This is a genomic window from Streptomyces sp. NPDC003035 (genome assembly GCF_042888285.1).
In the GTDB taxonomy this organism is placed as follows: domain Bacteria; phylum Actinomycetota; class Actinomycetes; order Streptomycetales; family Streptomycetaceae; genus Streptomyces.
This window is the reverse complement of sequence record NZ_JBIAPJ010000004.1, coordinates 226211-281269: the sequence shown is the minus strand read 5'-3', so window position 1 is coordinate 281269 and position 55059 is coordinate 226211. Positions and strand designations below refer to the sequence as shown.

The 55059-nt window shown below is 70.2% G+C and carries 57 protein-coding genes, 1 tRNA gene and 1 pseudogene (1 of these 59 running past the window's edge); 38 read left to right on the top strand and 21 right to left on the bottom strand.

All coding sequences use genetic code 11. The features are described 5' to 3' along the window. Positions 1–120: 120 nt before the first annotated feature. The 5 genes from ACFYV5_RS14455 (at position 121) to ACFYV5_RS14435 (ending at position 4973) form a co-directional block, all read left to right on the top strand. The gene (locus tag ACFYV5_RS14455; protein WP_389168355.1) at positions 121–579 is read left to right on the top strand and encodes an iron chaperone; all 459 of its coding nucleotides are present in this window, start codon (positions 121–123) and stop codon (positions 577–579) included. Positions 580–1413: 834 nt separating this feature from the next. Further along, positions 1414–2574, top strand: a complete 1161-nt coding sequence (locus tag ACFYV5_RS14450) for an ice-binding family protein (protein WP_389168354.1) — start codon at positions 1414–1416, stop codon at positions 2572–2574. Positions 2575–2871: 297 nt separating this feature from the next. After that, the gene (locus tag ACFYV5_RS14445; RefSeq protein WP_389168353.1) at positions 2872–3429 is read left to right on the top strand and encodes a DUF5819 family protein; all 558 of its coding nucleotides are present in this window, start codon (positions 2872–2874) and stop codon (positions 3427–3429) included. After that, entirely contained in the window at positions 3419–4579 is a 1161-nt protein-coding gene (locus tag ACFYV5_RS14440) for an HTTM domain-containing protein (RefSeq protein ID WP_389168351.1), read from the top strand. Before ACFYV5_RS14445 ends, ACFYV5_RS14440 begins: the two co-directional genes overlap by 11 nt. Before the next feature lie 34 nt (positions 4580–4613). Further along, a complete protein-coding gene (locus ACFYV5_RS14435; RefSeq protein ID WP_355110566.1) occupies positions 4614–4973 on the top strand; it encodes a hypothetical protein in 360 nt (119 codons plus the stop codon). A 261-nt stretch (positions 4974–5234) separates the two neighbouring features. On the opposite strand, the gene ACFYV5_RS14430 is transcribed toward ACFYV5_RS14435, so the two are convergent. Then, the gene (locus ACFYV5_RS14430; RefSeq protein WP_010985582.1) at positions 5235–5438 is read right to left on the bottom strand and encodes a cold-shock protein; all 204 of its coding nucleotides are present in this window, start codon (positions 5436–5438) and stop codon (positions 5235–5237) included. Positions 5439–5879: 441 nt separating this feature from the next. On the opposite strand from ACFYV5_RS14430, the gene ACFYV5_RS14425 reads away from it, so the two are divergent. Beyond that, on the top strand, positions 5880–6740 hold the full coding sequence (locus tag ACFYV5_RS14425) for a PLAT/LH2 domain-containing protein (RefSeq protein WP_389168348.1): 861 nt from the start codon (positions 5880–5882) through the stop codon (positions 6738–6740). 72 nt (positions 6741–6812) lie between these two features. Beyond that, on the top strand, positions 6813–7487 hold the full coding sequence (locus ACFYV5_RS14420) for a phytanoyl-CoA dioxygenase family protein (RefSeq protein WP_389168346.1): 675 nt from the start codon (positions 6813–6815) through the stop codon (positions 7485–7487). Between the two features lie 73 nt (positions 7488–7560). On the opposite strand, the gene ACFYV5_RS14415 is transcribed toward ACFYV5_RS14420, so the two are convergent. The 3 genes from ACFYV5_RS14415 to ACFYV5_RS14405 all read right to left on the bottom strand — a co-directional run bounded on the left by ACFYV5_RS14415 (position 7561) and on the right by ACFYV5_RS14405 (position 9487). Then, entirely contained in the window at positions 7561–7686 is a 126-nt protein-coding gene (locus tag ACFYV5_RS14415) for a hypothetical protein (RefSeq protein WP_389168344.1), read from the bottom strand. Between the two features lie 86 nt (positions 7687–7772). Then, a complete protein-coding gene (locus ACFYV5_RS14410) occupies positions 7773–8306 on the bottom strand; it encodes an isoprenylcysteine carboxyl methyltransferase family protein (protein WP_389168929.1) in 534 nt (177 codons plus the stop codon). 62 nt (positions 8307–8368) lie between these two features. Beyond that, a complete protein-coding gene (locus ACFYV5_RS14405; protein ID WP_389168342.1) occupies positions 8369–9487 on the bottom strand; it encodes a type III polyketide synthase in 1119 nt (372 codons plus the stop codon). Positions 9488–9820: 333 nt separating this feature from the next. On the opposite strand from ACFYV5_RS14405, the gene ACFYV5_RS14400 reads away from it, so the two are divergent. Together ACFYV5_RS14400 and ACFYV5_RS14395 are read left to right on the top strand one after the other, a co-directional pair. Continuing rightward, positions 9821–10240, top strand: coding sequence for a nuclear transport factor 2 family protein (locus tag ACFYV5_RS14400; protein WP_355110562.1), 420 nt, complete (start codon positions 9821–9823; stop codon positions 10238–10240). A 617-nt stretch (positions 10241–10857) separates the two neighbouring features. Beyond that, positions 10858–11073, top strand: coding sequence for a DUF6243 family protein (locus ACFYV5_RS14395; RefSeq protein WP_355110558.1), 216 nt, complete (start codon positions 10858–10860; stop codon positions 11071–11073). A gap of 213 nt (positions 11074–11286) precedes the next feature. On the opposite strand, the gene ACFYV5_RS14390 is transcribed toward ACFYV5_RS14395, so the two are convergent. Further along, the gene (locus ACFYV5_RS14390) at positions 11287–11970 is read right to left on the bottom strand and encodes a TetR/AcrR family transcriptional regulator C-terminal domain-containing protein (RefSeq protein WP_355110557.1); all 684 of its coding nucleotides are present in this window, start codon (positions 11968–11970) and stop codon (positions 11287–11289) included. 113 nt (positions 11971–12083) lie between these two features. Between ACFYV5_RS14390 and ACFYV5_RS14385 the strand changes: the two genes are divergently transcribed. Next, entirely contained in the window at positions 12084–12812 is a 729-nt protein-coding gene (locus ACFYV5_RS14385; RefSeq protein ID WP_355110556.1) for a DUF4386 domain-containing protein, read from the top strand. Between the two features lie 280 nt (positions 12813–13092). On the opposite strand, the gene ACFYV5_RS14380 is transcribed toward ACFYV5_RS14385, so the two are convergent. The 6 genes from ACFYV5_RS14380 to ACFYV5_RS14355 are packed head-to-tail and all read right to left on the bottom strand — an operon-like array spanning position 13093 to position 17182. Next, entirely contained in the window at positions 13093–13749 is a 657-nt protein-coding gene (locus ACFYV5_RS14380; protein WP_389168339.1) for a contact-dependent growth inhibition system immunity protein, read from the bottom strand. 12 nt (positions 13750–13761) lie between these two features. Continuing rightward, entirely contained in the window at positions 13762–14061 is a 300-nt protein-coding gene (locus ACFYV5_RS14375; protein ID WP_355110554.1) for an RNase A-like domain-containing protein, read from the bottom strand. Positions 14062–14101: 40 nt separating this feature from the next. Next, positions 14102–14662, bottom strand: coding sequence for a hypothetical protein (locus ACFYV5_RS14370; protein ID WP_389168336.1), 561 nt, complete (start codon positions 14660–14662; stop codon positions 14102–14104). Between the two features lie 24 nt (positions 14663–14686). Next, positions 14687–16456 carry an RNase A-like domain-containing protein gene (locus ACFYV5_RS14365; protein WP_389168334.1) on the bottom strand — a complete coding sequence of 590 codons (1770 nt, stop codon included), beginning with the start codon at positions 16454–16456 and terminating at the stop codon, positions 14687–14689. After that, entirely contained in the window at positions 16456–16761 is a 306-nt protein-coding gene (locus ACFYV5_RS14360) for a WXG100 family type VII secretion target (protein ID WP_355110551.1), read from the bottom strand. Before ACFYV5_RS14360 ends, ACFYV5_RS14365 begins: the two co-directional genes overlap by 1 nt. 19 nt (positions 16762–16780) lie before the next feature. Next, complete coding sequence (locus ACFYV5_RS14355) at positions 16781–17182, bottom strand: WXG100 family type VII secretion target (RefSeq protein WP_389168331.1); 402 nt, start codon at positions 17180–17182, stop codon at positions 16781–16783. An 834-nt stretch (positions 17183–18016) separates the two neighbouring features. On the opposite strand from ACFYV5_RS14355, the pseudogene ACFYV5_RS14350 reads away from it, so the two are divergent. The 4 genes and pseudogenes from ACFYV5_RS14350 to ACFYV5_RS14335 form a co-directional block, all read left to right on the top strand. Further along, positions 18017–18160, top strand: a pseudogene (locus ACFYV5_RS14350) (PRC-barrel domain containing protein); the annotation flags it as partial. Positions 18161–18307: 147 nt separating this feature from the next. Continuing rightward, positions 18308–18460 carry a hypothetical protein gene (locus ACFYV5_RS14345; RefSeq protein WP_355110548.1) on the top strand — a complete coding sequence of 51 codons (153 nt, stop codon included), beginning with the start codon at positions 18308–18310 and terminating at the stop codon, positions 18458–18460. A gap of 119 nt (positions 18461–18579) precedes the next feature. After that, the gene (locus ACFYV5_RS14340; RefSeq protein ID WP_389168329.1) at positions 18580–20115 is read left to right on the top strand and encodes a UDP-N-acetylmuramoyl-L-alanyl-D-glutamate--2,6-diaminopimelate ligase; all 1536 of its coding nucleotides are present in this window, start codon (positions 18580–18582) and stop codon (positions 20113–20115) included. Positions 20116–20661: 546 nt separating this feature from the next. After that, positions 20662–21936, top strand: a complete 1275-nt coding sequence (locus tag ACFYV5_RS14335; protein WP_389168327.1) for a M23 family metallopeptidase — start codon at positions 20662–20664, stop codon at positions 21934–21936. Positions 21937–22024: 88 nt separating this feature from the next. On the opposite strand, the gene ACFYV5_RS14330 is transcribed toward ACFYV5_RS14335, so the two are convergent. Beyond that, a tRNA-Gly gene (locus ACFYV5_RS14330) sits at positions 22025–22095 on the bottom strand. A gap of 393 nt (positions 22096–22488) precedes the next feature. Between ACFYV5_RS14330 and dcd the strand changes: the two genes are divergently transcribed. Then, entirely contained in the window at positions 22489–23064 is a 576-nt protein-coding gene (dcd, locus tag ACFYV5_RS14325; protein ID WP_073811299.1) for a dCTP deaminase, read from the top strand. Between the two features lie 13 nt (positions 23065–23077). Then, on the top strand, positions 23078–23575 hold the full coding sequence (locus ACFYV5_RS14320; RefSeq protein ID WP_355110546.1) for a phosphoribosyltransferase: 498 nt from the start codon (positions 23078–23080) through the stop codon (positions 23573–23575). 487 nt (positions 23576–24062) lie between these two features. Here the strand turns inward: ACFYV5_RS14320 and ACFYV5_RS14315 are convergent, their stop codons facing one another. The 3 genes from ACFYV5_RS14315 to ACFYV5_RS14305 form a co-directional block, all read right to left on the bottom strand. After that, the gene (locus ACFYV5_RS14315) at positions 24063–24932 is read right to left on the bottom strand and encodes a Yip1 family protein (protein ID WP_389168324.1); all 870 of its coding nucleotides are present in this window, start codon (positions 24930–24932) and stop codon (positions 24063–24065) included. Positions 24933–25115: 183 nt separating this feature from the next. Beyond that, complete coding sequence (locus ACFYV5_RS14310) at positions 25116–27368, bottom strand: (Fe-S)-binding protein (protein ID WP_355110544.1); 2253 nt, start codon at positions 27366–27368, stop codon at positions 25116–25118. A gap of 143 nt (positions 27369–27511) precedes the next feature. Continuing rightward, a complete protein-coding gene (locus ACFYV5_RS14305; RefSeq protein WP_389168321.1) occupies positions 27512–28018 on the bottom strand; it encodes a sugar transferase in 507 nt (168 codons plus the stop codon). Between the two features lie 248 nt (positions 28019–28266). Here ACFYV5_RS14305 and dnaK point away from each other — a divergent pair, with 248 nt between their 5' ends. From dnaK to ACFYV5_RS14285, 4 genes are all read left to right on the top strand, one after another. After that, a complete protein-coding gene (gene dnaK / locus ACFYV5_RS14300; RefSeq protein WP_389168319.1) occupies positions 28267–30111 on the top strand; it encodes a molecular chaperone DnaK in 1845 nt (614 codons plus the stop codon). Beyond that, positions 30111–30779, top strand: coding sequence for a nucleotide exchange factor GrpE (gene grpE / locus ACFYV5_RS14295; protein ID WP_355113407.1), 669 nt, complete (start codon positions 30111–30113; stop codon positions 30777–30779). Before dnaK ends, grpE begins: the two co-directional genes overlap by 1 nt. Positions 30780–30851: 72 nt before the next feature. Beyond that, positions 30852–32042, top strand: a complete 1191-nt coding sequence (gene dnaJ / locus ACFYV5_RS14290; RefSeq protein WP_355113405.1) for a molecular chaperone DnaJ — start codon at positions 30852–30854, stop codon at positions 32040–32042. Positions 32043–32046: 4 nt separating this feature from the next. Next, positions 32047–32502, top strand: a complete 456-nt coding sequence (locus ACFYV5_RS14285) for a heat shock protein transcriptional repressor HspR (protein ID WP_355113403.1) — start codon at positions 32047–32049, stop codon at positions 32500–32502. 68 nt (positions 32503–32570) lie between these two features. Here ACFYV5_RS14285 and ACFYV5_RS14280 read toward each other — a convergent pair whose 3' ends face one another. Together ACFYV5_RS14280 and ACFYV5_RS14275 are read right to left on the bottom strand one after the other, a co-directional pair. Continuing rightward, on the bottom strand, positions 32571–33038 hold the full coding sequence (locus ACFYV5_RS14280) for a hypothetical protein (protein WP_389168316.1): 468 nt from the start codon (positions 33036–33038) through the stop codon (positions 32571–32573). A 5-nt stretch (positions 33039–33043) separates the two neighbouring features. Further along, on the bottom strand, positions 33044–34027 hold the full coding sequence (locus ACFYV5_RS14275; protein WP_355113399.1) for a helix-turn-helix transcriptional regulator: 984 nt from the start codon (positions 34025–34027) through the stop codon (positions 33044–33046). A 127-nt stretch (positions 34028–34154) separates the two neighbouring features. On the opposite strand from ACFYV5_RS14275, the gene ACFYV5_RS14270 reads away from it, so the two are divergent. Both ACFYV5_RS14270 and ACFYV5_RS14265 read left to right on the top strand, forming a co-directional pair. Next, positions 34155–34430, top strand: coding sequence for a 5'-nucleotidase (locus tag ACFYV5_RS14270; RefSeq protein WP_355113397.1), 276 nt, complete (start codon positions 34155–34157; stop codon positions 34428–34430). Next, positions 34427–34747 carry a (2Fe-2S)-binding protein gene (locus ACFYV5_RS14265; RefSeq protein ID WP_355113395.1) on the top strand — a complete coding sequence of 107 codons (321 nt, stop codon included), beginning with the start codon at positions 34427–34429 and terminating at the stop codon, positions 34745–34747. The genes ACFYV5_RS14270 and ACFYV5_RS14265 overlap by 4 nt, the downstream gene beginning before the upstream one ends. A gap of 139 nt (positions 34748–34886) precedes the next feature. Here the strand turns inward: ACFYV5_RS14265 and ACFYV5_RS14260 are convergent, their stop codons facing one another. Next, the gene (locus ACFYV5_RS14260; protein ID WP_355113393.1) at positions 34887–35300 is read right to left on the bottom strand and encodes a pyridoxamine 5'-phosphate oxidase family protein; all 414 of its coding nucleotides are present in this window, start codon (positions 35298–35300) and stop codon (positions 34887–34889) included. A 112-nt stretch (positions 35301–35412) separates the two neighbouring features. On the opposite strand from ACFYV5_RS14260, the gene clpB reads away from it, so the two are divergent. Beyond that, entirely contained in the window at positions 35413–37998 is a 2586-nt protein-coding gene (clpB, locus tag ACFYV5_RS14255; protein WP_389168313.1) for an ATP-dependent chaperone ClpB, read from the top strand. A gap of 4 nt (positions 37999–38002) precedes the next feature. On the opposite strand, the gene ACFYV5_RS14250 is transcribed toward clpB, so the two are convergent. Next, positions 38003–38449: a hypothetical protein gene (locus tag ACFYV5_RS14250; protein ID WP_389168311.1), complete on the bottom strand. Its 447-nt coding sequence runs from the start codon at positions 38447–38449 to the stop codon at positions 38003–38005. Positions 38450–38555: 106 nt separating this feature from the next. On the opposite strand from ACFYV5_RS14250, the gene ACFYV5_RS14245 reads away from it, so the two are divergent. Then, positions 38556–39086 (top strand): YbjN domain-containing protein, encoded by a 531-nt coding sequence (locus ACFYV5_RS14245; protein WP_355113387.1) that lies wholly within the window; start codon positions 38556–38558, stop codon positions 39084–39086. Between the two features lie 12 nt (positions 39087–39098). On the opposite strand, the gene ACFYV5_RS14240 is transcribed toward ACFYV5_RS14245, so the two are convergent. Further along, the gene (locus ACFYV5_RS14240) at positions 39099–40271 is read right to left on the bottom strand and encodes a hypothetical protein (protein ID WP_389168927.1); all 1173 of its coding nucleotides are present in this window, start codon (positions 40269–40271) and stop codon (positions 39099–39101) included. Positions 40272–40686: 415 nt separating this feature from the next. Here ACFYV5_RS14240 and ACFYV5_RS14235 point away from each other — a divergent pair, with 415 nt between their 5' ends. After that, the gene (locus tag ACFYV5_RS14235; RefSeq protein WP_389168309.1) at positions 40687–41172 is read left to right on the top strand and encodes a prevent-host-death family protein; all 486 of its coding nucleotides are present in this window, start codon (positions 40687–40689) and stop codon (positions 41170–41172) included. A gap of 35 nt (positions 41173–41207) precedes the next feature. Next, positions 41208–41519, top strand: coding sequence for a hypothetical protein (locus ACFYV5_RS14230; protein ID WP_389168307.1), 312 nt, complete (start codon positions 41208–41210; stop codon positions 41517–41519). 69 nt (positions 41520–41588) lie between these two features. On the opposite strand, the gene ACFYV5_RS14225 is transcribed toward ACFYV5_RS14230, so the two are convergent. Next, a complete protein-coding gene (locus ACFYV5_RS14225) occupies positions 41589–42770 on the bottom strand; it encodes a pyridoxal phosphate-dependent aminotransferase (protein WP_389168305.1) in 1182 nt (393 codons plus the stop codon). A 94-nt stretch (positions 42771–42864) separates the two neighbouring features. Here ACFYV5_RS14225 and ACFYV5_RS14220 point away from each other — a divergent pair, with 94 nt between their 5' ends. The 12 genes from ACFYV5_RS14220 to ACFYV5_RS14165 form a co-directional block, all read left to right on the top strand. Beyond that, positions 42865–43038: a hypothetical protein gene (locus tag ACFYV5_RS14220; RefSeq protein WP_389168302.1), complete on the top strand. Its 174-nt coding sequence runs from the start codon at positions 42865–42867 to the stop codon at positions 43036–43038. Between the two features lie 366 nt (positions 43039–43404). Next, entirely contained in the window at positions 43405–43923 is a 519-nt protein-coding gene (locus ACFYV5_RS14215; RefSeq protein ID WP_389168299.1) for a DUF2617 family protein, read from the top strand. Between the two features lie 75 nt (positions 43924–43998). Further along, entirely contained in the window at positions 43999–45687 is a 1689-nt protein-coding gene (locus tag ACFYV5_RS14210; protein WP_389168297.1) for a polyamine aminopropyltransferase, read from the top strand. 149 nt (positions 45688–45836) lie between these two features. Beyond that, positions 45837–46670: an SRPBCC domain-containing protein gene (locus tag ACFYV5_RS14205; RefSeq protein ID WP_355113379.1), complete on the top strand. Its 834-nt coding sequence runs from the start codon at positions 45837–45839 to the stop codon at positions 46668–46670. A gap of 21 nt (positions 46671–46691) precedes the next feature. After that, complete coding sequence (locus ACFYV5_RS14200; protein ID WP_389168294.1) at positions 46692–47504, top strand: aldose 1-epimerase; 813 nt, start codon at positions 46692–46694, stop codon at positions 47502–47504. Positions 47505–47506: 2 nt separating this feature from the next. Then, a complete protein-coding gene (gene pyrE / locus ACFYV5_RS14195) occupies positions 47507–48055 on the top strand; it encodes an orotate phosphoribosyltransferase (protein ID WP_355113375.1) in 549 nt (182 codons plus the stop codon). 221 nt (positions 48056–48276) lie between these two features. Beyond that, positions 48277–49299 carry a class II fructose-bisphosphate aldolase gene (gene fbaA, locus ACFYV5_RS14190; RefSeq protein WP_355113373.1) on the top strand — a complete coding sequence of 341 codons (1023 nt, stop codon included), beginning with the start codon at positions 48277–48279 and terminating at the stop codon, positions 49297–49299. Between the two features lie 282 nt (positions 49300–49581). Beyond that, positions 49582–51561, top strand: coding sequence for an Ig-like domain repeat protein (locus ACFYV5_RS14185; RefSeq protein WP_389168291.1), 1980 nt, complete (start codon positions 49582–49584; stop codon positions 51559–51561). Between the two features lie 123 nt (positions 51562–51684). Continuing rightward, complete coding sequence (locus ACFYV5_RS14180; protein WP_389168289.1) at positions 51685–53151, top strand: MFS transporter; 1467 nt, start codon at positions 51685–51687, stop codon at positions 53149–53151. 14 nt (positions 53152–53165) lie between these two features. After that, positions 53166–53579: a DUF3151 domain-containing protein gene (locus ACFYV5_RS14175; RefSeq protein ID WP_389168287.1), complete on the top strand. Its 414-nt coding sequence runs from the start codon at positions 53166–53168 to the stop codon at positions 53577–53579. A 376-nt stretch (positions 53580–53955) separates the two neighbouring features. Then, complete coding sequence (locus ACFYV5_RS14170) at positions 53956–54741, top strand: DUF3152 domain-containing protein (RefSeq protein WP_389168285.1); 786 nt, start codon at positions 53956–53958, stop codon at positions 54739–54741. Between the two features lie 112 nt (positions 54742–54853). Then, positions 54854–55059, top strand: partial view of a tryptophan 2,3-dioxygenase family protein gene (locus tag ACFYV5_RS14165; RefSeq protein WP_355113363.1) — the start only. 643 nt of this gene lie beyond the right edge of the window; only the first 206 of its 849 coding nucleotides appear in the window; its start codon is at positions 54854–54856; its stop codon lies beyond the right edge, outside the window.

Below are 55059 nucleotides of genomic sequence, written 5' to 3'. Positions count from 1 at the left end.
AGGGCCCCTCCCTCCAGGGGACGGCATCCGATCAGTTTCGGAGAAGCGGCCGCCGGGCCGGAAACCTAGTCTGAAGTGGTCCCGATCAAGCCCTGAACATTGCACGAGGGGAAATCAGCGATGAGCGACACCAAAGCGTCCGACAAGAGCGGCTACGACGGATTCACGGCCGAAGAGCGGGACGCCATGAAGGAGCGCGCCAAGGAGCTGAAGGCGTCCGCGCGCCGCGGCTCGCGCGCGACCAAGGCGGACACGGAGGGCGAGGTGCTCGCGAAGATCGCCGAGATGCCCGACGAGGACCGCGTCCTCGGTGAGCGCATCCACGCCATCGTCAAGGACTGCGCGCCGGACCTCACGCCGAAGCTCTGGTACGGGATGCCCGCGTACGCCCGGGACGGCAAGGTCGTCTGCTTCTTCCAGAGCGCCCAGAAGTTCAAGGCGAGGTACGCCACGCTCGGCTTCAACGACCAGGCGCGCCTCGACGAGGGCACGATGTGGCCGACCGCCTTCGCCCTGACGCGGCTGACCCCCGCCGACGAGGAACTGGTCGCCGCACTCGTCAAGAAGGCCGCGGGCTGAGATCGGCCCGGCCTCGGCGGCATCCAGTCCCGCTTCACGGCCCATTCGACGAGCTGGACGACGATCCCGTTGGCCTCGGCCATCTGGAACAGGTGCCTCGGTGCCCTTGCGGAGCAGGACGATGTCGACGGTGACGTCCTCGCGGGTCAGAGAGGCGAAGCCGTCGTCGGTCATGGCCACCTGGTAGCCGAGGTGGGTGCAGAGGAACGCCCGGGAGGCGTCGACGTCGGCGATCGGGGAGAGGATGGAGGCCGAGACGGCAGCTCTTGCCCACGACCCCGACGCGCGGGCCCGGCCACGGTGTCGTCCTGCCGGCCGGGTCGCACGCCCATGCCGTGATCGCCGCCCGTTCGCCCCCGATTGCCACGCCCGTCCTGCCGCGTTCGTGAAATCACCTTGTCGGCGGTACGGCTCGGTGTGCGCGGGGGCGGATTTATTGCGCACATGTGCGGTGCTGATTCAGATGAGCGCATCGAACTCCGCCTATCCGGGGGATACGTCGGACGATCGACGATGCGAGTTCGAATATATTCATCCCGCTCCACGTCTGCACATGTGTTTATATTAATCCCCCCTTTTTCGCTCCTGCTCAGTGTTGGTGCGTAAAAATTCCTGCGTAATATGCGGCTGACAACCACAAGGCTTCCCGGGTGATCGGTAGGGCCCGGTACGCCACGGCCCCCACAGGAAATTGACCTCTTGATGAAGCTGAAAATGAGTCAAGCGGCTCAGCGCCGCGTTTTGTCCGGCGGGCTCGCCTCGACCCTCGCCGCAACGGTTGCCGCTGTGATGGTCGCCGTAACGCCGACGCAGGCACTGGCCATTGCGACACCCGTGCCTCTGGCCACAACGGCCAGCTACTCCGTGCTGGCAGGTCAAGGGGTCACCAACACCGGCCCCACGGTGATCGACCACGACCTCGGGACGCACCCGAACGGGGCCATCACGGGATTCCCGCCCGGCCGCGTGCTCGGGGAGGTGCACGCTGCGGACGCTGCGGCCCTCCAGGCCAAGAGCGATCTGATCGAGGCGTACAACAACGCGGCCGGCCAGGCCGAGGACTTCGACCTTCCGGCGGCAATCGGCACGGGGACGTCCGGCCCCACAGAGCTGATTCCGGGCGTCTACAGGAGGGACCCCGCCGGCAGTGTCGGACTCACCGGCGACCTGGTGCTGAACGCCGGAGGAAACCCCAGCGCGGTCTGGGTGTTCCAGATTCCCACGGCCCTGACGACGGCAACCTCCAGCCGGATCCTCCTCACGAACGGCGCTTCGCCGTGCAACGTGTTCTGGCAGGTCGGGAGTTCGGCGGAGCTCAACACCAACACCACCTTCGTGGGCACCATCATGGCTCTGACCTCGATCTTCTTGCGAACGGGGACGAACATCGAGGGCCGGGCGCTCGCCCGTAACGGCGAGGTGACGATGGACAGCAACAAGATCTTCCTCGGTGGCTGCGCCACCGGTGGAACGACGACCGGCACGACGACCGGGGCGATCGCTGGAGCCACGACCGGAACGACCACCGGGGCGACGGTCGGCGTGACGACGGGCACGACCACCACTGGTGCGACCTCCGGCACGACCTCCGGTACGACGCTCGGCCTGACCACCGGCGTGACCACGGGCACGACCGTGGGACTGATCGGAGGCGGCCTTCCGGATGTCGGCCTCGTGACCGGGGGGACGTCGGGGAACGTCATCGCCGGGCCCACCACTGGGGGGATCGTGGGCGGCGGGATCGGCGGCCAGCCCGGCAAGCCGGACCACGGCAAGCCGGATCACGGCAAGCCGGATCACGGCAAGCCGGATCACGGCGGTCCGGGCCATGGGCACGACGAGGGACCCGGTAAGCCGGGTCACGACCAGGGTGGCCACGACGGCCACGGCGAGAAGCCCGGTGGCCACGACGGCCACGGCGAGAAGCCCGATGGGCACTACGGCTACGCCGACAAGCCCGCCGACCATGAGGGTCATGTAGGCCACGAGGGCTAGGTAGCGGGCTGCACGAAGCCCGTTCATCAGATGACGGCGCGCGGCGGAATCCTCACCGACTCCGCCGCGCGCCGTCGGTGAGAGCCGCGGAGATCCCCGGCGCGAGCAGCACGGACGAGAAAGACAGGGTGGGCGGTGTCGAGCGGGATGGACTCAGCAGCCGTGGAGGAACTTCAGCAGCGCGATTCCGGTACGGCCGCCCCGCCTCGGGATGACGGAACGGTCATGTCGGGCAGTCGGCCCCGAGGCGCCCTCGCCCTGAAGGCAGGGCTGTACACCGCTGTCGTCGTGTGTCTGGTGACGACCCTGGTCCACGTCGTCATGGTGTTCCTTCACGTGGCCCCCTCCAACCCGGTGTCACAGCGCTACAACCCCCATGTCAACGGGTGGGTGTACCCCCTCTTCGAACAGAATTGGCGGCTCTTCGCGCCGGACCCCGAATCGTTCAACCGGCAAGTCCTGGCGAGGACCGCGCACACGGAATCCGACGGATCGGTTCGCGTGAGCCCCTGGTTCGACCTGACCGCCGTCGATAATTCCGCGGTCGAGCACAACGTATTTCCGAGCCATACGTCCCAGAACCTTTTGCGCCGTGCCTGGAGCTCCTATGTGGAGGCACACGGAGGAAGCGACACGGCGCGCTCGGACCGGGCCGTGATGCTGCAGAAGTATCTGAGGAACATCGCCGCGGACCGTGTCGCCGCACAGAACGACGGCGGCACATTCGACTTCGTTCAGCTGCGGGTCATCACCCTGCCCGTGGCCGCGCCCGCCGCGCGCGCCGAGAACCGCCCGCCGGTGCCCACAGAGAACCGGCTCCTGCCCTGGTGGAAGGTGACCCCCCATGGGAAATGAGCAGACCCCCCAGCTCCCCTCCACGGCGGCCTCATCCGACCGGGCCGAGGGTCGGGAGACGTCACTCTCCGGCGCCGCCCGCCGATGGCTCCTGGACCGGATCAGCGCCCTGTGGACGCTTCTCACCGGTCGGCCGGTGTCCCTGTACGCCGCCTCGGTCCTGCGCATCGGCTACGGGCTGCTCTATCTGGTCTTTCTGCTCCGCGAGTTCCCGCACCGTGACGAGATCTGGGGCCCCCACGCGCCCTGGACGCCCGCGCTGGCGCAGCAGCTCTTCGACCAGACGGGCTGGTACAGCATCCTGGTCCTGTCCGACAGCCGTGCCTACTTCGAGCTCTGCTACGTGCTGGCCGTCATCACGTCCGCGCTGTTCATGCTGGGCTGGCGGACCCGCGTCCTGTCCCTTCTCTTCGCCGTCGTGGTGACCTCGTTCCATGCCCGGGCGATCTTCGTGACGGACGGAGGCGACAACCTGGTCCTGCTGATGTCCCTCTACCTCGTCCTCACCGCGTGCGGTAGGCGTTGGTCCCTGGACGCACGCCGGGCCCGGCTCAGGACCGCTCGTGCGGGCAGCGCGCAGGAGCCGGTGAGGAGCTTCGCCGCACAGCAACTCCGGGATGCCCGCACCACCCTGACCACGGTGCTGCACAACTGCGGCCTCTTCCTCATCGCCGTACAGGTCTGCTTCCTGTACGGATCAGCCGGCCTGTACAAGATCCAGGGCACCACGTGGGGCGGCGGCACCGCTCTCCACTACGCCTTGAACCTCGAACTGTTCCAGCCCTGGCCAGCGCTCTCCCACCTCGTGGTCGGGTACCCGATGGTGATCGCGATCGCCGGCTACGTGACGGTGCTCCTGCAGGTCGCCTTCCCGTTCGTGCTCTTCGGCAGGCTCAAGTACCCCGTTCTGACCGTGCTGCTCGGCATGCACATCGGTATCGCCGTCCTCATGGGGCTCCCCCTCTTCTCCGGCGCCATGATCATCGCGGACGCCGTGTTCCTCCCGGACCGCTTCTACACCTTCCTGCCTCAGCTCTGGCGACGCGCGACACAGCGCACAGGGGCACGACGGCCGGTCCCCGGCCGAGCGGTACGACCCGGATCCGTACCATCGCAGGGCGGTCCCGGCCTGCCCCACCCACGCCCGTGACGGGCGGACGCCCTGGCGAATAGAATCGGCTTTCATGTCGAAGCCTGACGAGTTGCTCGTTGACATCGCCGCCAAGGTCGAGTCCGGGCAGAGCAATCAGATGTCCCTGACCGTGATCACGGGCGGGGCTGTCATCACGGGGCGTTTGGCCCCCGAAGCGGTGTGGCGCCAGCGCGTCACGGAGGTCCTGACGGACTCGGCCCAGCTGGCCGAGTTCGCCGACGCCTTCAACAAGCCGGCCGGGCAGGACGGCCCACCCACGCATCTGCACTTCCACGTCGCCCGGATCATCCAGGGCACGGTGGGGATCCCGGAGACGGGTGGGATGTACCGCGTATCGATCGAGGACGTCAACGCCTGGACGGTGGGAGACTTCAGCTACTCCGACCACTGAGTCGAAGAACACGCGAGGAGGGCCCGACCGGTGCGCACCGGTCGGGCCCTCATGCTCTCTTCGCAGAATGGCGGGACGGGCGAATGGAGTCCGTACGAAAACGGATTCACCTCCGCCCCCCAGGGCACGAATCCTGCGGATGCACACCTCCGGATTCCACCTGCGGAATCCGCCTGCGGTGGAAGTGCTGCGGAAAAGCACATGCAGCTGGGGTCCGCACCCCGAAGGATGCGGACCCCAGCTGCGTACTACGCGTCAGCGTCAGGCGGGAACGATGTTCTCCGCCGTCGGGCCCTTCTGGCCCTGCGCGATGTCGAAGTTCACCTTCTGGCCTTCCTGCAGCTCACGGAAGCCCTGGGCGGCGATGTTCGAGTAGTGGGCGAACACATCGGGGCCGCCACCGTCCTGCTCGATGAAGCCGAAGCCCTTTTCCGCGTTGAACCACTTCACGGTGCCAGTAGCCATGTCATATCTCCTTTGGGGCACATCGGTACCCGCACTGCGCGGATGCCGTGTCGCCGAGATGATTACCCCGCCGGAAAGAGACCGGAGATGAAAAAAAGCACTCCCAGCGACCCTGGGGTCGGATGGAGGCACTTGAAGTTTCGGGAACCACAACTGCAACTGAGATCGAGACTAGCATGCCCGAGCGGCCGAGACCGGTTGTATATCCCAGCTCTTTTTGTGCGGTAAAAACCCTCACCGCGCGGCCTTTTAAATCCTCACCTCGCCGGCGCAGATTTCGGATTCACCCGTACGGCGGTTTTTGGGAGCAGGGCCTCGGGCTCTCGCCCCGACTGGCTGCGGAGGGTCGGCGTCCGAGGGGTGGTCACGAGGATCAGAGCGGTGTGACCGTCGGTTACGCTCCCCGGCGTTTTGACGTGATCCGGGTGTGGGGGTTCGGCGATGGAGTACCGGTTCGGGACCGGCCAGGGGCAGGGGCAGGGGCAGGGGTCGCGGGGGAGCGACCCGGAGGCCACCGAGGTCATCCCGCGCTTTCCCCACCCGGCGGCGGAGGGGTCCGCCGCTCTGCCCGACGAGGTGTCGTCGACCAGGCCCCTGCCCCGGATCGACGACGGACACCCGCCCGTCCCGCGCTCCGCCCGACCGCGACGGGCTCCGTCCCGCGCGGTGGTCGCCGGCGCCGTGCTGCTGGCCTGCGCGGGCGCGGGTCTGTTCGTCGGCGGACTCGTCTCCGGCCGGGAGGGCGACGACCGGGAAAGGGCGGGGACGGCGCAGGACGGTTCCGAGCGGACCGCTCCCCGTACGGAGAGCGCGGACGCGCGTGATGCCGCACCGAGCGCGGCGGCGGCACCGGAGGCACCGGAGGGGACCGGGACGCGGACGACGAGCTACCGGTTCACCATCGAGACCTCCGACGTGGACGGCGCCGGTACGGACAGCGATGTGCAGGGCCGTCTGACGGACGCGCAGGGCCGCACGTCCCCGTGGACGGTCCTCGACACCCCCGGTCACAACGACTTCGAGGCGGGCGGCGAGGACACGTACACCATTACTGTGCCGGCGGACTTCGGCCGGCCGGTGAGGTTCCAGCTGTGGAAGGCGAAGGGCGACGACTGGGCGCCGCGCGCCCGCACCCGTATCACCGGCCCGCACGGCTTCGAGGGTCTCTGGGGAACCGACAGCGACACGGACCGGTACTGGCTCACCGACACCCCGCAGGCAGGGGGCGAGGACGACGACCGGGAGAGCCCTTCCTACGGGCCGTACAGCCCGGAGTGGGCAGTCACCTCGTCCTCGGACTGAGGTCTACGTCCACGCCTGCTCCGCCGCGCGAGGTGGGTTTGTCCCGCGCGGGCACGAGGGATGCATTCGTCCGTGTTGTCGTTGCCCTCGTTCTCGCGCCGGGAGTCGCTGCGCCGGCGGTTCTCCGAAGACGGGTATGTCGCCCTGCCCCAGCTCGTCAGCCCCGCCGGGCTGACGGCGCTCGGAGCGGAAGCGCGCCGGCTGGAGGCCGATGCGGTACGGCGTGACTTCCGCATGTCCTGCATGGCGGACAGCCCCCGGCACATGACCACGCTCGGCGGACACCGCATCGCCGACGCCTCACCGGTCATCGCGCGTCTCTACGCGGACCGGGAACTGACGCGGCTGCTCTCCTCCCTGCTGGGCGAGACGGTCGTCGCCGTGCACGACCCCGTCGAACGGCACGTCCTGAACGTGCTGCACCGCCCCGGAGACACCCACGGCGCGCACACCGACGACTACCCGCTCGCCCTCGTCCTCTTCCTGGAGGCCCCGCCGCACGCCGCCGACGGGGGACTGCTGGAGTTCCATCCCGGCCGCGGAGACCTCGACGCCCTCGACGCACCCGGCGCCCGGCGCGCGCACCACCGGCCCGGCGACGGTTACCTCCTGCGGAGCGACCGCACCGCCCACCGCGTCTCCCCGCTCACGCGGCCGGGGCTCCGGCGCACGGTGCTCAACTTCGCGTACACCACACCCGGCCGCCAGGGCGCGACCACCTCGTCCGCGTCCCTCCTCTACGACTGAAGCGCCCTCCCGTCGGGAGCGGACGCGGCGGCGGCCCCCGCCGCGCTGTCTTGCGGGGGCCACCGGCGGCTTCTCAGCCTCCCAGGGCGTGGTCGATCACGTTGCCGTTGCCGCAGTCGCTGTCGTCGTCGGACTGCGCCGGGGCCGCCATGCCGACGATCGCGAGCGGCAGGGCGGCGAGCATGATGATCTTCTTCATACCCGGAGCAACGAGCGCCCCGCCCCAGGATGCGCCCGTTCTCGCGCACTCACCGCACTCACCCGCGCTGTGAGGGCGGGTGGACACTACGCCGCCAGCTGCAACGCCTTGTTCTCCACGCGCAGCCGTACGGTCAGGAGCGCCGCGTTCGCCGCGGTGAAGAGGAGGGCGGTCAGCCAGGCGTTGTGGACCAGGGGCAGGGCGATGCCCTCGGTCACGACGATGACGTAGTTCGGGTGGCGGAGCCGGCGGTAGGGGCCACGGGTCTCCAGGGGCATGCCCGGGACGACGATGACGCGGGTGTTCCAGCGCGGGCCGAGGGACCGTACGCACCACCACCGGGCCGCCTGGCACAGGGCGGTGACCGCCAGCGCCGCCCAGCCGATCGCCGGTACGAACCGGCGGTCGGCGGCCGCGACCTCGGCGAGGATGCCGACGAGCAGGCCGGCGTGGAGGACGACCATGACCGGGTAGTGCCGACGGCCGTACTCCACCCCGCCGTTGGCGGACGCCCAGCGCGCGTGCCGCCGTGCCACCACGAGTTCGAAGCCGCGCTCGACGGTGATCACGGCGATCAGGACCAGCAGCCCGGTGGGCAGCTGCTCGGAACCCAGAACCATCACGCTGGCACTCCTGTCACATCAGTGCGGTCGGAAGGCGGAGGGGGCGGGACGTCGGCGGATCACCAGCGGATCAGGGCCAGTTCGATGGCGAACCCGGGACCCATGGCCGCGACGAGCCCCGGTGTACCGGCCTCCGGTGGCGTCTTCATCGTCGTGTGCAGCACGTCCAGGACGGATACGGACGAGAGGTTGCCCCGCTCCGCCAGGGAGCGACGCGTGGGCTCCAGAGCCGCGGGCGGCAGGTCGAAGGCCCGCTCGACAGCGGCGAGGACCTTGGGACCACCGCCGTGGACGATCCAGCTCCCGACCTGGTCGGGCAGCAGCCCGTACGCGCCGAGGATGTCGTGGACGGCCTTGGGCAGGTGCTCCTCGGTGAGGGCGGGCACCTCGGGAGCGAGGAGGATCCGGAAACCGTGGGATCCGATCTCCCAGCCGAGGACTTCCTCGCTGTCGGGGACCAGCCAACTGCGGGAGTCCACGAGTTCGGGGCCCATGAGGTCGGGGCCCACTGGCTCTGCGCACCGCTGCCCGCCGACGGCCACGACCGCGGCCGCACCGTCACCGAAGAGGCTGCCGGCGACGATGTTCGCCATCGACGTGTCCTGCGTCTGGTACGCCAGCGAGCACAGTTCCACCGCGAGCAGGACGGCCACGTGGTCCGGGTGGGCGCGCAGGTAGTCGTTCAGCCGGGCGAGTCCGGCGGCTCCTCCGGCGCAGCCGTTCCCGAAGAGAGGAATGCGCGTGACGTCGGGCCGTAGCCCCAGCCGGTGGGCCAGCCGGGCCTCCAGTGACGGCACGGCCAGGCCCGTCACGGTGGTGCTGATCACCGCGTCGACCTCCCCCGGCTGCACCCCGGCCGTCCGCAGGGCATCGGTCAGCGCGCGCTCCCCGAGCTCGAGAGCGGCTTCGCGCCACAGGCGGTTGGTCTCGGTGAAGTCGTCGAGCTCCACGAGGTCCTCCAACGGCAGGGCGAAGTGCCGCGTGGCGACCCCGGCGTTGGCCTGGATCTTGCGCCGTATCAGCGTCCTCGTCCGGGACTCCATCAGCGTGGCGCGCCCCAGTGCGGCCATGATCTCTTCCTGGCGATACCGATGCAGCGGTACGGCCGTCTCGATCGCCGTGACCCGAGGCAAGGGCGTGTCCGGTCCCCAGGCGACGCGCTCCGCGGCCCGACTCATCGACGCGCCCTCCATGGCATGGGCCACACCTCTCACCTCCGCCGTCTCGTCATATCCGTGGGCCGCCGTCCGAACGCATACGTGCGGCAGAGGATGTTTTCACCCGATCGAGGGGAGGTGAGGGAGGCGGAAGGTCTACGGACCCCGGCCCCTCCGTGTCGTTCCACTCGTTCCACGAGGTCGACGATCGCCGACGGGCCGGCGCCGCACACGCGCAGGGCGCTCCTCCAGGGCCTCCCTTACCTCTGACGTCATCGACCGCACTCGCCTGCCGCGGCAGTGTGGTGCACATCAGCGAGATCCCCGAAGACCACAGGCCCGAGGAGCGCACCCATGACCGCGAATTCCGCCGACACCACCCGTCGCGTCGTCCAGGAGTTCCTCGCCGCCCGAATGGCCGGGGACGTCGAGCGGCTCGTCGCGCTCTTCGCGGACGACGTCGACTGGCTGCTCGCCGAGAACCCCGCCGTCCCTTGGATCCGGCCGCGCTCCACCGGAACGGAATGCGCCGCCCAGTTCACGGAGCTGTCCGAACACACGGTGGCCGAGGACGCACAGGCCTCCATCGACACGTTCCTGGTCGACGGCACCGACGCCGTCCTGATGGGCCACCTCTCCGGGACCGTACGCGCGACGGGAAAGTCCTTCGAGGGCCCCTTCGCGCTGCGCCTCACCGTCGAGGAGGGCCGGATCACCCGGCACCACCTCTACGAGAACAGCGTGTCGATCGCCGAGGCGTGCACCGCTTCCTGATTCGGCCCGGCCTCGGCCTCAGCCCGCGCTCGCCCGGACTGCCGTCGACCGGCTGCCCCGGGTACGCGCGCCGCGCGGACGTCGACGGGCCACGCCCGGCCGGCAGGTCGCCCTTCAGCAATCAGTCCGAGGTCCGGGCCAGGCCGGAGGAGGTACGGAAGACGGCGTCGGCACCGAAACGACCGGTTTCATGGCACGTGAGGGGCGCGGCCGGCCCCTGAGAGCAACATTCGGAGCCTTCGCCTCCACGCGGCCGGAGGAACCGGCCGAACCGCGCTGCTCCGACGTCGACCTCGACGCCGGAGCGGTGGAGGTGACGTGGACGCTCGATGTGCGTCTCGACATCAGAGAGCGCCAACGGCACCCGAGCCCCAAGGGTCTGGACGGCTTCCGGCCTGCGGTCTTGCTGCGGGGTGGTGCTGCCCCCGGCCGACGCCGGGACGGCGAAAGCACTGGTGTGCGGGGTCGACGGGACCGGGTAACGTCGTTGTCATGTTCTTCCAGACGCCGATTTACGAGTGAGCGCGTGATGGGCCCCTGCTGACGTCCTTCGACGTCGCCGCCCGTCGCCCACCGATGAATCCGTAGATCACTCACCTCTATTACCGGGAGAACCCGTGACCGACAGCAAGAACATCAACAACCCCGTGGGTCAGGGCGGCGGCCAGCGCAAGAAGCTGTCCCGCGCCGAACGCCAGAACAACGGTCCGCACCGCAACCTCGACCGCCAGAGTGCCGCCGACCGGAAGGCGGAGTTGGTGCGCAAGATGCGCGAGAAGACGGGCGCGACTGAGGGCGTCGGGCAGACGGGCGACGACACCGCACAGAGCTGACGCACCGCCGCCGCAGGGCGGCGCCGCACGGGGCAGGCCCGAACTGCCCAGGATGCCCGAGGCCTGGTCGCCATCGCAGTGGTGCGCAAATGGTGCGGGACTCCGGAACAGGGTGAGCCGACGACGTGCTGCATTGCTGCCCGCGCGCAACCACTGGCCCCGGCTGGGCCGGGTTTCCCTCTCCCTCCGATGCCGGATCAGTCCCCGCACCCGCTACGCCTTCCGCGCGGATGTCCAGCCCTGGCGGCGGAGGCTTTCGAAGCCGTCCAGGAGGAGATCCAGGGCGAATTCGAACTCGAACTGGTCGTCGCAGCCGCCACCGACCGTGGAGCCCTCGTCGTGTGCGGCCGTCGCGGCCAGTTCCGCGATGTGCGGGTAGCGCGCCGCCAGCCCGGGGTCCGGTGGGCCGGAGGGGCCCGAGGTGTCGAACAGTTCCTGGCTGAATCCGAGGAGGCGGCTGCCCATCGCGTGCATGACGTGGTGCGTGAGGTCGGCGGAGAGGCCGCCGTCCCGGAAGCTCCCGGCCATCGAGTCCAGGTAGGCAAGCACGGCTGGGGTGGGGCCGGTCCGCGACTCGATGACCCGGACCGCCCAGGGGTGGCGCAGCAGGACCCGCCGGGCCGAGAGGATCCGCCCGCGGACCACGCGCTGCCAGTCGGGGCCTGCGGCCGGCGGGTCGATCTCGCGGACGACGGCGTCGGCCATGCCGTCGAGCAGCTCCTCCTTGTTGGCCACGTGCTTGTAGAGGGCCATCGGTACGACGTCCAGCTCCTGCGCGAGCCTGCGCATGCTGAGCGCGTCGATGCCGGTGACGTCGGCGATCGCGACGGCGGCGCGCAGGATGCGGTCCCTGTTCAGGGGGATCCGTTGCGCGCGCGTGGCTTCCTGCCGGGTCATCTCGCTTCGGCCCTTCTCTCCTCGACAGCGCCTCTCCTTGACGAGTGTACGCCGTACACCTATGGTCACTGCCAGGTGTACGGCGTACACCACACCGAGCGAGGGGTGCCTAGATGAGTCCGGACCGGAGAACCGCGGTGGCCGCCGGGTCGCTGTTCCTACTGACCGAGGCCGCCGCGATAGCCGGGGCGGTTCTGTACCGCCCCCTGCTGGGCGCGGCGGACGGCCGGCTCGCGCAGGGCGCCGACACGCGGGCACTGCTCGGGGCGCTCTGCGAGGTGGTGCTGGTGGTGGCGGTGGCCGGCACCGGGGCGGCGCTGTTCCCCGTCCTGCGGCGCCACGGTGAGGGGCTCGCGCTCGGGTACGCCTTCGGGCGGCTGCTGGAGGCGGCCGTCATCGCCCTCGGGGTCGTCGCCGTCCTGGCGCTCGTCACCCTGCGGCGGGACGCGGGGGCGGCGGACGGCGCCGATGCCGCACTGGTGGCCGTGCACGACTGGACGTTCCTGCTCGGGCCCAACATCGCCCTCGGCCTGAACACCGTCCTGCTCGCGTACCTGGCGTACCGCGCGCGGCTCGTACCGCGCTTCATCGCCGTGCTCGGGCTGGTCGGCGGACCGCTGATCTGCGCCTCGGCCGTCGCCGTGATGTTCGGGGCCTACGCGCAGCTCTCCGTGGCGGGGGCGGCCGCCGCGCTCCCGGTATTCGCCTGGGAGCTGGGGCTGGCCGGGTGGCTGATCGTCAGGGGGTTCCGGCCCGGCTCGGGCGCCGCGTCCGGGGCAGACGGAGAAGTGACTGATCCGGCACTGCGAGATCTGGACAACGAACAAGCCCCAGGTCGCTGACCTGGGGCTTTGCTATGGAGCGGATGACGGGAATCGAACCCGCGCTCTGAGCTTGGGAATCACCGACGCGCGAAGGTGGGTCGACGCGCCCCTGAACTGCGGAAACACCCGTTGGTGGCACTCATCCCGCAGGCTTCTGGGAATCCGTGCCGACCACTGCTGTCCGCTGTGAAGGGCACGGCCGGGGCACGAGTGAGCCGACGGCCCACAAACCGCGGTCGGCCTTCCGGGCGGCCGCGACTCCCTCCGGACGAGCGAGGCGCGGCCATCAAGGCTCGGATCAGACGCCGGACAGCGTCGTCGCCACCGACTGGAACCAGGCGCCGTAGGAGAACGGCGCGGGCGGGCCGACCTCCATGCCGAGTTCGACGGCGGCCAAGGCGTAGTCGCCTTCGTCCAGGGGGAGGGCGAGCAGTTCGTGGAGTTCGCCGACGAGGCGGGCGACCAGCTGGGGATGGGTGGTGGCGGCGTAGTCGGCGACGGCGGCGTCGTGGTCGGGGAACTCGTCGACGATGTCCTGGGAGAACCAGCCGCCGAGCAGTTGCGCGGTCTCCGGGAAGCGGGCGTGCCACTCCCAGTGCGTCTGCGGGGACGACGGTTCCGGGGCGTCGCCTTCCTCGATGCTCTTTTTCAGGTGGTCGGCCAGGACCATCAGCCAGTCGCCGATCTCGGACTGGGGCATCCCGGTGTCCGGGATCGCGTAGAACTCGCCCAGGTCGCGCCGGATGCGGCCCGGAGGGTTGCGGCTGTACTCGCGCAGCTGCCGCTCCGCCTCCGCGATGGCGGCGGGGCGGGTGTGCCAGGTGTGCCGGAGGTACGCGTCCAGAGCGCGGCTGCGCCGCTCCGGGGTGTCGTCGGCCGGCTGCCCCAGGTACGCGCGCATCACCTGGTCCAACTCGCCGTACCGGCGGTCGTGTTCGAGGGGCTTCATGGACATCGGCGTACGCCCCTACAGGTAGAACGGAAAGGTCGTGTGGACGACGAAGCCGTACGGGCTCGACGCCTCCCGGCGCAGCACCACGCGCGCCGCCCGGACGTCGACCGGCCCGAGGCCGGCCAGCAGGTCCCCCTCCAGCTGCACCCGCCCCACGGGCTCCTCCCGCGAGGGCCAGGCCGCCTCGATGGTGAGCCGGGGCCGGGTGCCCTGGGCCAGCCAGCGGTGGATGACCTGCTCGTTGGCGGTCACCACCTGCTGGGTCGCCCACTGGGCGGTCTCCCGGTCGGAGTAGGAAGCGGAACGGGTCAGCACGGGGGCATCCTCTCAAATCGCCTGGTCGGCGGCTGGGTCGTCAGTCGGAGAACGTCCAGAACAGCCCGACCTCGGTATCCGACACGACGACGAGGCCGCAGTCCTCCATCAGGACGCTCAGCGGGTTGTACCCCAGGCTCTGCAGCGTGAAGTCGAGGGTGCCGGGTGCGCTGCCGGTCTTGCTGACGTTGGTGTGATAGGTGGCCTTGTCGCCGTAACGGGCCAGGATCGTGCGCGCCATCGCCCTCAGCTCGTCCTCGGACTCGTCGAAGTACCGGAGGTTGTCCAGGGTGCAGCCGGCCTCGGTGAGGGCCAGGAGCAGGTTCTCGGCACTGTCCCTGTCGATCTCCTTGAGGCGCGGCGCGACGTACTCCGGGGGGTGACCGGCGAAGGGCCACATCGGGTTCGCCTCCCGCTCGGGGTCCTTCTCCGCGTCATCGACACGGGCCCACTCCCGAGGGTCCGGCACCGCCCGGGCCATCAGCGCGAGGACATCGAGAGTCCAGTCCTGGTGGCGGCGCGGTCCGGTGGCGATGTATGCGTACGCGTCCCTGTACAGGTGGCGTACCGCGGCGTCCCAGGAGATCCGGTCGGTGAACATGAGGTGCGAGCCTTCCTCAGAGGGCTAGGGCTTGTAGGGCATCGACGTCATGACCGTGAAGGGCGGGTTGCGACTGCTGTCGTACCGGATGCGCGTGTCGATGCCGGTCACGTCGTACGCCTTGGCCTCCATTCCGCCCTCTTTGTACCCGGACTTCGGGTCGTTCGGGTCGACCGGCTGCTTGAACACGCTTCTGCCGCTGGTCTCGCCGTTCGGCGCGGTCGAAAGGAACTTCTCGACCTTGCCGTCCTCCGGCGGCGGCGGGCCTTTGATCCACGCCTCGATGGCGGCCTTGTTCTGGTTGAGGTTGTACTCGGTCAGCTGCTCCGCCCGCTGGTAGTTCGGGAAGGATGAGGCGGCGCCGGGGTATGGCTTGCCGTACGGCCAGGCCTGGGTCGGCCCGGCCGTCTGCTGGTCGCGCAGGCGCTGTGTCAGCTGCTCGTCCGTCTTGCCGACGTGCTTGTCGAGGGTGTGGCCGTGCTCGAAGTATTCGTTGGCGGCGAGGTTCAGGTCGTACTTGCCGGCCGAGTCGACCTTCAGCCAGACCTGCGACTCCTTGAACTCCTCCAGGGCGCGCATGCCGAAGCCCTGGGCGCGGGCGACGCCGGCCTCGAACTTGGGGGCGCTCAGGTACGCCTCGTCCAGCGGCCCCTTCAGCGCCTCCATGCGGGTGGTCAGCCCGTCGAGGATGCCGGTGTACGTGTCCACGATCCGGTTGAGCTTCGCCGTGTTGATGTTGAGGACGGTCTTGACGTCGAACGAGAGGACCAGGCCGGCGCCCTTGCCGATGAGGGAGGTGACGCCGGTGAGGAGGCTCTTGGGGCCCTTGGGCCTGGCGAGGTCGTCGATGATCTCCTTGGCGGCCTCCAGCATGGCGCGGTGGATCTCGTCGATGACGTCGCGGTTCAGGTCGACGGCCGCCTCGGCGTACTCGCGCAGGATGGTGGCGATGTCGTCGGCCGTGTCCTTCAGTACGGCCAGGACCGGCTGGCTGCCGGTGGGGGTGTGGGGCGTGCCCGGACCGGAGTTGGCCGTCTGGCCCCACTGCTTGCCGTGCCGCGACCGACCCCAGGAGGTCGCGCCCCACAGCGCGCTGCAGAACGTCTTCATGGCGGCTTCCCACTCCGCCTGCTGGGGGTTGGTGATGGCGCCGACGGCCTGGGTGAGCTGGTCCGCGCCCGTCGTCGCGGCGATGGAGACGTTCATCCAGCTGTGGCACAGGGAGTTGAGGTAGTGCTGCTGGGGGTACGGGAAGACGTCCGCGACCCGCCCGATCCGGAACACGTTCCGGCACAGCGGCTGGAGGACGTCCCGGACGATCTCGGGGATGCCCTCCATGATGCGCCGCTCGATGTCGTCGCCGCCGTCGTCGTCGCCCCACTTGATGAGGGGCATGGGGCCGAAGTCGGGGGCCTTGTCGATGACCGCGGGCCGCGGGCGCTGCTCGGCCGTCTTCCCCGGCTTGGGGTGGGCGGCCGCATCGGCCCTGGTGTAGGCGTTGGCCGTCTCGGTGAACCCGACCGCGACGCCGCCGACGCTGAGCACGGACCGGCCCCAGACCTCCAGCCAGCGGTCGCCGATCTTCTTGTACGCCTGGGCGAACCTCTGGGCCTCGGTACCGGCGCCTCCGGCGTCGGGGTACTTGCCGAGCTCCTCCATGAGCCTGTTGGCGGCCCGCACCAGGAAGTCCTGTTGCGCGGCGACCCGCCCGGAGGCCGCCCACAGGTCGCTGGGCTTGACGTCGATGGTGCCGTTGCCGCCAGGCGACTGGGCGGGCGTGGAGGGCCCTGCCATCAGGCGCCGCCTCCCCAGCCCTCGAGTACGGACCTGTTGGCCGCTGCGTAGTTGAGGTGCCCCGTGACGACGACCTCATGGAGCCAGGCCTGGGCGGCCTTGAGGTCGTCGGCGGAGCGACTCCACTTGTCCAGTTCGTCTATGAAGGCCTCGCGGGCCTCGCCGTCCCAGGTCAGTACGACCTTGGTGACGCGCCCGTACAGCGTCTCCAGCTTCCCGTTGAGGGTACGGAGGATGTCCTCCAGGTCCCCCGAAAGGCGCTGCAGGGTGGCGAAGTCGACGGTGATCCGGTCTTCGTCGGGCATGGTGCTGATCCCCCGTGGTTCAGACGTCCAGAATGCGGCTCTTCGGCTGGCCGGCGTCCTGCGCGGGCGCCGGGTCGGGCACGGTGAGGGCGCGGGCGGCGGCGGACACGTCCTCCCCGTCCTGCATCCGCCGGATCCGGGCGAGGGTGTCGAGCTCCTGCTCGGTGAAGCCGTCGCGCGAGGCGCGCATGGCCGCTTCGAGGAGGACCATCACCTGGCGGATGCGTACGGCGTCCTCGGCGACGCCGGTGTGCAGGGAGCGGTACGCGGTGGCGGTGGGTCCCTGCCAGCCCGCGGCGATCTTGTCGACGACCCCGTCCATGGTGCGGGTCTGCTGTTCCAGATAGCGCTGCATCTCGTCGAGGTCGTTGGCCAGCCTGGTGAGGCCGTCCTCCGACACGTCCAGATCGGCGTTCCGCATCCTGAGCCCCCGCTCGGCGCACTGTCGCACGCGTGTTTGCCTGTACGACTGTTCACCCTATGAGGTGTGCCCTCTCGATCGAAGGCGGGGGCTGTGTAAGGGCTGGACAACGACGAAGCCCCAGATCGCTGACCTGGGGCTTTGCTATGGAGCGGATGACGGGAATCGAACCCGCGCTATAAGCTGGGGAATCACCGCCGCCCGCCTGATCATCCGGCCTCTGACCTGCGGGAACATGCTCTGGTGGCACTCATTCCACAGGCTCGTGGACACCCGTGTAGACCGCTGTTGTCCGTCCTGAGGGGCACGGGTGGGGCACGAGGCGCCGACGGCCGCCCTCACCCATCGACCGCCCACCGCGCGGCCGCGATCGCGCCCAGAAGGAGCGGGCCAGGCCCTCAAATGCGCCCTCGCACGCCCCGCGGATGCCCTCCGGGCCTTTCTCGCTCGTACTCGGCGGGCTGGATGAGCCGACGCCGTGCGCCTCCTGCCTTATGCCCTGGGGAGAGACCTCACTTTGGCTCGTACGAGCAATGCCCGGCTGCGTGGAAACGGTCGCACGCGTGCCGCTCTCGCGCCGGCGACGCTGACAGCGTCGGCATCGGGGGCGCGACGGCATGCGCGACTCGCCGGTCCGATCAGCCAGGGCTGTCCCGTACCTCACCCTCGCCCATGACCAGACCGGCACCGGAGCCGGCCCTGCCCGGACACCCCCTTCCGCAACACGCTTCAGGTAAGTGCTGCTTGATCCGGACAACGACGTAGCCCCAGGCCGCTGACCTGGGGCGGGGCTGCGACGATCCGACGGTGAGCCCGGGCTGTGTGAGGTTCGCCCACGACAAGGCGCTGGTGAAGCAGTGCCCTTCGATCGGTACGGACGACGTACTGCCCGCCGGGCACGAGGAAGCGGTCTTCCGGCACTACGAACTCCCCTACAAGCCCGGGGCGAACAGCGAACACCAGCTGGCCCGCCGCTGAGCCCCCACCGACCGAGGAGGCAGCACTCAAGACCTGGCTGGCGTGGCTGGGGAGGATTTCGGCCGGCCGCCGCCGTGACGGACCGGTGGCCTTCATGCGCCGGCAGAGGCGGTCCTCGGGCCGTTGGGCGGGCCGTACACTCGGCCCATGGGTCGCACACGTTCCTCGAGGCAGTGCCTGCAGCAGGCCGCCTACAAGATGCGCCCGGCCGCCGGGGTTCCGACCGTCGTCGGCCCGACCGGCGCGGCCCTCGCCACAGTGCCCAAGACGCGCCGCACCGCCCTGCACGGCCACGGCTAGCGCATCGCGCCTCCGGCTCCTCCGCTCCACATCACCACAGCAGCTTCCCGGCATGCCGCCGGCACTGCCGCCTGGCTACGGCCGCACGCCCGGGCCCGAGCCCCCTCGAAGGGATCATTGTGAAGCTGAGCGCATTGCTGGCCGGGCAGGAACACCACGTTCTCCTGGGTGATCCGGACACGACGTTGATCACCGCGGGAATCACCTTCGACGCCGACCGGGTGACGCCGGGCTCGCTCTTCATCGCCGTACCCGGACACCGGGAGGGCGGCCCGGGCTCCGTCTCGCCCGCCTTGGCCCGAGGCGCCGCCGCCGTGCTCGTCGACAGCAGCGAACCCGCCCTGCCGGCCGGGGTATGGCCCGCGGGCACCTGCGCCGTCCGGGTACCCGACGCGCGGACGGCCGCCGCGGTGGTCGCCTCCCGCTATTTCGGCGAGCCCGGGCGGCAGATGGAGATGGTGGCGATCACCGGCACCAACGGGAAGACCTCCGTCTCGTACATGGTCGAGTCCGTCCTGCGGATCGCCGAGGGCTCCAGGGTGGGGGTCATCGGCACCGCCGGAAGCAGGATCGGCGACGAGCCGATCCCCATGCCGCCATCAGTGCTGACCACGCCGGAATCCCCCGACCTGCAGTACCTCCTGGGGTGCATGCGCGACCGTGGGGCGGACGGCGTGGTGCTGGAGGCAACCTCGATGGCGCTGCTGACACACCGGGTGAACCGTACGTTCATCGACGTCGGGGTGTTCACCAACCTGACGCAGGACCATCTGGACGACCACGGGACGATGGCGGACTACCGGGACGCCAAACTGCGACTCTTCCAGGGCCTGTGCCGGCGCGCGGTGGTCAATGCCGACGACCCGGTGGGCGCGTCCATCGTGTCGATGATGCCGGGTGACGTGACCACGTACGCCCTGGATCGCCCGGCTGACTATCGGGCCACCGACCTCGTGGTGAGTGCTTCGGGTACGCGGTTCGCACTCCACCACGACGGACACGCCTACCCGGCCTCGATCCCCGTCCCCGGCCGGTTCTCGGTGGCCAACGCGCTGGCCACGGTGGCAGCCTGCCACGTGCTGGGGCACGAGCTGGGCCCGCTGGTCGACGCGCTCGACCGGATGCCGCCCGTCCCGGGCCGGATGGAACGCTTCCGAACCCCGCCGGGCACGTCGGTGATCGTGGACTACGCCCACTCGCCGGACTCCCTGGACAAGGTCCTGGCCACCATCCGGGGCTTCGCCCGCGGCCGGGTGATCACGGTCTTCGGCTGCGGCGGAGACCGCGACACCACCAAACGGGCCGAGATGGGCCAGATCGCCGGGACCCATTCCGACCTCTGTGTCCTGACCTCGGACAACCCCCGCAACGAGGACCCTGAGGCCATCCTGGACCAGGTCGCCCCCGGCCTCACGGCGACCGGAACCCCCTTCCGGCGCTACACCGACCGCCGCCAGGCGATCGCCTTCGCCCTGTCCGCGGCGGGCCCCGACGACACGGTCCTGATCGCCGGCAAGGGCAGCGAACCACACCAGATTGTCGGCGAGAAGCTGCTCCCCTTCAGCGATATGGCCACGGTGCGCGAACTGGCCCAGACCCAGGCCGTACGCAGTACCGGGCGCCCCGCGGCCGGACCACCGCCGCTGTCGAAGTGAACCCCGTGCGGACGAGCACGCGCGGCACCTTCAACGGCGCCGGAACCGGACGCTTGGTGCTGTGACCGCGTGCTCGTTGTGCTGGGTGGAAGCGACGACACCTCCACCCAGGACGCTTGTGGCTGCCACCGCGGTGGCGCCGTTCCTGAACCTCGATACAGACAACGAAGAAGGCCCAGGTCGTCGACCTGGGCCTTCTCTCAAGAGCGGATGACGGGAATCGAACCCGCGCTATAAAGCTTGGGAATCACCGCTGCTTCGGCCGCCCATACGGCCTCTGACCTGCGGACAAGCCTCTTCGCGGGTCCTTCCGGGAGGCTCTGCTCCCACCCGTGGTGACCGCTGTTCACCGTTCTGGAGGGCACGGATGAGGCACGTGCCGGCCCCCGCTCGGCGGTCCGGTGCGGCTGGACGGGTGTAGTTCGGCGCCTGACTCCGGCGCCGTCCGCCGGGAGCGCCGCTCGGCCGGATTACATGGGCCTGCGCCTCGGCGTGGGGCGTGCCGGTGCCCTTCACGGTCCCGGACCCGACGACTGGAAGAGCACCATGGCAGAGCGCCACCCTCGCAACCGCACCGGCCGCGGCCCGCTACGTCGCGGGCTCGCCGCCGCCGTGCTCGCGGTCGGCATGCTGACGGCTTCGACGGCACCCGGATACGGGACCGGCCCGACCACGCCGGCGCCCGGCCCCCAGTTCACGCCGTTGACGGCGGCCGTGATGACCGAACCGGCGCCGTTCCGCGCCACGGACGGCAAGACGCACCTCTCGTACGAACTGCTCACCACGAACGCGCTGCCCAGCAGCGCACGGGTGCGGCTGGACCGGGTCGAGGTCAGGGACGCCCGCACGCACCGGGTGGTGGGCTCGCTGAGCGGGCAGGCGCTGGCCGACGCCGCCAACCCGGTGGGCGACCCCCTGCCGGGTGCGGACGGGTACACGCCGGCGCCCCCGGGGCCGACGCCGACCGTCATCCCGGGCTCCCAGCAGTGGGTCGTCTGGCTCGACCTGGTCCTCGACCGTGGTAAGCGGGTGCCCAAGGTCCTCGAGCACCACCTCTCGGGTTCCGTCCTCACCGCCTCCGGCTCCTCCCCGTTCGAGGAGACGGTCCAGATCACCCCGACCGACCGCACCGCGCCGCTGAACCTGGACGCGCCGGTCCGTCCCGGCACCTGGTACTCCAGCGAGTCGTGCTGCGGCAACACCCACCACCGGCGCGGCCTCGGCCCGATCAACGGCCGCTTCTACGTGCCGCAGCGCTTCGCGATCGACTGGTACCGGGTCGGCGAGCAGGGACAGACCTGGGAGGGCGACCCCGCGCGGCTCACCAGCTACCTGAGCTACCGGCAGCCCGTCGTGGCGGCGGCCGGCGGCAGAGTGGTGGAGGTCCAGGACGGGATCCCGGACAACACGCCGCCCGTTACGCCGCCGGTCCCGCCGATCGAGCAGACCGTCGGCAACCACGTAACCGTGGAGGTCGCGCCCGGCCGCTACCTGCTCTACGCCCACCTGACGCCCGGCTCGCTCAAGGTCCGGGAAGGCGACCACGTCGAACCCGGCCAGGTCCTCGGTCTGATCGGCAACAGCGGCAACTCGACCACGCCACACCTGCACTTCCAGGTGATGACCACGCCCGAGTTCTTCCCGACCGACAGCCCGCCGTTCACCTTCCGGAAGTTCCGCGTCGTCGGGCAGGTCGAACCCCGCCTCTGGGACGACAACCTGGGCACCCAGCCGACCGGCGTCCTCCCGATCACGCCCTCGCCGTACGACGGCCCCCACCACGCGCGCTATCCGCTCGACCGTGAGGTGCTGGAGTTCTGACCGCTCCCGGCCGGCCCCGACGCGTGACGCCCGGAGAGCCCCGGACAACGACGAAGGCCCTGGTCTCTGACCAGGGCCTTCGTTCACGAGCGGATGACGGGAATCGAACCCGCGCTATAAGCTTGGGAAGCTCATGTTCTACCATTAAACTACATCCGCGCAGCGGTCCGAAGATCAGTACCGCAGACTCCGACACTGTACCTCATACCGCAGTCGAGGCGTACCGCCCCGTGACGGAGTGCCGCCTGGAGTGGTGTCCCGTTGATCCCCTAATGTGGCTGTCTCGTCCACCACTTGTCGGGGAAGGGACTTGATGGGTTCGATGGAGCGCACCGTCGTCCGCTGTGCCGAAGGGCATGTGTTCAGTACCGCTTCGTTCCCGCTGCAGCAGCTCGGTGCCGGGCGGATCGGGCCAGGGCGGCTCATTCGGTGTCCACGGTGTGCGCGGTTGCGGCATGCGGTGCCCGTGGAGCTTGAGCGGCGCTGATGGCGTCCGGGGCGTGGAGTCTTCCCGATTGGGGGAGCTCCGCGCCCTCTGCGTATCGTGGGGGCGTGCTTCTCTCAGACAAGGACATCCGGGCCGAGATCGATGCCGGACGGGTGCGCATCGACCCGTACGACGAATCCATGGTGCAGCCCTCGAGCATCGACGTGAGGCTTGACCGCTTCTTCCGGGTGTTCGAGAACCACCGGTACCCCCACATCGACCCCGCCGTCGAGCAGCTCGACCTGACGCGCGAGGTCGAGCCGGAGGGTGACGAGGCGTTCATCCTGCACCCCGGTGAGTTCGTGCTCGCCTCGACCTACGAGGTCATCACGCTGCCGGACGACATCGCCTCCCGCCTGGAGGGCAAGAGCTCCCTCGGGCGGCTCGGGCTCGTCACGCACTCCACCGCCGGGTTCATCGACCCCGGGTTCTCCGGGCACGTCACCCTGGAGCTGTCGAACCTCGCCACCCTGCCGATCAAGCTGTGGCCGGGGATGAAGATCGGGCAGCTGTGCATGTTCCGGCTGAGTTCGCCCGCCGAGTTCCCGTACGGCAGCGAGCGGTACGGCTCGCGCTACCAGGGGCAGCGGGGGCCGACGGCCTCGCGCTCGTTCCTGAACTTCCATCGGACCCAGGTGTGAGGCGGCAGTCGTCATGAGTGAAGTACGCGAGAACCTGACGTACGAGGGCTTCGGGCGCGCGATCCGCGAGCTCGCGCAGACCATCGCCGACGACGGCTACGAGCCCGACATCGTGCTCTCCATCGCCCGCGGCGGCGTCTTCGTCGCCGGCGGCCTGGCCTACGCCCTCGACTGCAAGAACATCCACCTCGTGAACGTGGAGTTCTACACCGGCGTCGGTACGACGCTGGAGATGCCGGTCATGCTGGCGCCCGTGCCGAACGCGATCGACTTCTCCGACAAGAAGGTCCTGATCGCCGACGACGTCGCCGACACCGGCAAGACCCTCAAGCTCGTCCACGACTTCTGCGTCGACCACGTCGCCGAGGTCCGCTCCGCCGTCGTCTACGAGAAGTCGCACTCCCTCGTGAAGTGCGAGTACGTGTGGAAGAAGACCGACGAGTGGATCAACTTCCCCTGGTCGGTCGAGCCGCCCGTCGTGAAGCGTGAGGGACAGGTCCTCGACGCCTGACCACTGCGAGCGGGAGCCGGCCTCGGTGCTCCTCGTCGACATGGGCGTGAACGGCCCGGAGAATCGCCCGCAGCACCGGGCGTGAGGCCCAGGGGGCCGTCTCGGCGAGGCCGGCGACCGGCTGTGCCGCTCCGGTCGGATCCGGCAGTGCGGATCCTGCCGAACCTCGGCTCGGCCTCCCAGGCGGCCATCGGAAGCCGGTCGAAGTCCGGGACCGGTTCCCGGCTTTGTAGGCGGAGCATCGCCGACAGGAGCCGGAGGAACTCGGGCCCGGGTACGTCCCCGCCGACAGTGTCGCCGGGTCCCTGTCCGCCACCTCGTCCGAGACGAGGTCGAGCAGCGCGGCGACGGGGGCGAGGGGCATGGCCCACTCGGCCTGCGGCGCGTTTCTGATCGTCCGGCAGAGCCGCGCCAGTTCGTCCTCGAGTGTCCGTACGGGAAAGGCCCCCGCCGTCGCCCGGCGGGGGCCTCTCTCGTACGTACGTCGTTACAGCGTGCCCAGCTTGATGAGGGACAGCAGCGCGACCAGCTGGATCGACGAGGCGCCCAGCGCCTTCGGCCACGGCAGGTCGTGCGAGCGGCTCACCATCGTCGTGAACAGCGCGGCCGCCGCCAGCCAGGTGATCCAGCCGAGAACCTGCACCAGGCCGTTCTCGCCGCCCAGGAAGAGCGCGAAGACCAGGCGGGGCGCGTCCGTGATCGACATGATCAGCATCGACAGGCCCACGGTCGGCTGCCAGGTGCCGTCACCGCCGAGCTGGCGGGCCAGCGTGTGCGTGACCGCGCCCAGGATCAGACCGGCGATCACGAAGCCGACGCCCGTCATCAGGACGTACGGGATCGCCGTCGAGAGCGTCGCGTTGATCGCCTCTTCGCGCGCCTGGTCGAAGCCGAAGATCGCCAGCAGGCCGTAGAGGAAGGTGACGACCAGCGCAGGGCCCCAGACGGCGTGGTCCCGCATCTGCAGGAACGTCGGCGCCGGGCGCAGGACGATGCCGCTCAGGAGGGCCTTCCAGGGCAGGCGGGGGCCCGTGGGGACGGGGGTGGCGCCGGCCTGGTACGTCGCCCCGCCGCCGTAGGGGTCCTCGTTCACGCTGAACATCTGCGTGTGCCCCGGGGTGTTCGCCGCGTAGTGCTGCTGCTGGTGCTGCTGCTGCGCCCCGTGCGGGTCTCCGAAGTACTCCGGCTCCCCGTATCCGCCGCCGCCGTGCGAGCCCTGCGAGCCGTGCGAGGCCTGCGGGGGCCACTGCTGCTGCGGGTGGGGCGGCGGGGCCGCGTTGTACCCGTACGGCGCCTGCTGCGGTTGTTGTTGCGGGGGGCGGTTGTCCCGGCCGCGTCCGTTCCTGAATCCAGCCACGTCATCGAACGTACCCGGTCCCGCGGTGAGGGGCTCAATCGCCACCGAGCTTGCCGCCGAGCTGTGACATCCCCTAGGGGGTGTCAGGGACCCGGACGCCGCCTCGTACGCCGCCTCACGCGTACGATAAGGGCCGCCCCGCGAGCATCGCGGGGCGGCCCTTCTCGTACGTACGCGGCCGGACTACTCGGCCGACACCGGCTCCGCCACGGACTCCTCCGGCTCCGGCTTCGCCTTCACCGAGTCGAGGAGCAGCTGCGCCACGTCCACGACCTGCACGGACTCCTTGGCCTTGCCCTCGTTCTTCTTGCCGTTGACCGAGTCGGTCAGCATGACCAGGCAGAACGGGCAGGCGGTGGAGACGATGTCCGGGTTGAGGGACAGGGCCTCGTCGACGCGCTCGTTGTTGATGCGCTTGCCGATCCGCTCCTCCATCCACATCCGCGCACCGCCGGCGCCGCAGCAGAAGCCGCGCTCCTTGTGGCGGTGCATCTCCTGCTGACGCAGGCCCGGGACGGCCGACATGATCTCGCGCGGAGGCGTGTAGACCTTGTTGTGGCGGCCCAGGTAGCAGGGGTCGTGGTACGTGATCAGACCGTCGACCGGGGTCACCGGGATCAGCTTGCCCTCGTCGATGAGGTGCTGGAGCAGCTGCGTGTGGTGGATGACCTCGAACTCGCCGCCCAACTGCGGGTACTCGTTCGCGATCGTGTTGAAGCAGTGCGGGCAGGTCGCGACGATCTTCTTGGCCGACTTCGGCTTCTTCGTCGACTCGTCCTCGTCATCCTCGCCGAACGCCATGTTCAGCATCGCGACGTTCTCCTGGCCGAGCTGCTGGAACAGCGGCTCGTTGCCGAGGCGGCGGGGCGAGTCACCCGTGCACTTCTCCTCGCCGCCCATGATCGCGAACTTGACGCCCGCCATGTGCAGCAGCTCCGCGAAGGCCTTGGTGGTCTTCTTGGCCCGGTCCTCCAGGGCGCCGGCGCAGCCGACCCAGTAGAGGTAGTCGACCTCGGTGAGGTCCTCGACGTCCTTACCGACGATCGGGACCTCGAAGTCGACCTCCTTGGTCCACTCGACGCGCTGCTTCTTGGCCAGGCCCCAGGGGTTGCCCTTCTTCTCCAGGTTCTTGAGCATCGTGCCGGCCTCCGAGGGGAAGGCGGACTCGATCATCACCTGGTAGCGGCGCATGTCGACGATGTGGTCGATGTGCTCGATGTCGACCGGGCACTGCTCGACGCAGGCGCCGCAGGTGGTGCAGGACCACAGGACGTCCGGGTCGATGACGCCGTTCTCTTCGAGCGTGCCGATCAGCGGGCGCTCGGCCTCGGCGAGCGCGGAGGCGGGCACGTCCTTCAGGGCCTCGGCGGACGCCTTCTCGTTGCCCTCCATGTCCTTGCCGCCGCCAGCGAGCAGGTACGGCGCCTTGGCGTGCGCGTGGTCGCGCAGCGACATGATCAGGAGCTTGGGGGACAGCGGCTTGCCCGTGTTCCAGGCGGGGCACTGCGACTGGCAGCGGCCGCACTCGGTGCACGTGGAGAAGTCGAGGATGCCTTTCCAGGAGAACTGCTCGACCTGGGAGACACCGAAGACGGCGTCCTCGGCCGGGTCCTCCCAGTCGATCTCCTTGCCGGCGGTCGTCATCGGCTGGAGCGCGCCGAGGGCGGTGGAGCCGTCGGCGTTCCGCTTGAACCAGATGTTCGGGAAGCCGAGGAAGCGGTGCCACGCCACACCCATGTTGGTGTTGAGCGAGACCGTGATCATCCAGGTGAAGGACGTGACGATCTTGAGCGCCGCGAAGAAGTACGTGAGGTGCTGGATCGTGCTGAGGTCCAGGCCGTCGAGCAGCGCGATCAGCGGGTACGAGGCGAAGAAGCCGGGCTCCCAGCCGGTGACGTGGTGCTGGACGCCCTCCAGGGCGCGCAGCGTCATGATGCAGACGCCGACGATCAGGATGACGGCCTCGACGAAGTACGCCTGGCCGGTCTTGGAGCCCGCGAAGCGGGACTTGCGGCCCGCCCCGCTCGGCCGGTTCAGCTGCCGGATCACGATGAGGGTCAGGATGCCGAGCACGGTCATCAGGCCGAGGAACTCGGTGAAGATCTCGTACGGCAGCCAGTCGCCGATGATCGGGATCAGCCAGTCGGCCTGGAAGAGCTGGCCGAAGGCGTTGACGATCGTGAGCAGCAGCGAGAAGAAGCCCACCGCCACGAACCAGTGCGCCACGCCGACGACGCCCCAGCGGTTCATCCGGGTGTGGCCGAGGAACTCCTTGACCAGCGTGATGGTGCGCTGTGTGGGGTCGCCGGTGCGCGTGCCCGCGGGCACGGGCTGGCCGAGCTTCACGAAGCGGTAGATCTGCGCGATGGCGCGGCCGAACAGCGCGACGGCTACCACCGTGATGACGATCGACACGATGATCGCGGCGAGTTGCATGAAGGGCTCCTCGGGCGGGCCTGCGAGGCGGAGTACCGACACTGCCGAGTGTGGCACTACTAAGCGGTAACTTATTCAGTCCGTGCTGAGATTACCGTCTCGCGGTGCCACGCTGTAGCGGCGCTCGCGGTGATCTGTGTCGCTCAGGCAAGCCTTGCCGGTCGGGTGTGCCCCGCCGCCGCGCGACGTCTTCGGACTGCTGGAAGCGTACGCGCCAGGATGGCGAGATCCATCCCCAGCCAGTGATGGTCCACATAGTGGAGATCGAGCAGCTCACGCTCCTCCCAGGGCAGCTCCGAGCGCCCGCTGATCTGCCACAGCCCGGTGACCCCCGGTCGTACCGAGAGCCGGCGGCGCGCCTCGCCGGTGCACTCGCGGTGTCCGGGGGTGAGGGGGCACGGCCCGACCAGGGACATCTCGCCCCGTACGACATGGAGCAGGAGCGGCAGTCCGGCCAGCGGGCTCTTCGTACGGAACGTGACCATCGTGAAGGCGCGACCGCCCCGGCCGGCGACGCTCCGGCGGCGCACCACCCCGCCCGCCCCGGCCGTGGAGAGGGCGAGGGAGAGGGCGACGGCCGAGATCAGCGGGGACAGGACGGCCAGCAGGAAGAGTCCGCCGAGGAGGTCGAGTGCGCGCTTGGCCGTCATTCCCCACACCCTTTCGAGGGACATTCATGGGATATTCGTGGGATATGCCCGCTATGCCCGGCAAGGGCACTCCGGACTCTCTCATGAGGAGAGGGGCCCGGTCCGGGAATGACGCGCCACCGGCTTCTCTTTGAGCGGGCGGCAGGGCGAAGAGTTGAGTCGCCTCGACTCAGGTCTGTTGACGGGTTCGGATCCGTCATGCATCCTTGAGTCAGTTCCACTCAAGTCGGTCAGCTGGAGGAATCGAAATGGCACGTGCGGTCGGCATCGACCTGGGCACGACTAACTCCGTCGTCAGCGTTCTGGAAGGCGGCGAGCCCACCGTCATCACCAACGCCGAGGGCGCCAGGACCACGCCGTCCGTCGTCGCCTTCGCGAAGAACGGCGAGGTGCTCGTCGGCGAGGTGGCCAAGCGTCAGGCGGTCACCAACGTCGACAGGACCATCCGGTCGGTCAAGCGCCACATGGGCACCGACTGGAAGATCGAGATCGACGGCAAGAACTTCAACCCGCAGCAGATGAGCGCCTTCATCCTGCAGAAGCTGAAGCGCGACGCCGAGGCGTACCTGGGCGAGAAGGTCGTGGACGCGGTCATCACCGTCCCGGCGTACTTCAACGACTCGGAGCGTCAGGCCACCAAGGAGGCCGGTGAGATCGCGGGCCTCAACGTCCTGCGGATCGTCAACGAGCCGACCGCGGCCGCCCTGGCCTACGGCCTGGACAAGGACGACCAGACGATCCTCGTCTTCGACCTCGGTGGCGGCACCTTCGACGTGTCGCTCCTGGAGATCGGCGACGGCGTCGTCGAGGTGAAGGCCACCAACGGTGACAACCACCTCGGTGGTGACGACTGGGACCAGCGCGTCGTCGACTACCTGGTGAAGCAGTTCGCCAACGGCCACGGCGTCGACCTGGCCAAGGACAAGATGGCTCTCCAGCGTCTCCGCGAGGCCGCGGAGAAGGCGAAGATCGAGCTGTCGTCCTCCACCGAGACGTCGATCAACCTGCCGTACATCACGGCCTCCGCCGAGGGCCCGCTGCACCTGGAGGAGAAGCTCACCCGGGCTCAGTTCCAGCAGCTGACCGCGGACCTCCTCGAGCGCTGCAAGACGCCGTTCCACAACGTCATCAAGGACGCGGGCATCAACCTGTCCGAGATCGACCACGTCGTTCTCGTCGGTGGCTCCACCCGTATGCCGGCCGTCGCCGAGCTCGTCAAGGAGCTGACCGGTGGCCAGGAGGCCAACAAGGGTGTGAACCCGGACGAGGTCGTCGCCATCGGCGCCGCCCTGCAGGCCGGTGTCCTGAAGGGTGAGGTCAAGGACGTCCTGCTCCTCGACGTGACCCCGCTGTCCCTCGGTATCGAGACCAAGGGCGGCATCATGACCAAGCTGATCGAGCGCAACACGACGATCCCGACGAAGCGTTCGGAGATCTTCACGACGGCCGAGGACAACCAGCCGTCGGTGCAGATCCAGGTCTACCAGGGCGAGCGCGAGATCGCGGCGTACAACAAGAAGCTCGGCATGTTCGAGCTGACCGGTCTGCCGCCGGCCCCGCGTGGTGTCCCGCAGATCGAGGTCGCGTTCGACATCGACGCCAACGGCATCATGCACGTGACCGCGAAGGACCTGGGCACGGGCAAGGAGCAGAAGATGACCGTCACCGGTGGCTCCTCGCTGCCGAAGGACGAGGTCGACCGGATGCGCCAGGAGGCCGAGCAGTACGCGGACGAGGACCACCGTCGCCGCGAGGCCGCCGAGACCCGTAACCAGGGCGAGCAGCTCGTCTACCAGACGGAGAAGTTCCTCAAGGACAACGAGGAGAAGGTCCCGGGCGAGGTCAAGACCGAGGTCGAGACCGCCGTCGCCGAGCTGAAGGAGAAGCTCAAGGGCGACGACACCGCGGAGATCCGTACCGCCACCGAGAAGGTCGCGGCCGTCTCCCAGAAGCTCGGCCAGGCCATGTACGCCGACGCCCAGGCCGCGCAGGCCGCCGGCGGCGACGCCCCGCAGGGCGAGGCCAAGGCCGATGACGATGTCGTCGACGCCGAGATCGTCGACGACGAGCCCAAGAAGGGTGGCGCTGCCTGATGACGGAGGAGACCCCGGGCTTCGAGGAGAAGCCCGACGTCCCCTCCGGCGCCACCCCTGACGACGCCGCCGACGCCGTCGAGGCCGCCTCCACGGAGGACGGCCCGGCGGCCCCGGCCGGGGACGCAAGCAGCAAGAGCTCGGCCGAGACCGCTGGTCTCACCGCCGCGCTGGACCAGGCCCGCAGCGCGCTCTCCGAGCGCACCGGGGACCTCCAGAGGCTCCAGGCCGAGTACCAGAACTACCGCCGCCGCGTGGAGCGGGACCGGGTCACGGTCAAGGAGATCGCCGTCGCGACCCTCCTGACCGAGCTCCTGCCCGTGCTCGACGACGTCGGCAGGGCCCGGGACCACGGCGAGCTCGTGGGCGGGTTCAAGTCGGTGGCCGAATCGCTGGAGACCGTCGTCGCCAAGATGGGTCTGCAGCAGTTCGGCAAGGAGGGCGAGCCCTTCGACCCGACGATCCACGAGGCCCTGATGCACTCGTACGCGCCGGACGTCACCGAGACGACCTGCGTGGCGATTCTGCAGCCGGGGTATCGGATCGGCGAGCGGACCATCCGGCCCGCGCGCGTGGCGGTGGCCGAGCCCCAGCCCGGGGCGACGCCGGCCGCGAAGGAAGAGAAGTCGGCCGACGAGGAGAGCGGTGCCCCCGAGGACGGTGCGTGACCTGGTCCCACGTGGGACCGGGGCACGTGCCCTGCGGGGTGACGCAATGATCGTCCGGGAGGAGGGACGTCGATGAGCACGAAGGACTTCGTCGAGAAGGACTACTACAAGGTTCTCGGCGTCCCCAAGGACGCCACGGACGCCGAGATCAAGAAGGCGTACCGGAAGCTCGCCCGCGAGAACCATCCGGACGCCAACAAGGGTGACGCGAGCGCCGAGGCGCGCTTCAAGGAGATCTCCGAGGCGAACGACATCCTCGGTGACCCCAAGAAGCGCAAGGAGTACGACGACGCCCGCGCGCTCTTCGGCAACGGCGGCTTCCGGGCCGGACCGGGCGGTGCGGGCGGCACGTTCAACTTCGACCTGGGCGACCTCTTCGGCGGCGCCCAGGGTCCCGGCGGCCCGGGCGGGGCGGGCGGCTTCGGCGGCGGCCTCGGCGACGTCTTCGGCGGCCTGTTCAACCGGGGCGCGGGCGGCGGCGCGGGTCCGCGCACGCAGCCGCGCCGCGGTCAGGACATCGAGTCCGAGGTGACGCTCAGCTTCACCGAGGCCGTGGACGGCGCCACCGTGCCCCTGCGGATGTCCTCCCAGGCGCCCTGCAAGGCCTGTTCGGGCACCGGCGACAAGAACGGCACGCCCCGCGTGTGCCCGACCTGCGTCGGCACCGGCCAGGTCTCGCGCGGCGGCAGCGGCTCCTTCTCGCTCACCGACCCGTGTGTGGACTGCAAGGGCCGCGGCCTGATCGCGGAGACCCCCTGCGAGGTCTGCAAGGGGAGCGGACGGGCCAAGTCCTCCCGCACCATGCAGGTTCGTATCCCCGCCGGTGTCTCGAACGGGCAGCGGATCCGGCTGCGCGGCAAGGGCGCTCCGGGCGAGCGCGGCGGCCCGGCCGGCGACCTCTATGTCGTCGTCCATGTCGACGCCCACCCGGTGTTCGGCCGCAAGGACGACAACCTGACCGTCACCGTGCCCGTCACGTTCGACGAGGCGGCGCTCGGCGGCGAGATCAAGGTGCCGACCCTGGGCGGTCCGGCGGTCACGCTGAAGCTGCCCGCCGGCACTCCCAACGGCCGGACCATGCGCGCCCGCGGCAAGGGCGCGGTCCGCAAGGACGGCACGCGCGGCGACCTGCTGGTGACGGTGGAGGTCGCGGTGCCCAAGGAGCTCGACGACAAGGCCCGCGAGGCCCTCGAGACCTACCGTCAGGCGACGGCGGGCGAGGATCCCAGGGCAGAGTTGTTCCAGGCCGCGAAGGGAGCTTGACGCGATGGACCGACCAGGACGTAGCCGTAACCCCTACGAGCTGACCGACGAGAGCCCGGTGTACGTCATCTCGGTGGCGGCCCAGCTCTCGGGCCTGCATCCGCAGACCCTCCGGCAGTACGACCGCCTCGGTCTGGTCTCGCCCGACCGCACAGCGGGCCGGGGCCGGCGCTACTCGGCCCGCGACATCGAACTGCTGCGCACCGTTCAGCAGTTGTCGCAGGACGAGGGCATCAACCTGGCGGGCATCAAGCGCATCATCGAGCTGGAGAACCAGGTCGCGGCGCTGCAGCAGCGCGTCGCCGAGCTGTCGGCGGCCGTCGAGGGCGCGGCGGCGACGATGCGCCAGCGCGAGGCCCAGGTGCACGCCTCGTACCGGCGCGATCTGGTGCCGTACCAGGACGTGCAGCAGGCGAGCGCGCTGGTGGTCTGGCGCCCGAAGCGGCCCGGCGTCGAGTAGCCGGCTGTTCCCGTACGTGACGAGGCCCCCTCCGCTTCCTGGCGGAGGGGGCCTCGCCGTCGCCCGGGTTACGGGATGAGCTCGCCGACGATGTCCCCGACCGTCTCCCACCACGGCGAGGCGCCGGTCCCGAACGCGGCGGCCAGCGCGGTGCCGACGGCGCGGTCGCGGGGGGTCGCGCCGGGCTTCCAGTCGTCGATGACCCGGCCGTTGCCGGAGGACAGCAGGTCGCCGATCTTCCGGCCGCCGCGGGTCAGCCGGCTCTTGTCGTACCCGCTGGGCACCAGGCGGTAGCGCGTCCCGTCGACGCGGGCGTCGACCCGGTAGGACCACCGCAGCAGCCGCCCCCGCGCGGGCCGGATGCGGGCGGGCCGCCCGTCGACGGTGAGGGTGAGCAGGGCGGGTTCGCGGGTCCCGATGGGGACGTGCGGGTTCACCGGGGCCCCCGGGGCCCGGACGAGCTCCACGGTCGGCATTCCGTACCCGGACACCCGCAGGGTGCCGGCCGGGCCATCCAGGTCGATCTGTACGTCCATGGGTGTCAGTGGTCCCGGTCCAGGATTCCGGACTGGGCGATGAGATAGCCCAGTTGGGCCCGGCTGCCGCTGCCGAGAGCGGCGGCGAGCTTGGCGATGTGGGCGCGGCAGGTACGGACGTTCATGCCGAGCCGGCGGGCTATGGCCTCGTCGACGTGGCCCTCGACGAGGAGTTTGGCGATGGAGCGCTGGATGCCGCTGATGCCGTCGTGGGTCTGGGCGTACGGCACCTGCTCGCCGAAGGGGGTCGCCCGGGCCCAGGACTGCTCGAAGACGGTCGCCAGGTACTCGACGAGGCCGGGGTGGCGGAGCTCCAGGGCGACCTGGCGGTCCTGGCGGGCGGGGATCAGGGCCACCGAGCGGTCGATGATGATGAGCCGCTCGATGCTCTCCTCCAGGGTCCGCACCTGCAGCCGGTCCATGCCCGCCTGTTCGAGGTAGACCTGCATGCCGTGGCTGTGCCGCGCCGTGTGCTGGTAGAGGGTGCGGACGCGCACCCCGCGTTCGAGGAGCGGCTGGATGCGGTGGAGCGCGGTGTTGAGGGTGTGTTCGCTGCGTCCGCCGCCGGGCTGGATGGTCAGCAGCTCCTGCGAGCACTCGGCGGTGGCGCGGCCGAGGACGGCGTCGATGCGGTTGATGCCTTCGAGGACGGTGATCGCGTGGGTTGTCGAGGGGTCCTGCGCGCTGATCGCCATGAACGGCTCGAAAACGCTGGAGAGGCCCATGGCCAGCGTGCGGCGCTCCTGGATTTCCCGCTCCAGGGGGTGGACGAGCCGGGCCAGTGCCGCCGAGGGTGGGACGGGCCGCAGCCACGTGGGGTCGTCGGCGTCGGGGTGGAGAAGTGCCAGGTCCATGAGGCAGGGTGCCGCTTCTGCCTCGCTCCTGGTTATTCGCCCGGTACGCAACGCACTGGCGTACAAGTCCGATCCGGCTGCACAGAGATCGACATGACCGTGGGGATGTGTCGCTTCTGATTCGTTCTGCGCCATTTGAACACCCCCCAGGATCCTGTATTTCAGGAACATGATGCATTGCCCTGGTGGTGGAAGCGCAAAGACTGAGCCATCGTCTTGTACGCGGGGGAGAGGAAACCATCAAGTGAGGTCGAAGCCGCTCATGTCCAGAAAACTGCTTCGCTCGGTACTTGCTTCCGTCTTCATAGGGGCGGCGGCGGTAGGAGCGCTGGCCACCAGCGACCCGGTATGGGACAGCGCTCCTGCGGGCGTTGTCGCCGCTCCCAGTGACCCGGTGTGGGACCTCGTCCCGGCCGGCGAACGCGACCCGGTGTGGGACGTCGCCCCGGCGACCCAGATCGACCCGGTGTGGGACGCGTCCCCGGCGGCCCAGGCCGACCCGGTGTGGGACTCTGCCCCGGCCGGCACGGACGCATGACCGTGCCGCCGGACGACCGGGTCTTCCGGCGAGAGATGGCCTCGGCCTATCGATCCGGGTGGCATTTCATCGATCTCGTCACGGCCATCCCCCACCGTGGTGATTCGTTGATGGTCACCCTCTTCGGAGAGCCGATCGTCGTCGCTCGTGAGCAGGACGAGGACGTTCGCGCCTACCGGTGCCTGCGCCGGCCCCGCGGTGCCCCGCAGCCCGTTCGCTGTGCCATCCGGTACGGCATGATTTTCGTCAATCTCGACCAGCGGGACCATCAGCTGGTCGAGCCCGAGACCCTCACCGCCACCCCCCGCAGTGCCTGAGCGGTTCCCCCGTCGTTGTAGATCGCTCAGGTGCTTCCCCCACACAGCGGCGCCATCGCGGACCTGAAACGCGATGGCGCCGCTGTGCTGTGCGCGTGTGCGCGTGCGTGCGGGTATGTGCGCGTCGCGCGGGGGCGCGCTACGCCCGGCCCATGGCCCGCGTCAGCGCGATCTCGATGACCACCCGGTCCGGGTTCGGCGCCGGGACCCGGCCGTAGCGTGTCGCGTAACGGTCGACCGCGTCCGCGACGACCTCCGGCTCCGTGCGGATGCGCGCCACGCCCTCCAGCGTCGCCCAGCGTCCCTTGTCCACCTGGCAGACCGCGACGCGCGCGCCCTCCGGGCCCGCCGCCAGGACGTTGGCGACCTTGTGGCTGTGCTTGTTGGTGATCACCCGGGCGATGCCGTTGTCGCCGCCCTCGGGGTCGTACGTCACGCCCACCGCCACCACATGCGGAGTGCCGTCCGCGCGCGGGGTCGTCAGCGTGCACATGTGGTACTCGCGCCAGAAGCTCAGATACGAGTCGTCCGGGTTCCTCGGGTCAGTCGCCATGCCGCGAAGCCTATCCTTGAGTGGAATAGACTCAACTTTGTGTACGCTGGATGAGTCATAGGGATGGGTCTTACGCCAAGCGAGCACGCTGTGACAGGAGGAGAGACCGCACGTGGACGCCGAACTGACCAACAAGAGCCGGGACGCCCTCAACACGGCCACCAGCCGAGCCGTGTCCGGGGGCCATGCCGACCTGACCCCCGCGCACCTTCTCCTGGCGCTGCTGGCCGGTCAGGACAACGAGAACATCACCGATCTGCTCGCCGCCGTCGACGCCGACCAGGCCGCGGTACGGTCCGGTGCGGAGCGGCTGCTCGCCGCCCAGCCCAGCGTCACCGGCTCCACGGTCGCGCCGCCGCAGCCCAACCGCGAGCTGCTCGCCGTCATCGCGGATGCCGCCGAGCGCGCCAAGACGCTCGGGGACGACTATCTGTCCACCGAGCACCTGCTCATCGGGATCGCGGCGAAGGGCGGACAGGCCGGCGAGGTGCTGGCCCAGCAGGGGGCGAGCGCCGCGAAACTGCTCGACGCGTTCGAGAAGGCAAGGGGAGGACGCCGGGTGACCACACCCGACCCGGAGGGTCAGTACAAGGCGCTGGAGAAGTTCGGCACGGACTTCACGGCCGCCGCGCGGGAAGGGAAGCTGGACCCCGTCATCGGGCGCGACCAGGAGATCCGGCGCGTCGTCCAGGTGCTCTCCCGCCGCACCAAGAACAACCCCGTCCTCATCGGCGAGCCCGGCGTCGGCAAGACCGCCGTCGTCGAGGGCCTCGCCCAGCGGATCGTGAAGGGCGACGTCCCCGAGTCCCTGAAGAACAAGCGCCTGGTCGCGCTCGACCTCGGCGCGATGGTCGCGGGCGCCAAGTACCGCGGCGAGTTCGAGGAGCGACTGAAGACCGTCCTCTCCGAGATCAAGGCGAGCGACGGCCAGATCATCACCTTCATCGACGAGCTGCACACGGTCGTCGGCGCGGGCGCCGGCGGCGACTCCGCCATGGACGCCGGCAACATGCTCAAGCCGATGCTGGCCCGCGGCGAGCTGCGCATGGTCGGCGCGACCACCCTGGACGAGTACCGCGAGCGGATCGAGAAGGACCCCGCCCTGGAGCGCCGCTTCCAGCAGGTCCTGGTCGCCGAGCCCTCCGTCGAGGACACCATCGCCATCCTGCGCGGACTCAAGGGCCGGTACGAGGCCCACCACAAGGTCCAGATCGCCGACGCGGCGCTGGTGGCCGCCGCCACCCTCTCCGACCGGTACATCACCTCCCGCTTCCTGCCCGACAAGGCCATCGACCTCGTCGACGAGGCCGCCTCCCGGCTCCGTATGGAGATCGACTCCTCGCCCGTCGAGATCGACGAACTCCAGCGCGCCGTGGACCGCCTCCGCATGGAGGAGCTGGCGCTCAAGAACGAGTCCGACCCCGCGAGCAGGCAGCGCCTGGAGAAGCTCCGCCGCGACCTCGCGGACCGGGAGGAGGAGCTGCGCGGCCTGACCGCCCGCTGGGAGAAGGAGAAGCAGGGCCTCAACCGCGTCGGTGAGCTCAAGGAGCGCCTCGACGATCTGCGCGGCCAGTCCGAACGCGCCCAGCGCGACGGCGACTTCGACACCGCCTCCAAGCTGCTCTACGGCGAGATCCCGGCCCTGGAGCGGGAGCTGGAGGAGGCGAGCGAGGCCGAGCAGGAGGCCGCCAGGGACACGATGGTCAAGGAGGAGGTCGGCCCCGACGACATCGCGGACGTGGTCGGCTCCTGGACCGGCATCCCCGCCGGCCGCCTGCTGGAGGGCGAGACGCAGAAGCTGCTGCGCATGGAGGACGAGCTCGGCAAGCGGCTGATCGGCCAGACCGAGGCCGTACGGGCCGTCTCCGACGCCGTGCGCCGTACGCGCGCCGGGATCGCCGACCCCGACCGGCCCACGGGCTCCTTCCTCTTCCTCGGCCCGACCGGTGTCGGCAAGACCGAGCTGGCGAAGGCGCTCGCGGACTTCCTCTTCGACGACGAGCGGGCCATGGTCCGCATCGACATGTCGGAGTACTCCGAGAAGCACTCCGTCGCCCGGCTCGTCGGCGCGCCTCCCGGCTACGTCGGCTACGAGGAGGGCGGCCAGCTCACGGAGGCGGTCCGCCGCCGCCCGTACAGCGTGGTGCTGCTCGACGAGGTGGAGAAGGCCCACCCGGAGGTCTTCGACATCCTGCTCCAGGTCCTCGACGACGGCCGGCTGACCGACGGCCAGGGCCGGACGGTGGACTTCCGCAACACCATCCTGATCCTGACGTCGAACCTGGGCAGCCAGTACCTGATGGACCCGCTCTCCTCCGCGGAGACGAAGAAGGAGCAGGTCCTGGAGGCGGTGAGGGCCTCCTTCAAGCCGGAGTTCCTCAACCGGCTCGACGACCTGGTGGTCTTCTCGGCCCTCGCCAAGTCCGAGCTGGGGCGCATCGCGGAGCTCCAGATCGACCGGCTCGCCAAGCGCCTGGCCGAACGCCGGCTCACGCTCGACGTCACGCCCGCCGCGCTGGAGTGGCTCGCCGACGAGGGCATGGACCCGGCCTACGGCGCCCGGCCGCTGCGCCGCCTGATCCAGACGGCGATCGGCGACCGGCTGGCGAAGGAGATCCTCGCGGGCGAGGTCACGGACGGCGACACGGTCCGGGTCGACCGCTTCGAGGACGGCCTGATCGTGGGCGCGGCGCAGTGACCGGCTAGTGGTCGGAGGCCGTGAGGCGTACGAGGACGGTGTCACCGTCCTCGTACGCCACTCCCACGTGCACCGACTTCGCCTCGCCGTACTCCACGGTCACGCACCCCGTCAGCCCGTGCTCGCAGTACGCCGCGGGCCGCCGCGACGGATAGGTCGCGGTCAGCCAGGGCTCGTACTCCTCACGCGGCATCCGGAAATCCGCCGTGACCCGGGTCTCCTGCCAGTAGGCGTGGGTGCACCGGGCGTCCGCGGCGTTCGCCGGCAGCGCCCCCCGGGCGAACTCCATCGCCTCCGCGCAGTCGACCGGCTGCGGTTCGCCGGTCTCGCTCCAGGCCATCGCGCCCCAGACCAACAGGGCGATCGGACCTCCGCAGAGGAAGGTCATCAGCACCGACGCCCAGACCCATGTCGCCGGGCGCGGGCGCACCGGTCTCGGTTTTTCCGCCATGGGAGCCAGATCTTGTCAGCTCGCAGCGGATCGCGGGAGGTGGGGCTTGCGCCGTACCGCCCGGCATGGGAGAGGATGGCGGCAACCGTACGAAGGGATATTCACGGTGAGCATCGACCCGTCCTCGATTCCGAATTTCGGGGGCCAGCCCCAGCCTCAGGCCGCAGGACCGGCGGGCCCCGTCGTTCCCGACCAGGATCTCGTCAAGCAGCTCCTGGACCAGATGGAGCTGAAGTACGTCGTCGACGACGAGGGTGACCTCGCGGCGCCGTGGGAGGAGTTCCGGACGTACTTCATGTTCCGCGGCGAGGAGGACCAGCGGGTCTTCTCGGTGCGGACGTTCTACGACCGCCCGCACTCGGCCGACGACCGCGCCAAGGTCCTCGACGCGATCGACGACTGGAACCGCCGCACCCTGTGGCCCAAGGTGTACACGCACCTGCATGAGGAGGAGGACGGCTCCGCCACCCTCCGCCTCATCGGCGAGGCCCAGATGCTGATCGGCACCGGCGTCGCGCTGGAGCACTTCGTGTCCTCCACCGTCAGCTGGGTCCGCGCGTCCATCGAGTTCGACAAGTGGCTCGTGGAGCAGTTCGGCCTGGAGTCCCCGGCGGACAAGGAGACCGAGGGCGAGTAGTCCCTCTGGTCCTCACAGGGCCATGCGCGCGAGCGTCAGCGCGTACACCCCGTAGCCGAACGAGAGCCCGGCCAGAGCCGTGATCACCACGATCGCGGCTCTCGGCCGGGCTTTCGTCAGTGCGTGGGCCACCGGCAGCAGCAGCGGGAACGCCGGCAGCAGGAAGCGCGGCTTCGACTCGAAGAACCCCGATCCGCAGACCGTGATGACCACCAGCACGCCCGTGTAGACCAGGACGGGCAGCGGTGGCCGCTCCACCAGGGCGAGCAGCGCGAACAGCAGCACACCCGCGCCCGTGATCAGCAGCGCCATCGCGAAGCCGAACTGTGTCGGCCCCCGCAGCATGTCCCGGACGAACACCAGCGTGCCGACCCCGAAGTCGAAGCGCGAGGTCCAGCCGTCCTGGACGGCGAAATAGCCGCCGAGCGGGTCGCCGCGCCGGACACCGACCCAGAGCACGTACGAGAGCCAGCCGGCCGGAGCCAGCGCGGCCCCGGCCCACAGCCGCCGGCTCCCTTCACGCCGCCACAGTGCGTACGCCACCGCCGCCAGGACCGCCGCGGCGACGGCGATCCCGTTGGGGCGGGAGAGGCCGGCCAGGGCGGCCAGCGTGCCCGCCCACAGCCAGCGCCGGGTGAGCAGCGCGTCCAGCGACCAGGCGGCGAAGGCCGTCATCAACGGCTCGGTGTACGCCATGGACAGCACGATCGAGTGCGGCAGCAGGCCCCACAGCAGCACCAGGACGACGGCGGTGGGCCGTCCGTACAGCCGCTCGCCGACCCGGTGGATCCCCCAGGCCGCGGCGCCCGCCGACAGCCAGGACAGCAGCAGCCCGGCCGTTCCGCCGGTGACCGGCAGGACGGCGGTGACGGCCCGTACGAGCCCCGGATAGAGCGGGAAGAAGGCCAGGTCGGACTGGACGACGCCGTCGGGCCAGTGGAGCGTGTGGCCGTAACCGTGGGCGGCGATCCGGGTGTACCAGTCGGAGTCCCAGGACGACGCGAGCAGCGCGCGCGGCGAGCGTCCGATGTGCCAGGCCCAGCCCGCGAGGACGAGCGTCCCGGTCAGCCGCGCGGCGGCGAAGAGCCCGAGCGCGGGGGCGGCGCGGTGCAGCGAGGCCCGCCAGCGGGGGACGCTCCGGACACCGGCGGGCGAGGCCGGGCGGTCGAGAGTCTCGGCGGACAGGGTGCACCTCCGTGCGCACGGGAATCAGGTCGGCCCGACAAATCGGTCTACCCGACCATCGGCGGGGCACGGAGGGGGCGCGCGCGAGGGGTGGACCCACACGGGTGAAAAACGCCCGGGGCGGAGAGGTGCGGTGACGGCCCGAGGGCGGGTCGGTCCGGGGCGCCCTGGGGGTGGCGAGGTGCCGGCCGCGGCCCGGGGTGGTTCGGTCCGGGGCGGCAATGGGGTGGCTTGGTCCTGCGGCGGCCCCGGGCGTCTTCCGGGGCCGCCCCAGGGCCTCCCTCAGGGCGCCAGTGCCTTCAGTCGCGCCACCGCCTCCTCCAGGACATGGCGCTGCTTGCAGACGGGCAACGCGTGAGCACCTACGGTGGCTCGGAGACTGGCACTCAGACTGTAATCTGAGTACAGTCTGAGTATGAGCCTTGCCTACCTGGGGGCCGACCCTGAATCGGTCTCGTTCACCGATCTGTCCCGAAACCCGAAAGCTGTGGCGGCACGTGCGGCTGCCCTCGGGTCTCTTCGTGTCACGCATCGGGATGCACCCGACATGGTGCTGTCGACCGCTGTGCACGCGGAGCGCACCGAGGAGAACCTGACGACGGCGTCGCGGCTCTTCCTCGCACTCATGAAGCACGATGACGGAGCCCGATCGCTGCTGCTGGCGCTGCCAGAGGTCTTTCCGTGGGTGCGGCATCTGGATGACGAAGAGATGCGCGCGTTCACCGTGGACTTGCTCGAAGCGCTGTCCGACGCGGCTGAGCTGGGGGCCAGAGAGGCTGTGCATCGCACCCTCGTGTCCTGGCGGGCGACTGCGCGCATCAATGCAGATCCGGAGCAGCTTAAGGAAGCTCTGCGGCCTCTTGCGGGTGACGATCTGGGCCCGGTAGAGGTGAGTGGGTGAGTCCGAAGAAGGGCGATCGCGTCAGCGTCCCACCCTTGAACGGGTGGAACGTGGTGTTCGGGGCCACAGAGGCGGTGACGGGCTGGGAGGAGCTGTGCCGGGTGGCACTTTCGAGTGCTCACCGTTGCCTGGAGGCGCTGCGCACCGACCCGCTGTCGCGTGAGAACTGGAATCGTCAGCACCAGCTTCGCGGGCGACTCGCCACCAAGGAGTGGAAGGGTTCCGAGCTGGAGCAGTGGGAGTACGAGATCACGAGTGGTGGCAGGGTCCGCTACCTCGTCAGTCCGGAAACTTCGACCGTCATTCTGGTCTACGCGTCCACTCGGCATCCCAAGGACACTGAGTAGTTCATCTGTGGGGAACAGGGCCCAGTTGAGGTCAGGCCCTGTTTCCGCACTTCCATCTGGCGCGCTTTTTCAGCGAGTCAGCCGCCCGAGGCGTTCTACCGCCTCTTGCAAAACCGCCGTCCGCTTGCAGAACGCGAAGCGCACGAAGGGCGCTCCCGCTTCGCGGTGGTCGTAGAAGACCGCGTTGGGGATGGCGACGACGCCGGCGCGCTCGGGGAGGGCGCGGCAGAACGCGATGCCGTCGGAGGTGCCGAGGGGGCGGATGTCGGCGGTCACGAAGTAGGTGCCCGCCGGGCGGTAGACCGTGAAGCCCGCCCCGGCGAGGCCGTCGCTCAGCAGGTCGCGCCGGGCGAGCAGATCGGCGCGCAGGTCGTCGAAGTACGTGTCGGGCAGGCGCAGTGCCTCGGCGACGGCGTACTGGAACGGCCCGGAGGCCACGTACGTCAGGAACTGCTTGGCGGACCGGACCGCGGCGGTCAGCTCCGGGGTGGCGGTGATCCAGCCGACCTTCCAGCCGGTGAAGGAGAAGGTCTTGCCGGCCGAGCCGATGGTGACCGTGCGTTCCCGCATCCCGGGCAGGCTCGCGATCGGCAGGTGCTCGGCGCCGTCGAAGACCAGGTGCTCGTACACCTCGTCGGTGACGACGAGCAGGTTTCGCTCCTGCGCCAGCTCGGCGATCACGGTCAGTTCGGCGCGGCTGAGGACCGTGCCGGTGGGGTTGTGCGGGGTGTTGAGGAGGATCAGCCGGGTCCGGTCGGTGACCTCCGCCCGCAGCTCGTCCAGGTCGAGGCGGAAGGCGCCGTCGTGCGGGCGCAGGGTGACCGGCACGCGGGTGCCGCCCGCCATCGCGATGCAGGCGGCGTACGAGTCGTAGTACGGCTCCAGGGCGATCACCTCGTCGCCCGGTTCGAGGAGGGCGAGGAGCGAGGCGGCGATCGCCTCCGTCGCGCCGACCGTGACCAGGACCTCCGTGTCGGGGTCGTAGGTGAGGCCGTAGTGCTTCAGCTGGTGCTCGGCGACGGCCTCGCGCAGCTCGGGGACGCCCGGTCCCGGCGGGTACTGGTTGCCGCGCCCGTCGCGCAGGGCGCGGACCGCCGCCTCCCGGATCTGTTCCGGGCCGTCGGTGTCGGGGAAGCCCTGGCCGAGGTTGATCGCCCCGGTCCGGAGGGCCAGCGCGGACATCTCGGCGAAGATCGTCGTCCCGAACGCGGCGAGCCGGCGGTTGAGCAGCGGTCGTGTCATGACGGCCATCCTGGGCCGAAGCTCTGGAGTTCCTCAAGTGCGCTTTGGGCGTGAGTCGGCAGGGGCATCCCACCCTCACACAGACCTACGGGGGGTGACACGGATGGCAGTACTGATCATCGGATTCATCGTTCTCGTCGTCGCGATCGGCCTGCTGGCCGGCCGGAGCGGTGGCCGGGGCGGGCGAGGCGGCTGGTCGAGCGGTGGGGGCGGCTCCTCCTGCGGTGGCGGTTGCGGCGGTGGGGGCGGCTGCGGCGGGGGTGGCGGGGGCGACTGACACGGCGTGACCGACATGGGGGGTGACCGACATGGAGTGACCGACACGGGGTAAGCGAGACGGGGCGGTCGGCCTCGCGGTCATGGGGTGCCCGGGCGGTTCAACACCCGCCGGGCACCTTCGTGTTGCAGGCCACGCTGCGAGTCCGAGTGAACAAGTGAACTGTGGGGTCCCCGAAGGGGATGGAAACCGATGCAAGTTGGGTAAAAACGCTGCGAGTCGCTCGAAGTCCATGATTCCCTCGCTGTTGTTCAAGACAGCCCTCGGACCGTGTGTGGACCCGAGCGGCGATCCCCCACTCCCGTTGAACCCTTTCTCCGGGGCGCCCCCGGCCCACCCGTCAAACCGTGTTTGCGGAGCCGACCCATGCTCACGACCCTGAAGACCTCCTATACCGACACGCGTGCGGCCGACCTGGCCTGGGCACTGGGGCGCGAGCCGCTGCCCGCCCTCGCCGTGCTCGACCTCGAACTGACCGGCGCCAGGCTGCAGTTGCGGCTTCTCGGCGCCTCCCATCAGGTGCTTCTGGAGGAAGAGAAGCACAGCTGCTCGGAGACCGTCGCCTGCATGCCCGGCAGCAGTACGCCGCTGCCGCTGGGCGTCTCCAGGCGCGTCGGCGCGTGGGAGTACGAATTCGCGGCGCGCGTCGAAACGTTGTCCCACGGCTCGTTCGCGGGGCGCGCGCAGGAGTTGCTCGCGCTCGTCGCCGACCATCCCCACGGCCTCGCGGGGACGTTCCCCGGCTCCCCGCACGCCTTCACGGCGATGCTGGCGCAGCGCCACGAGGGTCAGGTGCGGTGGCGCACCTGGCACGCGTACCCGCAGGAAGGGCAGTTGGTGGTCACCAGGACGCGGATCGGCATTCGTATGCCCGCAACGCGCTGACGCGCCACCCCAGTGCCTCAGGTGCACTCGTGTGGGTGACAGATGGCGACAGATGTGTGACGTAGCGTTACGAGCATGATCGATCCGCCCGTGACCATGCCACCCAAGAGGGTGACGCGGCTGCCCGTGCGGCCGAGCGCGGTGCGGTATCCGGTTCTCGCCGTGGTCTTCGTCTGCGCCGCGTGCGGACTTGTCTACGAGCTGGAACTGGTCGCGCTCGCCTCGTACTTGATCGGCGACTCGGTCACGCAGGCTTCCGTCGTGCTGTCCGTGATGGTCTTCGCGATGGGCGTCGGCTCGCTGCTCGCCAAGCGGCTGCGCTGCCGTGCCGCCGTCGGCTTCGGCCTGGTCGAGGGCGGACTCGCGCTGATCGGCGGGTGTTCCGCCCTGGTGCTGCACGCCGCCTTCGCGTGGCTCGGGGAGGCCCGGTACGTCCTGGTGGGGTTCTCGCTCGCCATCGGGGTGCTCATCGGGGCGGAGATCCCGCTCCTGATGTCGCTGATCCAGCGGGCGGAGTCGGCGCGCGCCACCGGCGCGGGGGAGAAGGACGGGCACGCCGACCCCGCCGACCCCGCCGGGACGGTCGCCGACCTGTTCGCCGCCGACTACGTCGGCGCGCTCGTCGGCGGCCTGGCCTTCCCGTTCCTGCTGCTGCCCTGGCTCGGGCAGCTCACCGGAGCGCTCGTGACCGGCGCGGTGAACGCGGTGGCGGGCGGCGCCCTGGTGCTCTGGCTGTTCCGGCGCGATCTGACGGCCCGGTCCCGGGCGTTGCTCATCACCGCGAACGTGGTGGTGCTCGCCGTCCTCGCCACCGCCACCGTCCTCGTCGACGACTTCGAGCGGGCGGCGCGACGCGCGGTGTACGGCGACAGCGTGCGGGTCGCCGTCCACACCGACCTGCAGGAGGTGGTGCTGACGGGGGAGCCCGGCGGACCGCCGGATCTGTTCGTGGACGGGCGGCTGCGTGTCGGCGGACAGGACGAGTACCGCTACCACGAATCGCTGGTCCACCCCGCGATGAACGGGCCGCACGCGCGGGTGCTGATCATCGGCGGCGGCGACGGCCTCGCCGCGCGCGAGGTGCTGCGCTACCCCGGGGTCCGCTCGGTCACGGTCGTGGAGCTCGACCCCGGGGTCGTACGACTCGCCCGGAACAACCCCGAGCTGGCCACCCTCAACGGCCATGCCTACCGGGACCCGCGGGTGCGGGTGGCGTACGCGGACGCGTTCCGCTGGCTGCGCGGGGCGCCGGAGGGCCGGCGGTACGACGTGGTGATCTCGGACCTGCCCGATCCGGGGATCTCCGCCAGTACCAAGCTGTACTCGGAGGAGTTCTACGGGCTCACGTCCCGGATCCTCGCCGACGGCGGACGCCTCGTCGTCCACGCGGGCTCGGTCTCGGCGCGCCCCCGCACCTTCTGGACGGTGGACTCCACCCTGCGCGCGGCCGGCTTCGCGACCCGGCCCTACAGCGCGCGGGGCCGGGGCGCGAGCTTCGCCGCGGGACCCGACCGGGCCGAGCGCGTACACCGCTCCGGCGCCGCGGACGCGGGAACGGACCGTGGGACGGGGGACTGGGGATACCTCCTGGCGGTCGCGGGCACCTATCCGCCCGACCTGGGCCTCGCCCCCGACGCGCCCCGACTGCGGTCCCTGACGGCGGACGCCCTGGCGACGGGGGCGCGCGCCGCGGAGCTGAGCCGTGACCCCGAGGGGCCCGGGCCGCCACCCTCCACGCTGGTGCACCCGCGCTACGACGGTTGAGCGCCGCCGCAGGCGCAGCCGGACGACCAGCGCACGCCGACGACAAGGGCACGCCGACGACAAGCCCCACGCCGAAGCCCCACGCCGGCGACAAGCGCAGCCGGACAAACAGGCGACGCCGGGGCCCGGTCTGAGTAGGCTCGGCTTCCATGGAGCATGAGGTGTTCGTTCCGGTACCGGCCGACGTCCTGCGCGAAACGCTGACGGACCCCGCACGGGTGGCGCGCTGCGTCCCCGGTCTCCAGCAGGACGCCGACACCGAGGCAGGACCGCTGTCGGGCCGGCTGAGAATCCGTGTCGGCGGCAACACGATCACCTACCGCGGCGCACTGCGGCTGACCGAACGGGACGGCGTCTTCGCCGTCGAGGGCAAGGGCAGCGAGGTGCGCGGCAAGGTCGCGGTGGAGCTGTCCCTGACGATCGCGCTCACCCCGGTGGCGGACGGGACGACGCTCACCTTCACCGGCACCGTGAAGCAGGCCGGTCGTCTCGCGGACCTCTCCGAGCAGGCGCGGGAGTCGGCGGCGCTGCGGCTGATCGAGAAGTTCGCCGAGGGCCTGACGGCCGTCGCGGATGTGGAGAAGGCCGTCGACGAGGATGACGAGGACGCCGAGGGGGACGAAGAGGCCGACAGCGACAGCGACGGCGTCGACGACGGCGTCGAGGAGCCCCACCGCCCGTCGGTGTTCGAGACGCCCGTCCCGCCGCCGTCCCTCGACCCCTTCGTCGGCGGCGACTTCGACGACACGCCGGTCGAGTACCCCGCCGAGCCTCCCGCCGCCGAGGCCGCCCACGCCCGGCGGACCATGATCGGGCGGAGCGCCGAGGAGGTCGACCACGCCCCGCCGCGCGGTCGGTACGCGCCGGTCCCGGCGCCCGAGTCGTCCACCGCGGGCGCCACCCTGCGCTGGGTCGCCCCCGCCGCCGCGCTCGCGATCGCCTCCGCGGTCGTCGTCGGCCGGGCGCTGCGCCGTCGGCGCTGATCCCCGTCTACTGTCGGGGACGTGAGCGAGCTGACACGACTGACGGCGGGCGACGCCGAGTTGACCATCAACCCCGAGAACGGCTGCCGGATCGAGAGCCTGCGCATCGGGGGAACGGAACTGCTGCGCCAGGGCGAGCGGTACGGATGCTTCCCGATGGTGCCCTGGTGCGGACGCACGGCGCACGGGCGCTTCCAGGACGGCGCGGTGAGCCACCAGCTCCCGCTCAACTCGCCGCCGCACGCGATCCACGGCACCGGCCGCGACACGGCGTGGAAGACCGCCCGCGCGGGCGAGCGCGAGGCGGCCTTCACGTACGAGCTGGGGGACCCCTGGCCGTACGAGGGACGGGTGACGCAGCTCTTCGAGCTGACCGAGGACGGGCTCACGCTCACCCTCGGCGTGGAGACGTCCGGCGCCTCCTTCCCCGCCCAGGCCGGCTGGCACCCCTGGTTCAACCGGAGTCTCGACGGCGGCGCCCCCGTCCGTATCGACTTCACCCCGGACTGGCAGGAGGAGCGCGGCGCCGACCATCTCCCCACCGGGCGCCGGATCGGTCCCACCCCGGGCCCCTGGGACGACTGCTTCGGCATGCCCGACGGCGTGGACGTCACCCTCACCTGGCCGGAGCAGCTGGAGCTGAAGGTGACCAGCCGCGCGGAGTGGGTGGTGATCTACGACGAGCAGGAGGAAGCGGTGTGTGTGGAGCCGCAGTCCGGCCCGCCGAACGGGCTCACCACCCATCCGCGGTACGTGACGCCGATCGAGCCACTGGAGATCGCGGCCACGTGGGCCTGGCGGCGGCTTCGAGCGCCGTCGGCTCTAAGCTCATGAGCATGACTGACGTACGCGCTGACCTGCTCCAGCAGATCAAGGACAAGGCCGTGGTGCACGGCAAGGTGACCCTCTCCTCGGGTCTTGAGGCCGACTACTACGTTGATCTGCGCCGGATCACGCTGGACGGCGCCGCCTCCCCGCTGGTCGGTCAGGTCATGCTCGATCTGACCGCCGACCTCGAGTTCGACGCCGTGGGCGGTCTGACCCTCGGCGCCGACCCGGTCGCGACCGCGATGCTGCACGCCTCCGCCGCGCAGGGGAAGCGCCTCGACGCCTTCGTCGTCCGCAAGGCCGCCAAGGCGCACGGGATGCAGCGCCAGGTCGAGGGCCCGGAGATCAAGGGCCGCCGGGTCCTGATCGTGGAGGACACCTCCACCACCGGGGGCTCCCCGCTGACCGCCGTCGAGGCGGCGCGGGCGGCCGGTGCCGAGGTCGTCGCGGTCGCCACGATCGTGGACCGGGCGACGGGCGCGGGCGAGAAGATCAGCACCACGGCGGGCGTGCCGTACCTGTACGCCTACGCGCTGGACGAACTGGGTCTCGCCTGACCGACGCGAAGTCGTGACGTAGGTCCTGGGCCGCCCCTGACACGGCTCTGACCTGCGGTTTCGGCAAGAGGCGGAGTGTTTGCCGAGTGTTTCACGTGAAACGCTCCGCCTCTTCCTCCTGGTGTCCGCGCGGGAGTCTGGAAAGATGGGCCCCGACGATGACGTCGCCCCAGGTCAGGGCCAAGCAACGCACACACCCGCACATCACAAGGAGCGGACGAATGCCCATCGCAACCCCCGAGGTCTACAACGAGATGCTCGACCGGGCGAAGGCAGGCAAGTTCGCCTACCCGGCCATCAACGTGACCTCGTCCCAGACCCTCCACGCCGCCCTGCGCGGCTTCGCGGAGGCCGAGAGCGACGGCATCATCCAGATTTCGACCGGCGGCGCCGAGTTCCTGGGCGGCCAGTACAACAAGGACATGGTCACGGGCGCCGTCGCCCTGGCCGAGTTCGCGCACATCGTCGCCGCCAAGTACGACATCACGGTCGCGCTGCACACCGACCACTGCCCGAAGGACAAGCTGGACGGCTACGTCCGCCCGCTGCTCGACATCTCCGCCGAGCGCGTCAAGGCCGGTCAGAACCCGCTGTTCCAGTCCCACATGTGGGACGGCTCCGCCGAGACCCTCGCCGACAACCTGGCCATCGGCCAGGAGCTGCTGGCCAAGGCCGTCGCCGCGAAGATCATCCTCGAGGTCGAGATCACCCCGACCGGTGGCGAGGAGGACGGCGTCACCCACGAGATCAACGACGAGCTCTACACGACCGTCGACGACGCGATCCGTACCGCCGAGGCCCTGGGCCTGGGCGAGAAGGGCCGCTACCTGCTGGCCGCCTCCTTCGGCAACGTGCACGGCGTCTACAAGCCGGGCAACGTCGTGCTCCGCCCCGAGCTGCTCAAGGACCTGCAGGCGGGCGTCGCCGAGAAGTTCGGCAAGGCCTCCCCGTTCGACTTCGTCTTCCACGGCGGCTCCGGCTCCACCGCCGAGGAGATCGCCACCGCGCTGGAGAACGGCGTCGTGAAGATGAACCTCGACACCGATACCCAGTACGCCTTCACGCGTCCGGTGGCGGACCACATGTTCAAGAACTACGACGGTGTTCTGAAGGTCGACGGCGAGGTCGGCAAGAAGTCCACCTACGACCCGCGCACCTGGGGCAAGCTGGCCGAGGCCGGCATGGCCACGCGCGTGGCCGAGGCGTGCGCCGCGCTGCGCTCGACCGGCACGAAGCTGAAGTAAGCGTTCGTACGACGAGGGGCCCGGCACCACAGTGGTGCCGGGCCCCTTCCGCGTATCTCCATCGCCGCCGGGAGGTCCGGCTCGTACGGGATCATCGGCGACCCCGGCTCTCCAGCGGGAGCTGGTGGACCGAGGCCGGTGCGGGCGGCGAGCAGGCTGCGGACCGCCTGAGAGGGGCAAGGGGATACCGGGAGGCGCGTTGTCGGGGGCGTGATCTAGTCTGCGCTCACCGTGCCTCCGTTTGTGAGAGGCCGGAGACTCAATTGGGGGGTCTCTTTCATCGTGCGTAAGCGCACTCTCTCGGCCGCGACGGCGCTCGCGGTCCTCTTCAGCTCCGCGGCACTGGTCGCGGGTACGGCGAGCCAGGCGGCCGCCGACAGCAGCAAGGTTCTGCCCGTGTCGTCCGTGGGCGACATGGTGGTGGACGGCGTCCACCAGAAGATCTTCATCAGTGACCCGAGCGGCGGCAAGCTCGTGGTCACGGATTACGCGGGCACGGTCCTCGCGACCGTCCCGGACCTGCCCGGCGTTCGGGGTCTGGAGATCGCGGCCGACTCGTCGCGCGTCTACGCGACCGTGTCGGGCAACGACACGATCGTCTCCGTGAACACGGAGACGCCGTCGGAGGTCGTGTCCTACGCCCTGGGCGCCGACATGCCCGGCGACCTCGCCCTGGCGGGTGGCAAGCTCTGGTTCGCGTACGCGGACGCCCAGATCGGCTCGCTCGACGTGTCCGGCGCGGAGCCCGTCGTCGCGCTCGCCCAGGCCGGCGGCATCGACTGGCACCCCGCCGCCGTGCTGCTGCTCGGCTCCGACCCGAGCGCCCCGAACGTCCTCGCGATCGGCGACCGGGACTCCAGCCCCAGCACGCTGGGCGTCTACGACGTCACCACCGGGACCCCGGAGCTCAAGGTCAGCAAGCGGGGCGAGTACGGCAGCCTCCAGGAGCTGGACGTCACCCCGGACGGGCAGAACGTCATCACCTCGAGCGGCAGCCCGTACTACCACCCGGCGTTCTCCACCACGGACCTCTCCGAGGCGACCCGGTACAACAGCAACACGTACCCGAACTCCGTCGCGATCGCGCCCGACGGCACCATCGCCGGTGGCACGTTCTCCTGGTACGACCCGGACGTCCACGTCTTCAAGCCCGGGATGGCGGAGCCGGTCCGCACGTACGACTTCCCGAACACGGGCAGCAGCAGCGGCGCCGACACGCTCGACGCCGGCGCCCTCGCCTGGGCGCCCGACAGCAGCAAGCTGTTCGCCGTCTCGAACAACACGGCGGGCGTGCGGACCCTGCGGGTGTACGACGGCCCCACCAAGTCCGCCCCGACGATCACGGTCAAGGCTCCCGCGACCGCCAACCGGGCCCAGCCGCTCACCGTCTCCGGTACGGTCACGGCGTCCGTGCCCCTCCCGGCCGGTACGCCGCTCACCGTGACGCGGTACGACGTCGAGGCCCCGCAGGGCAAGGCGCTCGGGACCAAGACGCTCGGAGCGAACGGGGCCTTCTCGTTCACGGACACGCCCACCGCGGGCGGCGCGGTGACGTACAAGGTGGCGTACGCCGGGAGCGACACGCACACCGCTGCCTCCGGGACCGCCAGGGTCGAGGTCTCGCGGAACAAGGCCACGCTGACGCTGGACCGCAACGGGCTCAACGTCGACTTCAACACCTCCGTCTGGTACACGGCCACCCTCGGCCCCACGTACAAGAACCGCGAGGTGGAGATCTGGGCCGACCCGTTCGGACCGGAGCCCAAGCGGCTGCTCCGGCGCGGCACGGTCAACTCCGAGGGCAAGCTGGCGGTCCAGCTGAAGATGACCCGGGACACCCGGGTGGGCGCGTGGTTCGCCGGCGACTCCCGCACCGCCTCGGCCATCGCCTGGTCCAACGTGTACACGCGGGCGGGTCTGGCGACCAAGATGTCGCGCCACTACAAGTGGACGAAGATCGGCAACACCTGGTACCGGACCTACCACCAGACGGCCGACCCGCTGATCGCCGCCTGGCACAACTCCTACCCGAACCGCAGCACCCGGCTGGACCTTCAGATCTGGTACGGGGGCGCGTGGCAGCACGTCGCCTCGGACTACTTCCAGCTGAACCCGAACGGCGTGGCGTACGTGTCGGTGGACGGCGACGGGGCGGCCGGCTACCGCTTCCGGGTGCGTTCGTCGTACATCGACGGCGCGGCGGGAGACAGCGTGAACACCACGGCCTACGGCCAGTGGCAGTACTTCAACTTCACTCGCTGAGTCACCCCTGAGTCAGCGCTGAGTCAACGCTGAGTCACCCGCTTCGGCGATCCCGAGCGACCTGACGAGCCCCGTCCGCCATCCGGCGGGCGGGGCTCCGCCGTTCGCGGGACGATGGCACGCATGGACATCAGGCTCGCCTCCGGCACGGGACGGTGGATCGTGCTCACCACCGTCCTCGGCTCCGGGATGGCGCTGCTCGACTCCACCGTCGTCAACGTCGCCCTGCCCCACATCGGCGCGGACCTCGGCGCCGACATGGCCGCGCTCCAGTGGACCGTCAACGCCTACATGCTCACGCTCGCCGGTCTGATCCTGCTCGGCGGGGCGCTGGGCGACCGCTACGGGCGGCGGCGGGTGTTCGTGGTCGGAGTGGTCTGGTTCGCCATCGCCTCCCTGCTGTGCGGGTTCGCGCCGAACGCCGGTGTGCTGATCGCCGCCCGCGCCCTCCAGGGCATCGGCGGCGCGCTGCTCACCCCCGGCTCGCTCGCGCTGATCCAGGCGAGCTTCCACCCCGACGACCGGGCGAAGGCCGTCGGGCTGTGGTCCGGGTTCGGCGGGGTCGGCGCGGCGATCGGGCCGTTCGTCGGCGGATGGCTGGTCGACGGGCCCGGCTGGCGGTGGGTGTTCCTGCTGAACGTGCCGCTGGCCGCGCTGTGCGTCCCCGTGGCGCTGCGCCATGTGCCCGAGTCGCGGGACGAGTCCGCGCACGGCCGGTTCGACGTCCTCGGGGCCGTCCTCGGGGCGGCGGCGCTCGCCCTCGTCACGTACGCGCTGATCGCCGAGGCCTGGTGGACGGCGGCGCTCGGACTCGCGGTCGGGGCGGCGTTCGTCCTCGTGGAGCGGCGGCGGGACCGGGCCGCGATGGTGCCGCCGTCGGTCTTCGCGTCCCGGCTGTTCACCTCGGTCAACCTGGTGACGCTGTGCGTGTACGCGGCGCTCGGCGGCTTCTTCTTCCTGGCCGCGCTCCAGCTCCAGGTGGTGTCCGGCTACTCGGCGCTCGCGGCGGGGACGGCGCTGCTGCCGACCACCGTGCTGATGCTGCTGCTCTCGGCGAAGGCGGGGGAGCTCGGCGAGAAGATCGGGCCCCGGATTCCGCTGACCGTGGGGCCGCTGGTGTGCGCCGGCGGGATGGTCCTCATGCTGCGGGTGGGCGAGGACGCCTCGTACGTACGGGACGTGCTGCCGGCGATGCTGGTGCTCGGCATCGGCCTGACCGTCCTGGTGGCGCCGCTGACGGCGACCGTCCTGGCCTCGGTGGAGGTGGCGCGCGCCGGTCTGGCGAGCGGGATCAACAACGCGGCCGCCCGCGCGGCGGGGCTGCTCGCGGTCGCGGCGCTGCCGACGCTGGCGGGGATGGGGCCGGAGGCGTACCGCTCGGCGGAGGAGTTCGGGGAGACGTTCCGGCGGGCGATGCCGATGTGCGCCGGCCTGATGGCGGCGGGCGCGGCCCTGGCCTGGGCGATGGTGCGGGCGCCGGCCGGGAAGGCGGACTGCCACCCCGAGTGCAAGGTCCACTGCGGGGTGACGTCTCCTCCGCTGGACCCGGGAGAGCGTTCGGCCCGGGGGGAGGAGAGGGAGGGGCTCTGAGGCAGACTGGCCTCATGGCCATCCACGAGAACCTCCTGGGGGGACCGCCCCCCACCCACCTGCCCGACGACCCGGAGCCGCGCGAGCTGCTGGCGAACGGCGCGGCGCCGGCGGACGTCGCCGCGAAGTACCCGACCTCCTCGCTGGCCTGGGCCCAGCTCGCCGACGAGGCGTACGAGGGCGGTCGCGTCATCGAGTCGTACGCGTACGCCCGTACCGGCTACCACCGCGGCCTGGACGCGCTGCGTCGCAGCGGCTGGAAGGGACACGGCCCGGTGCCGTGGGAGCACGAGCCGAACCGCGGCTTCCTGCGGGCGCTGCACGCGCTGGCGCGGGCCGCCGGCGACATCGGTGAGAAGGACGAGTACGAGCGCTGCTCGACGTTCCTGCGCGACTCCTCCGAGACGGCGGCCGAGACGCTCGGCTGAGGCTCGGCCAAGGCGTCGGTTGACGCTCGGCTGACGCACCCCTCCGGCGCGCGGTTCCGGTGCCCAGGGGTCTATGACGCACCTTCTCCGGCGCGTGGTTCCCCCCGTCCCCAGGGGCGGGGGGAAAACCGGTCATAGTCCTGAGGGCGTTCGAAGGCCGTTCGAGGGGCGGTTACGATCCTTCGGACCGTTGTACCGAGCCGCCGGCACAGAGGCCCCAGCCTCTCCCCCCACTCCGGCCGACGCAGGGGAGAAATCTGTCTTGGGCAAGCGTGCCGCCGCACCCACAGGACGGGGACGCACACAGAGCCGCCGGCAGGGCCGGGGGCGGGGCCGAGGGCGGTCCAAGCGCCGTCCCGGGAGTCCCATAAGACGCTTGTTCCTGCCCACGCTCGCCCTGATCGCGCTCTCCCTCGGCGCAGGCGTCGCACTCGCCCACTACAACAGCGGCGAGAACCCGGACTCCGCCGAGGCCGCGGCCCCCGCCGCCCGGACGACCACGCCGCCCCCTCCGCCGGCCACGACGCCGCCGCCGAAGCCGAGGCAGACCACCCTCAAGCCGAAGCCGCCGCTCACGCCCAAGAAGACGACCGTGCCGGCCTCCGGCGCCGGTACCTTCACCACGGCCCAGGCCTCCGGCGACATCGTCGGCACCGGCGGCACCCTGCGCCGCTACCGCGTCCAGGTCGAGGACGGCGTCGACCTCTCCGCCCGTCAGGTCGCCACCGAGATCGAGCAGATCCTCGACCACCCGCGCGGCTGGGCCGCCCACGGCCGTGGCCGGTTCCAGCTCGTCTCGGAGAACGCCGACTTCGTCATCCGGATCGCCACCCCGACGACCGCGGACAGGCTCTGCCTCGCGCAGGGCCTCAACACCCGGGGCGAGCTGAACTGCGAGACCGCCCAGGGCGTCGTGGTGAACCTCAAGCGCTGGATGCTCGGCTCCCCGACCTTCGCCGGCACGCCTGCCGAGTACCGGCATCTGATCATCAACCACGAGGTCGGGCACGAGATCGGCATCCGGATGCACATGACCTGCCCCGGTCCGGGCAAGCCCGCACCGGTGATGATGCAGCAGATCAAGGGCCTCAAGGGCTGTCGTTCGAACGCGTTTCCGTATGACGAAGACGGTAGCTACATCGAGGGTCCGATCGTGCCATGATGCGCATGGGGCCGCATGCGACGAAGCGTGCGGACCCGAGGGGACCGGGGCTCCACTTGCCACACGGAAGGAGCGGACCGCTACCCGGTAGTTGCGTATCGAGGAGACAGAAATGTCCACCTTCCCCGATGCCTCCGAAGCCGGTTCGGTCGAAGACCCGAACCTCGACTTCGCGGGCACGACGCCGTACGAGGACTATGTCCAGGCGGACGTCCTGACCCACCTCCAGCACCTTCGCTCGGACGATCCGGGCGAGATGGTCTTCCTGGTCACCACCCAGGTCATGGAGCTGTGGTTCACCGTCATCGTCCACGAGTG

Bases quoted from the DNA above. Each gene is read 5' to 3' on its own strand.
- ACFYV5_RS14455 (WP_389168355.1), top strand. From the start codon at position 121: ATGAGCGACACCAAAGCGTCCGACAAGAGCGGCTACGACGGATTCACG.
- ACFYV5_RS14440 (WP_389168351.1), top strand. From the start codon at position 3,419: ATGGGAAATGAGCAGACCCCCCAGCTCCCCTCCACGGCGGCCTCATCC.
- ACFYV5_RS14435 (WP_355110566.1), top strand. From the start codon at position 4,614: ATGTCGAAGCCTGACGAGTTGCTCGTTGACATCGCCGCCAAGGTCGAG.
- ACFYV5_RS14430 (WP_010985582.1), bottom strand. From the start codon at position 5,438: ATGGCTACTGGCACCGTGAAGTGGTTCAACGCGGAAAAGGGCTTCGGC.
- ACFYV5_RS14425 (WP_389168348.1), top strand. From the start codon at position 5,880: ATGGAGTACCGGTTCGGGACCGGCCAGGGGCAGGGGCAGGGGCAGGGG.
- ACFYV5_RS14415 (WP_389168344.1), bottom strand. From the start codon at position 7,686: ATGAAGAAGATCATCATGCTCGCCGCCCTGCCGCTCGCGATCGTCGGC.
- ACFYV5_RS14410 (WP_389168929.1), bottom strand. From the start codon at position 8,306: ATGGTTCTGGGTTCCGAGCAGCTGCCCACCGGGCTGCTGGTCCTGATC.
- ACFYV5_RS14405 (WP_389168342.1), bottom strand. From the start codon at position 9,487: ATGAGTCGGGCCGCGGAGCGCGTCGCCTGGGGACCGGACACGCCCTTG.
- ACFYV5_RS14400 (WP_355110562.1), top strand. From the start codon at position 9,821: ATGACCGCGAATTCCGCCGACACCACCCGTCGCGTCGTCCAGGAGTTC.
- ACFYV5_RS14390 (WP_355110557.1), bottom strand. From the start codon at position 11,970: ATGACCCGGCAGGAAGCCACGCGCGCGCAACGGATCCCCCTGAACAGG.
- ACFYV5_RS14385 (WP_355110556.1), top strand. From the start codon at position 12,084: ATGAGTCCGGACCGGAGAACCGCGGTGGCCGCCGGGTCGCTGTTCCTA.
- ACFYV5_RS14380 (WP_389168339.1), bottom strand. From the start codon at position 13,749: ATGTCCATGAAGCCCCTCGAACACGACCGCCGGTACGGCGAGTTGGAC.
- ACFYV5_RS14370 (WP_389168336.1), bottom strand. From the start codon at position 14,662: ATGTTCACCGACCGGATCTCCTGGGACGCCGCGGTACGCCACCTGTAC.
- ACFYV5_RS14365 (WP_389168334.1), bottom strand. From the start codon at position 16,456: ATGGCAGGGCCCTCCACGCCCGCCCAGTCGCCTGGCGGCAACGGCACC.
- ACFYV5_RS14360 (WP_355110551.1), bottom strand. From the start codon at position 16,761: ATGCCCGACGAAGACCGGATCACCGTCGACTTCGCCACCCTGCAGCGC.
- ACFYV5_RS14355 (WP_389168331.1), bottom strand. From the start codon at position 17,182: ATGCGGAACGCCGATCTGGACGTGTCGGAGGACGGCCTCACCAGGCTG.
- ACFYV5_RS14345 (WP_355110548.1), top strand. From the start codon at position 18,308: ATGGGTCGCACACGTTCCTCGAGGCAGTGCCTGCAGCAGGCCGCCTAC.
- ACFYV5_RS14335 (WP_389168327.1), top strand. From the start codon at position 20,662: ATGGCAGAGCGCCACCCTCGCAACCGCACCGGCCGCGGCCCGCTACGT.
- ACFYV5_RS14320 (WP_355110546.1), top strand. From the start codon at position 23,078: ATGAGTGAAGTACGCGAGAACCTGACGTACGAGGGCTTCGGGCGCGCG.
- ACFYV5_RS14310 (WP_355110544.1), bottom strand. From the start codon at position 27,368: ATGCAACTCGCCGCGATCATCGTGTCGATCGTCATCACGGTGGTAGCC.
- ACFYV5_RS14305 (WP_389168321.1), bottom strand. From the start codon at position 28,018: ATGACGGCCAAGCGCGCACTCGACCTCCTCGGCGGACTCTTCCTGCTG.
- dnaK (WP_389168319.1), top strand. From the start codon at position 28,267: ATGGCACGTGCGGTCGGCATCGACCTGGGCACGACTAACTCCGTCGTC.
- grpE (WP_355113407.1), top strand. From the start codon at position 30,111: ATGACGGAGGAGACCCCGGGCTTCGAGGAGAAGCCCGACGTCCCCTCC.
- dnaJ (WP_355113405.1), top strand. From the start codon at position 30,852: ATGAGCACGAAGGACTTCGTCGAGAAGGACTACTACAAGGTTCTCGGC.
- ACFYV5_RS14285 (WP_355113403.1), top strand. From the start codon at position 32,047: ATGGACCGACCAGGACGTAGCCGTAACCCCTACGAGCTGACCGACGAG.
- ACFYV5_RS14280 (WP_389168316.1), bottom strand. From the start codon at position 33,038: ATGGACGTACAGATCGACCTGGATGGCCCGGCCGGCACCCTGCGGGTG.
- ACFYV5_RS14275 (WP_355113399.1), bottom strand. From the start codon at position 34,027: ATGGCGCAGAACGAATCAGAAGCGACACATCCCCACGGTCATGTCGAT.
- ACFYV5_RS14270 (WP_355113397.1), top strand. From the start codon at position 34,155: ATGTCCAGAAAACTGCTTCGCTCGGTACTTGCTTCCGTCTTCATAGGG.
- ACFYV5_RS14265 (WP_355113395.1), top strand. From the start codon at position 34,427: ATGACCGTGCCGCCGGACGACCGGGTCTTCCGGCGAGAGATGGCCTCG.
- ACFYV5_RS14260 (WP_355113393.1), bottom strand. From the start codon at position 35,300: ATGGCGACTGACCCGAGGAACCCGGACGACTCGTATCTGAGCTTCTGG.
- ACFYV5_RS14250 (WP_389168311.1), bottom strand. From the start codon at position 38,449: ATGGCGGAAAAACCGAGACCGGTGCGCCCGCGCCCGGCGACATGGGTC.
- ACFYV5_RS14235 (WP_389168309.1), top strand. From the start codon at position 40,687: ATGAGCCTTGCCTACCTGGGGGCCGACCCTGAATCGGTCTCGTTCACC.
- ACFYV5_RS14225 (WP_389168305.1), bottom strand. From the start codon at position 42,770: ATGGCCGTCATGACACGACCGCTGCTCAACCGCCGGCTCGCCGCGTTC.
- ACFYV5_RS14220 (WP_389168302.1), top strand. From the start codon at position 42,865: ATGGCAGTACTGATCATCGGATTCATCGTTCTCGTCGTCGCGATCGGC.
- ACFYV5_RS14215 (WP_389168299.1), top strand. From the start codon at position 43,405: ATGCTCACGACCCTGAAGACCTCCTATACCGACACGCGTGCGGCCGAC.
- ACFYV5_RS14210 (WP_389168297.1), top strand. From the start codon at position 43,999: ATGATCGATCCGCCCGTGACCATGCCACCCAAGAGGGTGACGCGGCTG.
- ACFYV5_RS14205 (WP_355113379.1), top strand. From the start codon at position 45,837: ATGGAGCATGAGGTGTTCGTTCCGGTACCGGCCGACGTCCTGCGCGAA.
- pyrE (WP_355113375.1), top strand. From the start codon at position 47,507: ATGACTGACGTACGCGCTGACCTGCTCCAGCAGATCAAGGACAAGGCC.
- fbaA (WP_355113373.1), top strand. From the start codon at position 48,277: ATGCCCATCGCAACCCCCGAGGTCTACAACGAGATGCTCGACCGGGCG.
- ACFYV5_RS14180 (WP_389168289.1), top strand. From the start codon at position 51,685: ATGGACATCAGGCTCGCCTCCGGCACGGGACGGTGGATCGTGCTCACC.
- ACFYV5_RS14175 (WP_389168287.1), top strand. From the start codon at position 53,166: ATGGCCATCCACGAGAACCTCCTGGGGGGACCGCCCCCCACCCACCTG.